General features: G+C 39.2%; 43 protein-coding genes, 7 tRNA genes and 3 pseudogenes (2 of these 53 only partly in view). 20 read left to right on the top strand and 33 right to left on the bottom strand.

Annotation, left to right across the window (positions count from 1 at the left end):
- A protein-coding gene (tesB, locus tag KQP93_RS01025; protein WP_054552365.1) for an acyl-CoA thioesterase II crosses the window boundary here: on the bottom strand, positions 1-109 show its 5' portion. It extends 749 nt beyond the left edge of the window; 109 of the gene's 858 nt are visible here — the first part of the coding sequence; it begins with the start codon at positions 107-109; the stop codon falls past the left edge of the window.
- A 79-nt stretch (positions 110-188) separates the two neighbouring features.
- On the opposite strand from tesB, the gene KQP93_RS01020 reads away from it, so the two are divergent.
- Positions 189-650 carry an EVE domain-containing protein gene (locus KQP93_RS01020; protein ID WP_217875519.1) on the top strand — a complete coding sequence of 154 codons (462 nt, stop codon included), beginning with the start codon at positions 189-191 and terminating at the stop codon, positions 648-650.
- A gap of 86 nt (positions 651-736) precedes the next feature.
- A complete protein-coding gene (locus KQP93_RS01015) occupies positions 737-1,768 on the top strand; it encodes a hypothetical protein (protein ID WP_063529763.1) in 1,032 nt (343 codons plus the stop codon).
- Positions 1,769-1,794: 26 nt separating this feature from the next.
- Here KQP93_RS01015 and KQP93_RS01010 read toward each other — a convergent pair whose 3' ends face one another.
- Both KQP93_RS01010 and KQP93_RS01005 read right to left on the bottom strand, forming a co-directional pair.
- Positions 1,795-2,007, bottom strand: a complete 213-nt coding sequence (locus KQP93_RS01010; protein ID WP_054563926.1) for a hypothetical protein — start codon at positions 2,005-2,007, stop codon at positions 1,795-1,797.
- Positions 2,008-2,013: 6 nt separating this feature from the next.
- Positions 2,014-3,078 (bottom strand): potassium channel family protein, encoded by a 1,065-nt coding sequence (locus KQP93_RS01005; RefSeq protein ID WP_217875518.1) that lies wholly within the window; start codon positions 3,076-3,078, stop codon positions 2,014-2,016.
- 145 nt (positions 3,079-3,223) lie between these two features.
- Here KQP93_RS01005 and KQP93_RS01000 point away from each other — a divergent pair, with 145 nt between their 5' ends.
- From KQP93_RS01000 to KQP93_RS00985, 4 genes are all read left to right on the top strand, one after another.
- Entirely contained in the window at positions 3,224-4,177 is a 954-nt protein-coding gene (locus tag KQP93_RS01000) for a chemotaxis protein CheV (protein WP_217875517.1), read from the top strand.
- A 115-nt stretch (positions 4,178-4,292) separates the two neighbouring features.
- Complete coding sequence (locus KQP93_RS00995; protein ID WP_217875516.1) at positions 4,293-5,603, top strand: short-chain fatty acid transporter; 1,311 nt, start codon at positions 4,293-4,295, stop codon at positions 5,601-5,603.
- A 100-nt stretch (positions 5,604-5,703) separates the two neighbouring features.
- Positions 5,704-6,243, top strand: coding sequence for a hypothetical protein (locus tag KQP93_RS00990; protein WP_217875515.1), 540 nt, complete (start codon positions 5,704-5,706; stop codon positions 6,241-6,243).
- Positions 6,244-6,414: 171 nt separating this feature from the next.
- Entirely contained in the window at positions 6,415-6,939 is a 525-nt protein-coding gene (locus KQP93_RS00985) for a hypothetical protein (protein WP_217875514.1), read from the top strand.
- Positions 6,940-7,112: 173 nt separating this feature from the next.
- Here the strand turns inward: KQP93_RS00985 and KQP93_RS00980 are convergent, their stop codons facing one another.
- On the bottom strand, positions 7,113-8,129 hold the full coding sequence (locus tag KQP93_RS00980) for a metalloprotease (RefSeq protein WP_217875513.1): 1,017 nt from the start codon (positions 8,127-8,129) through the stop codon (positions 7,113-7,115).
- A gap of 175 nt (positions 8,130-8,304) precedes the next feature.
- On the opposite strand from KQP93_RS00980, the gene KQP93_RS00975 reads away from it, so the two are divergent.
- The gene (locus KQP93_RS00975; RefSeq protein ID WP_217875512.1) at positions 8,305-9,525 is read left to right on the top strand and encodes an EAL domain-containing response regulator; all 1,221 of its coding nucleotides are present in this window, start codon (positions 8,305-8,307) and stop codon (positions 9,523-9,525) included.
- Here KQP93_RS00975 and KQP93_RS00970 read toward each other — a convergent pair.
- Entirely contained in the window at positions 9,522-10,586 is a 1,065-nt protein-coding gene (locus tag KQP93_RS00970; RefSeq protein ID WP_217875511.1) for a hemolysin family protein, read from the bottom strand. The genes KQP93_RS00975 and KQP93_RS00970 overlap by 4 nt on opposite strands.
- Before the next feature lie 144 nt (positions 10,587-10,730).
- Here KQP93_RS00970 and KQP93_RS00965 point away from each other — a divergent pair, with 144 nt between their 5' ends.
- The gene (locus tag KQP93_RS00965; RefSeq protein WP_217875510.1) at positions 10,731-13,226 is read left to right on the top strand and encodes an alpha/beta hydrolase family protein; all 2,496 of its coding nucleotides are present in this window, start codon (positions 10,731-10,733) and stop codon (positions 13,224-13,226) included.
- Between the two features lie 165 nt (positions 13,227-13,391).
- The gene (locus KQP93_RS00960) at positions 13,392-14,096 is read left to right on the top strand and encodes a response regulator transcription factor (RefSeq protein ID WP_217875509.1); all 705 of its coding nucleotides are present in this window, start codon (positions 13,392-13,394) and stop codon (positions 14,094-14,096) included.
- An 8-nt stretch (positions 14,097-14,104) separates the two neighbouring features.
- Here the strand turns inward: KQP93_RS00960 and KQP93_RS00955 are convergent.
- Positions 14,105-14,980: pseudogene (locus KQP93_RS00955) on the bottom strand (YifB family Mg chelatase-like AAA ATPase); the annotation flags it as partial.
- A gap of 37 nt (positions 14,981-15,017) precedes the next feature.
- Here KQP93_RS00955 and KQP93_RS00950 point away from each other — a divergent pair.
- Complete coding sequence (locus KQP93_RS00950; RefSeq protein ID WP_069445782.1) at positions 15,018-16,841, top strand: recombinase family protein; 1,824 nt, start codon at positions 15,018-15,020, stop codon at positions 16,839-16,841.
- A 197-nt stretch (positions 16,842-17,038) separates the two neighbouring features.
- Here KQP93_RS00950 and KQP93_RS00945 read toward each other — a convergent pair whose 3' ends face one another.
- Positions 17,039-17,299 carry a hypothetical protein gene (locus tag KQP93_RS00945; RefSeq protein ID WP_069445781.1) on the bottom strand — a complete coding sequence of 87 codons (261 nt, stop codon included), beginning with the start codon at positions 17,297-17,299 and terminating at the stop codon, positions 17,039-17,041.
- A gap of 271 nt (positions 17,300-17,570) precedes the next feature.
- Between KQP93_RS00945 and KQP93_RS00940 the strand changes: the two genes are divergently transcribed.
- Positions 17,571-19,268, top strand: a complete 1,698-nt coding sequence (locus KQP93_RS00940) for a hypothetical protein (protein WP_069445780.1) — start codon at positions 17,571-17,573, stop codon at positions 19,266-19,268.
- 11 nt (positions 19,269-19,279) lie between these two features.
- Here the strand turns inward: KQP93_RS00940 and KQP93_RS00935 are convergent, their stop codons facing one another.
- The 14 genes and pseudogenes from KQP93_RS00935 to murB form a co-directional block, all read right to left on the bottom strand.
- A complete protein-coding gene (locus KQP93_RS00935) occupies positions 19,280-20,020 on the bottom strand; it encodes a hypothetical protein (RefSeq protein WP_069445779.1) in 741 nt (246 codons plus the stop codon).
- Between the two features lie 583 nt (positions 20,021-20,603).
- Positions 20,604-21,011: a hypothetical protein gene (locus KQP93_RS00930; RefSeq protein WP_069445778.1), complete on the bottom strand. Its 408-nt coding sequence runs from the start codon at positions 21,009-21,011 to the stop codon at positions 20,604-20,606.
- Between the two features lie 15 nt (positions 21,012-21,026).
- Entirely contained in the window at positions 21,027-21,368 is a 342-nt protein-coding gene (locus KQP93_RS00925) for a hypothetical protein (RefSeq protein WP_069445777.1), read from the bottom strand.
- Positions 21,369-21,512: 144 nt separating this feature from the next.
- A pseudogene (locus KQP93_RS00920) lies at positions 21,513-22,160 on the bottom strand (magnesium chelatase domain-containing protein); the annotation flags it as partial.
- A gap of 38 nt (positions 22,161-22,198) precedes the next feature.
- Positions 22,199-22,813 carry a trimeric intracellular cation channel family protein gene (locus KQP93_RS00915; protein ID WP_217875508.1) on the bottom strand — a complete coding sequence of 205 codons (615 nt, stop codon included), beginning with the start codon at positions 22,811-22,813 and terminating at the stop codon, positions 22,199-22,201.
- A 304-nt stretch (positions 22,814-23,117) separates the two neighbouring features.
- Positions 23,118-27,104 carry a hybrid sensor histidine kinase/response regulator transcription factor gene (locus KQP93_RS00910; RefSeq protein WP_217875507.1) on the bottom strand — a complete coding sequence of 1,329 codons (3,987 nt, stop codon included), beginning with the start codon at positions 27,102-27,104 and terminating at the stop codon, positions 23,118-23,120.
- Positions 27,105-27,528: 424 nt separating this feature from the next.
- The gene (gene tuf, locus KQP93_RS00905) at positions 27,529-28,713 is read right to left on the bottom strand and encodes an elongation factor Tu (protein WP_054564107.1); all 1,185 of its coding nucleotides are present in this window, start codon (positions 28,711-28,713) and stop codon (positions 27,529-27,531) included.
- A 136-nt stretch (positions 28,714-28,849) separates the two neighbouring features.
- A tRNA-Thr gene (locus tag KQP93_RS00900) sits at positions 28,850-28,925 on the bottom strand.
- 13 nt (positions 28,926-28,938) lie between these two features.
- Positions 28,939-29,013: transfer RNA gene (locus tag KQP93_RS00895), tRNA-Gly, on the bottom strand.
- Between the two features lie 44 nt (positions 29,014-29,057).
- Positions 29,058-29,142 (bottom strand) — tRNA-Tyr (locus KQP93_RS00890).
- A gap of 40 nt (positions 29,143-29,182) precedes the next feature.
- Positions 29,183-29,258 (bottom strand) — tRNA-Thr (locus KQP93_RS00885).
- Positions 29,259-29,375: 117 nt separating this feature from the next.
- On the bottom strand, positions 29,376-30,074 hold the full coding sequence (locus KQP93_RS00880) for a type III pantothenate kinase (RefSeq protein WP_217875506.1): 699 nt from the start codon (positions 30,072-30,074) through the stop codon (positions 29,376-29,378).
- The gene (gene birA, locus KQP93_RS00875; RefSeq protein ID WP_217875505.1) at positions 30,071-31,063 is read right to left on the bottom strand and encodes a bifunctional biotin--[acetyl-CoA-carboxylase] ligase/biotin operon repressor BirA; all 993 of its coding nucleotides are present in this window, start codon (positions 31,061-31,063) and stop codon (positions 30,071-30,073) included. Before birA ends, KQP93_RS00880 begins: the two co-directional genes overlap by 4 nt.
- Positions 31,060-32,070 carry a UDP-N-acetylmuramate dehydrogenase gene (gene murB, locus KQP93_RS00870; RefSeq protein WP_217875504.1) on the bottom strand — a complete coding sequence of 337 codons (1,011 nt, stop codon included), beginning with the start codon at positions 32,068-32,070 and terminating at the stop codon, positions 31,060-31,062. The genes birA and murB overlap by 4 nt, the downstream gene beginning before the upstream one ends.
- Positions 32,071-32,215: 145 nt before the next feature.
- On the opposite strand from murB, the gene KQP93_RS00865 reads away from it, so the two are divergent.
- Positions 32,216-34,060, top strand: a complete 1,845-nt coding sequence (locus KQP93_RS00865; RefSeq protein WP_217875503.1) for a M1 family metallopeptidase — start codon at positions 32,216-32,218, stop codon at positions 34,058-34,060.
- A 215-nt stretch (positions 34,061-34,275) separates the two neighbouring features.
- Here the strand turns inward: KQP93_RS00865 and KQP93_RS00860 are convergent, their stop codons facing one another.
- Positions 34,276-34,905: a DUF2057 domain-containing protein gene (locus tag KQP93_RS00860; protein WP_217875502.1), complete on the bottom strand. Its 630-nt coding sequence runs from the start codon at positions 34,903-34,905 to the stop codon at positions 34,276-34,278.
- A 105-nt stretch (positions 34,906-35,010) separates the two neighbouring features.
- Here KQP93_RS00860 and KQP93_RS00855 point away from each other — a divergent pair, with 105 nt between their 5' ends.
- The 3 genes from KQP93_RS00855 (at position 35,011) to KQP93_RS00845 (ending at position 38,538) form a co-directional block, all read left to right on the top strand.
- The gene (locus KQP93_RS00855) at positions 35,011-35,382 is read left to right on the top strand and encodes a histidine triad nucleotide-binding protein (RefSeq protein WP_217875501.1); all 372 of its coding nucleotides are present in this window, start codon (positions 35,011-35,013) and stop codon (positions 35,380-35,382) included.
- Positions 35,383-35,612: 230 nt separating this feature from the next.
- Positions 35,613-36,269 (top strand): helix-turn-helix transcriptional regulator, encoded by a 657-nt coding sequence (locus KQP93_RS00850; protein WP_063701100.1) that lies wholly within the window; start codon positions 35,613-35,615, stop codon positions 36,267-36,269.
- A gap of 112 nt (positions 36,270-36,381) precedes the next feature.
- Positions 36,382-38,538 carry an ATP-binding protein gene (locus tag KQP93_RS00845; RefSeq protein WP_217875500.1) on the top strand — a complete coding sequence of 719 codons (2,157 nt, stop codon included), beginning with the start codon at positions 36,382-36,384 and terminating at the stop codon, positions 38,536-38,538.
- 365 nt (positions 38,539-38,903) lie between these two features.
- Here the strand turns inward: KQP93_RS00845 and KQP93_RS00840 are convergent.
- The 5 genes from KQP93_RS00840 to nudE form a co-directional block, all read right to left on the bottom strand.
- Positions 38,904-38,980 (bottom strand) — tRNA-Met (locus KQP93_RS00840).
- Between the two features lie 141 nt (positions 38,981-39,121).
- Positions 39,122-39,198, bottom strand: a tRNA-Met gene (locus KQP93_RS00835).
- Positions 39,199-39,261: 63 nt separating this feature from the next.
- A tRNA-Met gene (locus KQP93_RS00830) sits at positions 39,262-39,338 on the bottom strand.
- A gap of 240 nt (positions 39,339-39,578) precedes the next feature.
- Entirely contained in the window at positions 39,579-40,376 is a 798-nt protein-coding gene (cysQ, locus tag KQP93_RS00825) for a 3'(2'),5'-bisphosphate nucleotidase CysQ (RefSeq protein WP_217875499.1), read from the bottom strand.
- Positions 40,369-40,941, bottom strand: coding sequence for an ADP compounds hydrolase NudE (nudE, locus tag KQP93_RS00820; protein WP_171040476.1), 573 nt, complete (start codon positions 40,939-40,941; stop codon positions 40,369-40,371). The genes cysQ and nudE overlap by 8 nt, the downstream gene beginning before the upstream one ends.
- Positions 40,942-41,002: 61 nt before the next feature.
- Here nudE and yrfG point away from each other — a divergent pair, with 61 nt between their 5' ends.
- Positions 41,003-41,659, top strand: a complete 657-nt coding sequence (gene yrfG, locus KQP93_RS00815) for a GMP/IMP nucleotidase (RefSeq protein ID WP_217875498.1) — start codon at positions 41,003-41,005, stop codon at positions 41,657-41,659.
- Here yrfG and KQP93_RS00810 read toward each other — a convergent pair.
- Positions 41,660-42,145: pseudogene (locus tag KQP93_RS00810) on the bottom strand (dUTP diphosphatase); the annotation flags it as partial. It abuts the gene before it with no gap.
- 82 nt (positions 42,146-42,227) lie between these two features.
- Between KQP93_RS00810 and KQP93_RS00805 the strand changes: the two are divergent.
- The 4 genes from KQP93_RS00805 to KQP93_RS00790 are packed head-to-tail and all read left to right on the top strand — an operon-like array spanning position 42,228 to position 48,718.
- Positions 42,228-43,421, top strand: a complete 1,194-nt coding sequence (locus tag KQP93_RS00805; protein WP_217875497.1) for a tyrosine-type recombinase/integrase — start codon at positions 42,228-42,230, stop codon at positions 43,419-43,421.
- On the top strand, positions 43,418-45,466 hold the full coding sequence (locus tag KQP93_RS00800) for a hypothetical protein (protein ID WP_217875496.1): 2,049 nt from the start codon (positions 43,418-43,420) through the stop codon (positions 45,464-45,466). The genes KQP93_RS00805 and KQP93_RS00800 overlap by 4 nt, the downstream gene beginning before the upstream one ends.
- Positions 45,463-48,177, top strand: coding sequence for a hypothetical protein (locus tag KQP93_RS00795; RefSeq protein WP_217875495.1), 2,715 nt, complete (start codon positions 45,463-45,465; stop codon positions 48,175-48,177). The genes KQP93_RS00800 and KQP93_RS00795 overlap by 4 nt, the downstream gene beginning before the upstream one ends.
- Position 48,178: 1 nt before the next feature.
- Entirely contained in the window at positions 48,179-48,718 is a 540-nt protein-coding gene (locus tag KQP93_RS00790; RefSeq protein ID WP_217875494.1) for a hypothetical protein, read from the top strand.
- Positions 48,719-48,899: 181 nt separating this feature from the next.
- Here KQP93_RS00790 and KQP93_RS00785 read toward each other — a convergent pair whose 3' ends face one another.
- From KQP93_RS00785 to KQP93_RS00765, 5 genes are all read right to left on the bottom strand, one after another.
- Positions 48,900-50,423, bottom strand: coding sequence for a T6SS phospholipase effector Tle1-like catalytic domain-containing protein (locus KQP93_RS00785; protein ID WP_217875493.1), 1,524 nt, complete (start codon positions 50,421-50,423; stop codon positions 48,900-48,902).
- A 130-nt stretch (positions 50,424-50,553) separates the two neighbouring features.
- Positions 50,554-51,360, bottom strand: coding sequence for a M48 family metallopeptidase (locus KQP93_RS00780; protein ID WP_217875492.1), 807 nt, complete (start codon positions 51,358-51,360; stop codon positions 50,554-50,556).
- A gap of 7 nt (positions 51,361-51,367) precedes the next feature.
- Positions 51,368-54,661: a type I restriction endonuclease subunit R gene (locus KQP93_RS00775; protein ID WP_217875491.1), complete on the bottom strand. Its 3,294-nt coding sequence runs from the start codon at positions 54,659-54,661 to the stop codon at positions 51,368-51,370.
- Positions 54,651-56,750 (bottom strand): ATP-binding protein, encoded by a 2,100-nt coding sequence (locus KQP93_RS00770; RefSeq protein ID WP_217875490.1) that lies wholly within the window; start codon positions 56,748-56,750, stop codon positions 54,651-54,653. Before KQP93_RS00770 ends, KQP93_RS00775 begins: the two co-directional genes overlap by 11 nt.
- A gap of 2 nt (positions 56,751-56,752) precedes the next feature.
- Positions 56,753-57,671, bottom strand: partial view of an SIR2 family protein gene (locus KQP93_RS00765; RefSeq protein WP_217875489.1) — the 3' portion only. The gene runs 431 nt beyond the window's last position; only the last 919 of its 1,350 coding nucleotides appear in the window; its start codon lies beyond the right edge, outside the window; the stop codon is at positions 56,753-56,755.

Raw genomic sequence — 57,671 nt, 5'->3', positions numbered from 1 at the left:
CACCGAATACAGCTCTAAATCCTAAATCTTGGCTTTGCCCGCGATACAAGCCTTGCTCAATCTCTTCTAACGACATTAATGACAGTAGGTCATCTAATACTTGGCTCATTTATATATCCTCAATCCCGACAAGCGTTTAATGATACTATAGACTAATTGGAAGTAAATCTTTGTAAGAGCACCTCATTATGGCTTATTGGCTTTTTAAAACCGAACCCGATGCATTTTCAATTGATGATCTAAAAAACGCACCTGAGCAAACCTCTATGTGGGATGGCGTGCGTAATTATCAAGCCCGCAACTTTCTTCGCGATGGTATCAAGCATGGTGACTTGGTAATGATTTATCATTCAAGTTGTAAACAGGTGGGTGTTGCTGGTATCGCTACGGTGACTCGCGAAGCTTATGCCGACCCAACACAGTTTGATTTAAATAGCGATTACTACGACGCCAAAGCAACTGCTGATAACCCGCGCTGGTTTGTAGTCGATGTGCAATATCAATCACACCTTAAAAAGCTAGTTAGCCTGCAAGCAATTAAAGCCAATGAGTCAATTACCGAAATCGCTCTTAAAAAAGGCGGCCGATTGTCAGTAATGCCTGTCACCGAACATGACTGGCAACAGATCATCGCAATGAGCGAGCGATAAGCATATAAAGTAGCGGCCATTTTTAATTAGCTGCTATTTTTGCTATAATATTGCCCCTTTATTTTAGAGATAACGTGGGGGGATGTATGAAATTATTGTATTGGTTAGAGGAATGGACCAATCTCCCACGCGATGAGCAACAAAGCCTTGTTCCTATGACTGGTGGTGATTTGCTCGGTGATGTTTATGTGAAATACCATATCATTGATGCCAATAAGCCCCTGCTAATTACCTTCTCTCCTGCTGGAACAAATTATCAAGAACATGATATCACTGATGATTTTTCGCCTTGGGCTTATAAGCTCGCGAAAAAGCAAGATGTGAATATTATCGCCTTTCAACATTTAGGCATTAGCAACTGGTTTAGGCACCGTAATCTGTTGTTTTTCATTGAGCAGCTAGCACCACTGATTGGCGGGTTCAAAGAGCGGTTAGGTTATGGATTGAGTCGAGGAGGCTTTGCCGTTGGCGCCTTTGCCAATCTATTAAAGCTTGATAAAGTCTTGCTCTTTCACCCTGTTAGTACAAAAAATAAAGAAAAAGCGCCATGGGATGATCGTTCAAGTACCGACATCGCGCAAAAATTTGATTGGAACGGTGACTACCACGATTTAGATTTAGGCCATGCAAAGGGTTATATTATTTACGACCCAACGAATCGCATCGACCGAGCTCATGCTAAACGTTACCCGCAACTAACCCACTTACGCGTGTTTGGTATGGGCCATAGTGTTCATGCAACATATTTAAATAAGTTTGGCTTTTATAAAGATGTTGCTGTTGATTTTATTAGCCACCAGCAAGTTGATATAGCCCAATTCCGCCAGCAAACCAAAACGCTGCGCTTTAAAGAAGACTATTATCGTCGCCTAAATAAGGCAAATAAGAGTTCGCCACATCGTTTAGCCTTACTAAGCACCGCTCATACAATTTTAGCTGAAGAAAAAGCCGAGCACATGCAAGAGCAAAAAGATGCGATTGATGTGCAACCGCTGATTGATGTTGCAATCAAACATCAAGATGAGCACCCAAACGATGCTATTAAGGTCTTAGAAGTGGCTCAGCAACTCTCACCCGATGATCCTGTGATAGATCATAAACTAAAACAGTTGAAGTGATACAGCTGCTGTCAGCTTTAGGTCAGTTAACCCTTAGGTTTTACTTTACGGTGTTTTTTGACCCGTCCGTGTTTAGGGATGATTGTTAAGTACATTACTAAAGCTAACCACGAAAAGAAGATGATACCGATTAACCAAGCATTCTTTTCGTGCCCTTGAGTGCGTTTACTATTGAGCACAATGACCACAGGTAAAATGTAGGCACTGAGTACAATAATTAAAAACACAACTTCATTCATAGATCATCAAACCAACGCAGACCAATCAACTTCGTCACTCAAAACACGCTCCGCAGCAATATAATGCAAAATATCTCCCTCACTTACTACATAATCAAGTGGCGGGTTTAAGTCCATATTTTTTGCACTCAAATTATGTGCTACACCCAGTAATATAGCATCATGACTATATTTAAAGTGATGAAACAGCTTACCAAACTCCATTGCTTGCACGCCTTTTGGAATTGGTAAACTAAATTGAGTATCCCCATGTAGTGTCGATAACAGCTCTTCTTGCACACGGCTTGAGCCTGGGTCTTGCATTGAACGCACTAAGATCTCGGCTGACTTAGCACTGCTACATTCTACATTGTGGCAATGCTCATGTAGCATTTCGATTTTAGTTTCATCATCAAAGTGCGCACTAATGTGGCACTGTTCATTGACCAACTTGCTAATGCGCAGGGCTGTTGTAAACGTTTGGTCATCGTCTTGGCCATCAATAATAATTTTGTCGGCGCGATCAATGGCAATTCTTTTCAACTCATCTAAATCAGTAAAGCTACTTAGACGAGCAAAATCAACCATCGGGTTTGCTAAAAACGGATGTTCCATTTGCTCAGTAACCGCCAATAAAATACGACGGTCTAAACGTTTATGATCGGCCAAGATATAGTCAACCATCTTTTTAGTACGTGTATCATGCCAACCAAAGATAATAATGTGATTGTTTATATGTGCGAAGCTTTTATCACCGGTCATAGCGCGCCTAATTAAATAAGTTACTGTTTGCCCTGTTTTTCCTAACAGAACGCCAAATAATGCTAAACCAAAAGGTATTTGCAGTAATGCGACAATCCAACGGCCAAGCTCGGTGCTCGCGCTAAAATCGCCATAGCCAACTGTAGATGTAGTTACTACATAATAATAAAAATAAGTACTAAGTGGTGTGAGCGCCTGCTCTCCTGCAAGCAAAAGCAGCCACCAAATAAGTAACATATGCAAAAGCGTAGTAAATACAACAGCCTGCCAACTTACTTGATCAATGTGACTGCGAATAAGTACCACTAAACGATTAAATATATGATGCATAATCCTTGCGATTTATAGTGGAAGAAATTATCGATACGGTACTGTAATGCTTGCACTTTGGCAACTGATGGAAAATTACTAATGCATGTCGATGAAAAATGATAGTAGACTATACTATCTCTGTATTAGGTGTTTAGGGTGAAATATGTCAGGTGTTCTTGCTTCCGTCGATAAGCGTACGCAACTGGTCGGTGAAAACCGCTTAGAGCTTTTACTATTTTACCTACACAGTCGCCACTTATTCGCTCTCAATGTGTTTAAAGTTAAAGAAGTGGTGAAGTTACCGCAAATTAGCAAAATTCCTCACGCCCACCCTAAAGTTTCTGGGGTTGTAAATATTCGTGGCGAATCAATTCCAGTGATTGATTTGCGCAGAGCGATAAACATGCCTGATGCTAAACACATCGAAGATACAAACCTCGTTATCACCGAGTACAATCGTACCGTGCAAGGCTTTTTAATTGGGAAAGTTGATCAAATCATTAATATGACGTGGTCAGATATCATGCCGCCGCCAACGGCAATTGGTAAAAATCACTATCTAACAGCCTTAACGAAAGTAAAACGCGATGGCCAAGAGCAGCTGGTTGAAATTATCGACGTAGAAAAGGTGCTCGCCGAAATCGTTGAGTACGAAGTCCAAATATCTGAAGACATTCTAGATAAAAGCATCGTGAACGAGTTTGCAGGCCGCAAAATTCTTCACGCTGATGATTCGCCAACTGCTCGTAAGCAAGTAAGCGATACCTTGTCGCAACTTGGTATCGAAATCATACCGGCTCGTAACGGACTTGAAGCACTCGAAATGCTAAAAGGCTGGGCTGATCAAGGCAAAGATGTTGAGAAAGAGTTACTCATGGTGATCACCGATGCTGAAATGCCAGCAATGGATGGCTACCGTTTAACACACGAAATTCGTAACGACAGCCGAATGAAGAACCTACATATTGTGCTTAATACATCTTTGAGTGGTAGCTTTAACCAAGCTTTAGTTGAGAAGGTTGGTTGTAATGCCTTCTTATCAAAGTTCCAGCCAATACTGTTAGTAGAAGAAGTTCAAGCCCGCTTAAAAGCCGTGCTAGAGCAAGATTCACAGTAAGCACTTTTAGCATCTGTTTTTAAAGGTATAAGCTAAAGCAACGACGTCGCAATTTGCCAATCATCGTTAATCATGATTTATTGGCATTATCGATTCGACGACAACAATAAAAACTATGCTAAATCGCGTTGCTAAACCATTCACTAAACTAGTAGAGCGTTATCTACCCGACCCGTTTGTATTTGTTATATTACTCACCTTGCTGAGCTTTATCGTTGCGAGCCTCTTTACGCCGTCAACGCCCACGCAAGTGCTCGCGGCTTGGGGTGGTGGATTTTGGAACCTATTACAATTTGCCATGCAAATGCTGCTAGTACTGCTAACGGGCTACATGCTAGCGAGTACCCCGGTGATGCGCAGTATACTCAACAAACTCGCGACTCTTGCCAACAGCCCTGCTAAAGCGATCATACTCGTTACGCTCGTGTCTTTATTAGCAAGCTGGCTAAATTGGGGCTTTGGTTTAGTGATTGGCGCTTTGTTCGCCAAAGCAATTGCGAAACATACCCGCGTTGATTACCGTTTGTTAGTGGCCAGTGCCTATTCGGGTTTTATTGTTTGGCATGGCGGCTTAGCCGGTTCAGTGCCGCTGACAATCGCAACCGATGGCCACTTTGCAGAGCAAAGTATTGGGGTAATAGGCACCGAAAACACGATTTTTGCGGCATTTAACATCGCTATTGTTGTGGGCTTGTTTATTATCATGCCGCTGGTAAATCGCTATATGTTGCCAAGCGAAAAAGACAGCGTTTATGTTGACCCTGCAAAGCTTGAAGATGAATCAAAGCAAGCAGATACATCTACCCGCCCTGCCGAAGTAATTGAACATAGTCGTTTGCTTGGTATGGGGATAGGTGCCTTTGGTCTTGCCTATTTATTCTATTATTTTGTGCTAAACGGAGGCGGCTTAAACTTAAATAGCGTAATCGCTATTTTCTTATTTAGCGCAATTTTACTGCATCAAACGCCGCATAATTTACTTAGCAGCTTACAGCAAGCAATCCCTAGTGGCGCTGGTATTGTGATTCAATTTCCCTTTTATGCGGGGATCATGGCCATTATGGTAAAAACGGGACTTGCTCAACAAATATCGGAAGGGTTTATTGCCATTGCAACAGCCGAAACGCTGCCATTTTGGAGCTTTTTAAGCGCAGGATTTGTGAATATATTTGTGCCGTCAGGCGGCGGCCAATGGGCAGTGCAAGCGCCGATTGTCATTCCTGCAGCACAAACACTTGGCGCGGATATGCCACGGGTTGCTATGGCTGTCGCATGGGGCGATGCTTGGACTAACCTTATTCAGCCGTTCTGGGCACTCCCCGTACTTGCTATTGCCGGCTTAAAAGCCAAAGACATCATGGGCTTTTGTCTTGTGCAGCTGATCATCACAGGCGTGTTTATATCGTTAATGCTGAGTTTTTATTAATAAAAGTCCCTTATTCAGAACCATATTACGTATTGACTATACATGTAAACTAAGCAAAACTAGGAACAAATGTTAGTAAATAAATTTAAAAGGAACTTAAATGAATATTAGCGAATTACCTTATTCCTTACCAAAAACACCTAAAGCGCAATGCCAATATCTTGCTCGTATATGTTCTATTAGTTTACATAAGCTAAGTAACAACCACCAAGAGGAATCTGAAGCAATAGCAAGCGTTATTATTTATAGACACTTAAGCAGTAATCAAAAAATAGAAGCCATGCGCTTAATTCAAACCCTAAATAACAAGCCACTAATGGCTAAACTAATCGAAAAAGTAACAGATGTCATTGTTAATCCTCAATGGGGAATTTGGTCACTATCCAATACAGAACTGTTAAAAGACCAAAAATTTCACGATATGGTGAATTCATATGCTGGAATTCTAGGTGCTTCAATTTCTGCTGCAAGTGCTAAAGAATTAGCATCGACAATATGGAAAACTAAAAAAGTGTCTAGGGGGGGCTGGATTACCATCGTTATGTGGGGCTCTTTATATTTCAATGCCACAGAGTTGAACAAGGCAAACCAAGAAATATCGAATAGAAGTAAACTTTTAGATTCAGTGCACTACAACTAATGAAGACTATACTTCCTATTTTTGTATATCTAATAAACTTTGTGGGTTGCATACTCGTTTATAGCTATGCAACCAGTTTCCATAAAGATATTATTTTTTATATTATCCTTTTCTTAGCTAATGCCCAAGGGATTTACTACGGGTATAAATTTTCTAAAATTAAGAATAAAGATGAAAAGAATTAAAATATTATTTTTATATTTATTAATATCTCAATTTAATTTAGCTTATGCGTCACCAATAGATAGATGTAATGCTGACAACCTTGGATTTTCTTTCAACTCATCTTTTAACGAAGATATGTTCGATAAAAAAGAAATGAAAAGATATATTTCAGTCGAAGATAAAAATTTTGCATGGGCTTTCTCATTTTCAGAGTTATCCCAAAACAGTATTTTACGAAACAGTACTGGCACTATAATTTCTAAAGAGGAAATAGTTTATACCAACTTTAGTAAATTTTTAAAAAGTGAATTATTTCTCACAATTGAAAATGAAAAGTTTGTTAAAGATAAATATATGGAAATTAAAACAAGCTTTGAGAATAAAAACAGGGTTATATTTTTTATAAAATTAAATAAATACAGAAAAAAAGAGTACTTAACTAAGTTAATTATCACAGCTAAGAGTAGCCTACCATTCAGTGAGGGTGACTATAACAAAGTTGATAGCTTTTTTAACTTTTGTGTTTTTTGATATGAAAACTATAGCCTAGTTAGAATAGGCTATAGCTATACTGACAGTTCCTTGATTAAAGCATTTTCTCTTACTTTTATATGAATGTTGTAAGCTAACCTGACTCCAAAAATTACTTTAAATAAATTGCCACTTCTCTAAAAAAGTACTCACAAAATGTCCGTATTTAATACTTAATTCGATAAAATCTTCATTGGTAAGCTTAAGATTGGGCTTTCTGAATCAGCAAAATGCATCATCACTGCAACGTGACCTGCAACAACCAGTGCGTACATTACCGCTGAAAAACCTTGTCCGTAAGTATCGAGAGGGATGAGGTGTGAGTAGTGACGTCCGCGCCACTCAAAGATAATCTCAAGTGCCCCTACAAATAAGAAAAACACCAGTAGCATCAAGCCGAAGGTATAGCTTAACCACAAGCCAAATAACACACCTAATAAGCACACACTAAGGCCTATCCATGAACGCATCGAAAAACTAATGCTTTTAAGTACATGACCACCATCTAAGGGCAAAATAGGTAACAAGTTAAATAGGTTTAACAACGCACTGAGTACTGCCACACCAGCGAATATTTCCATTTCAGTGGCGTAGTAAAGCACCACTCCCAGTACTGAGGTAATTAAGCCAAAAGCAGGTCCCATGAGTGATATCACCACGTCTTGCCATCGCGTGGTAATTTTATCATCAGAAACAGCTAACCCCCCCACAAATGGGATGAGGTAAATACCTTTAGTTTTAATGCCAAAATATTTCATCGCGCGCACATGACCATATTCATGCACCACCAAGCAAGCAATTAACATTAAGGCAAATTCAATGGAAAATAGCCACGCATAGCCTGCCACCGAAGCACCCGCTAAAGCCGCTTTCACAACTTTTGCACTTTTGAATAATTTAAAGCCCAGTGCCAGCAAACCAATAATGCCACGTTTTGGTTCTGCTTCTTGTAATTCAGGTAAAGCAAGTTGGCTCACCTGCTGCTGGTTAACAAAGATTGCTAAGCTTTTTTCGTGCACTTTACTAGTATCAAGGCCAATACGCTGCCCCTGAAAATCAAACTCATAAAGTTCTGACTCTGGATTATCGAAGGCAATTGCTTGTTGCTGATGAAAAAGCTGAATTAACTGTGAGCCGTTTAAATGCAAAATAAAGGTTTCATCTGCGAGGCTCAGCTGAAGTCTGACCATAGTTCTTATAAATACGAATAAAAAGTGCGGCTATTATACTGAGGCCTTACAAAATTACGAATTTCCTTTAGGTACAAGGAGGTATATTTTTCGCACCACAAAACAAGCAAAAAACATGACGAAATACAGTTTATCTACTACTTTTAACTATAGCGTTCTTGTTCATGGAGTGAATATGGTGAAGTCAAATAGACACATTCTTGTAGTGGATGACTCAAAAGCCATCCTGATTGTTATGCATGCCATTTTGAATGAGCTTGAGGTTCCGCACATCACAACCTGCCTAAGTGCAGAAGAAGCTTTAGAAAAAATAAAAAAAGCACCTCGATTCTTTGATGCAATTTTTACCGACCTCAATATGCCTGAAATGGATGGTATGGAGCTAATTCGTCACTTAGGTGCCATGAAGTACCAAGGTGCAATTGCCATTATTTCTGAGATGGATCCTAAAGTTATAGACCTTGCCGCAGACCTTGCTCGTAAGCATAACGCTCACTTAATTGGTAATGTCACTAAACCCGTACAACTTAATCAAGTCTATTTACTACTGCAAAAGCTTGAGCACTTTGCTATTCATGTTGAGCGTACAAAAACCCCTATTTCTGAGTCACTGCTACTACATGCCATCAGTCATAATGAGATTATTCCGTTTTATCAACCTAAGATAAATCGCCACGATAATCGGGTTGAAAGTATTGAGGTGCTTGCCCGTATCAACACAAGCCAAGCAGATGAAATTATCTTACCAGAGCGCTTCATTTGTATCGCTGAAGACCTAGATTTAATAAACCTTATTACTTTTCAATTATTTGAAAAAGCCACTAACGACTTTGCAGAAATCAAAGAGCAGTTTGATCCTAATTTAAAACTGGCATTTAACTTATCTCCTTCGCAACTCGAGGACTTAAGCTGCCCAGATAAACTGGCTTTAATACTGCACCTTAACAACCTAACACCCAGTGAAGTGATTTTAGAAATTACCGAACAGTATGCGCTTCGCAGCACTGCACAACTCGAAACACTCAACCGTTTACGAATGCGCGGTTTTGGTATTTCGCTTGATGACTTTGGTACAGGATTTACCAATGTTCAGCAGCTAAAAACGCTGCCGTTTACCGAAATTAAGATCGATCGCACCTTGATTAGCAATATTGAAACCGATCAGTTTTCCCAAGTGATTGTTAGTAGCTTGGTGAATATAGCGATACAAGAAGATCTCGCTATTGTGGCCGAAGGGATTGAACGAGTTGAAGAACTTGAATACCTCGACCGCTACAAAGAGTTTATTTTAATGCAGGGCTTTTTGCTGTGCCGCCCGAAAGCCAAAGAAGACTTTTTAAACTGGTCGCTCTCATGGCGGCAAATGGTAAAAACCGCAGCAGGACATCGCCGCTAAGGTTTACGCTTATCGTCACTGACGATGGTATTACTCGATGCTAAACGTTGTCGCCAACGCTGTTTGGCGACTTTTTGCATATTGGCTGATTGATCATGCTCATCAACAATTTCGAGCCCCATTAACGCTTCAATTAAATCTTCAAGAGTGACAATACCTTGCACATCACCGTATTCATCCACGACTAAACAAATATGCGTGCGCCCAGACAGTAAGGTTTCGAGCAAGGTCGGCACATGCAAGGTTTCTGGTACGGTGTAAATAGGCTTAACAAGCTTACTAATTTTATAGTCTTCACCTAAACGATGATATGCCAACATAATGTCATTTTTATGCACAAAACCAATAATGTCATCACCATTTTTGTCATAAACCAATACCCGAGAGAACGAAGAAGAACCATGCTCCGCTAAGTATTGATTTACGGTTAAATCCTTATGTACTTTAAAAAGCACCGTACGTGGTGTCATTAAGGTATCGAGTTTGGCATGACGAAAATGCAGCAGGCTACGAATGATTTCAGATTCATCTTGCCCAAGCGCTCCAGACTCAGTACCAATATCAGCCATGGCTTCAATCTCTTGGCGGATATAATAGGCTTCATCGTAATTACGCCCTAAAAAGCGCGTTAAAATATCTGCAAACCATACGAAAGGTTTTAGCATAAACACCAACCAAATTAGGCTCACACTAACAATGGGTGTTAATCCTCGCCAATAATTAGCCCCTAATGTTTTAGGGATAATTTCAGAAAGCACCAGTACCAATAACGTCATAATTGCAGAGGCAACGCCAACCGCAGCATCTGAAAACACCACTGCAGCTTGTGCGCCAACACCAGCGGCACCTGCTGTGTGCGCAATGGTATTTAACGTGAGAATTGCAGCTAAAGGTTGGTCTATATTGTCTTTAAGCTTACCAACACGTTTTGCCAATTGTGGTTGCTGTTTTCTAAGCATCGCAACATAACTTGGTGTAATACTTAACAGTACCGCCTCCATCACTGAGCACAAAAACGAAACCGCAATGGCAACAAACATATAAACAAGTAACAATGTCACTGTAAGCCCTCTTAAAAAGTTAACCTGCTCACCATAGCAATTGAAAACCACAAGCTCAAACCCGACTGCAATCTAACGCAGAGCACTTTTTGGGTAATTTGCAGCGTGCTATATTGGTTTAAATTACCTTCAACAGGCGAAACTATGACACTTTCAACTACTTGGCTAAGCCAATCAGCCAAGCTAAAAACAACATTCAGTGCATTAGCGTTATGTGCATTAAGTAATACAGCGATGGCCGCTGCCATTGATAAATCAGCGGTGCAATTTATTGGCCCTCTTGGCGAAGATATGCAACTTAAGCCATATCAAACGGATCATCGCGATGCCATTATTGCTAACCTATTACCTAGCTTGCAAAAAAGCAGCGATAACATACGTGTTTTTGGTAATGAGCTTGACTGGCAATCATTCGACAAAGTGAGTGCGCTAACACTCGGTGGTTTACAGGCACTCAAATTTACCGCCTCAACTGAACGTTTTAGCCAAGGTTCATTAACACTTAAAGGCATTGAAAACGCGCAGCTATTTATTGATGGTGAAAAGCAAACAGAAAAAAATAAAAGCTATGAGCTAGCTTTAAGCCAAGGCGATCATCAGTTTGTTATCATCACTGAGCAAGTAGCCAACTGGAATGAGGTTGAGCTTGATTTTACGGCTAAGTCAGAACTAGATACTGTGCAATTTAGCGCTAAACAACAACACGGTTTGTCTGCTAAGCAATTATTTGATGCGCCAACAGTCAGTTATATTTCAATGGCACCAAATGGCGATTACTTCATTACTAGCCAACGTCATTACGAAGATGCAAGCGCTAATCAAGCGCAATATGTTACTGAACTTAAAGACGCAAAAAACAATACACTTTATCGCTTTGAGTCAGCCCAACCAAGTAACATTACTTGGAGCCCAGATAGCAAAAGTTTAGTGTATTTATTAAATGGCGAGCTTAAGCGTTTAAACCTAAAAACCATGCAACTTAGCGTCATTGCTAAAAATCTAGCTGGTGCAAATGGCTTTCAGTTTTTTGATAACAACAGCTTAATTTTTAGTTGGTCAAAGTCTCCAACAGACAATGGCAAGCTCACTAAGCATTACCAAGGCCTGCAAGACCGTTGGTCTTATGCTCGTACCACATCGCAAGTCTATTTACTCGATATACCAACAGGTCTTAGCAAAATCTTAAGCCAAGGCCCACTTAGCCATTCACTTGAAGATTTTGACGCTAAAAGCGGTCGCGTCTTAATGAGCCACTCAGCACAAGCAATGCAGCTATCACCACAGCCAGCAACAGAACTTGTTGAGCTAAACCTAGCTACATCTGCTCTTACGGTACTTGGTCAATACAATACATTTAATCAGGCTAAATATACTGACGACGGAATTTATGTCACTGCCGGACCAGATTTTAATAACGGCTTAGGTCGTAACCTTCCTGAAGGGATGCTTGCTAATAACTATGACGGTCAACTTTACTTACTCAGCCGTGACGGTAAAAAAGCAAGCGCGCTAAGTAAGGAATTTAATCCGGCTATCGGCCAGTTAAATGTGCTTAAAAATGGTGATGCACTGATTAAAGTGACCGAGCAAGATACCGTACAACTTTATCAATTCGACTTAAGCAAAAAGCGTTTTAATAAAGTAAATACGGGTTTTGATGTTGTTGAGCAAGTTAGCTACTCACACGAACGCACCCCGCGCATTTTGGTTACCGGCACCACAGCGTCAACACCTCAGCAGTTAAAACAACTAAGCTTAGGTAAGAGCCGCGCTAAAGTAGTGTGGGATTCTGAGCCAATTGGCTATGAAAATACGCAAGTAGCCTCATTGGAAGAGTTTAACTTTACTAATAAAGATGGCATTGAAATTAAGGGTCGTGTTTATTTACCTCATGATTTAGATAGCAATAAGCAATATCCTGCACTGGTTTATTATTACGGCGGTACATCGCCAGTAACTCGTGGTTTTACCGGTCGCTACCCATTCAACCTATGGGCTGAGCATGGCTATGTTGTTTACGTTGTACAACCTACTGGCGCAACCGGCTTTGGCCAAGAGTTCTCAGCTAAACACGTCAACGCATGGGGTGAATATACCGCCAACGATATCATCGACGGTACAAAAGCCTTTTTAAATAAATATAGCTTTGTTGATAGTAAACGTGTGGGTAATTTAGGGGCCTCTTACGGTGGCTTTATGACCATGCTACTCGCAACTAAAACAGATATGTTCAGTGCATCGATTGCCCATGCAGGGATTTCAAATATCACCTCGTACTGGGGCCAAGGTTGGTGGGGTTACTTATACTCAGCTGAGGCATCTAAAAATAGCTACCCGTGGAACAACCCTACACTTTATAGCCAACACAGCCCGGTGTTTCATGCTGATAAAGTAACAACGCCGTTATTACTCCTTCATGGTGATTCAGACACCAATGTACCAGTTGGTGAAAGCCACAATATGTACACGGCATTAAAGTTATTAGGTAAAGATGTTGACCTGATTGAGTACAAAGATGCAGATCACCAAATTTTTGCTCGTGATAAACGCTTCGACTGGTGGAATACCATGTTGGCTTATTTCGATAAAAACTTAAAAGATCAGCCACAATGGTGGCAATATCTTTATCCTGAAAAGTAGATTAATCATTTGGCTGAGTACTGTGCGAGTGCTCAGCTTTCACCCTTTTCAACTATAGCTAAGCTATTAAATTGTAAGAAATAGTTACAAACCTCGCCAATACACTTCTCAGCCTTTGCCATACAGTGCTAACATAACAACAAATCAAGTGTGAAATTAAAGCGAATGACTATTCAAGTTTTATTGGTTGAAGACGACGAGCTACTCGTTAAACGCATTCTTAATCATTTTAAAGAAACTGAGTTTAATATTGAGGTAGATTCAACGGGGGCCGATGCATTAAGCATTGTGCAATCGCGTGCGTCATCAAAAGAAGCAATTTCTCTAGCCGTTATCGATATTGTGTTACCAAAACGCGATGGGCTTTTGCTTGCCAAAGAGCTTAATGCACTAACGGATATTGGCGTTATTGTGCTGTCTAGTCGTGACTCGCAAGCTGACCGTATTGCTGGTCTTGCACAAGGTGCCGATGACTACATTTGCAAGCCAGTTGACTTACTTGAACTTGAACTTCGAATGCGTGCTCTTTTTAAGCGCATAAAAGGCTCTCAGCAAGATGATGAGAGTGAAGAGTTTATTGAATATGCCGACTTTAAACTGCACCCAGATAACCGCACATTAGTGACCCATAATGGCGAAGAATCTCGTCTTACTGAAGCAGAGCACAAGGTACTTATTTGCCTTATTGCAAATGCAGGTAAAGCGACATCACGTGAAAAAATTTCCGAAGAAATTGGTCAACCTGACTGGAGCCCAAGCGATCGTACCGTTGATGTGCTTATTGGCCGCTTACGTAAAAAACTAAGCGATGAAAAAGACCAAAAACGTATCGTTACCGTTCGCGGCAAAGGTTACATGCTCTCTATTTAGCAAGTTATCTAATACTGCGTTAATTGACTAATTAACCGCTCAAAGGCGCGATAATTCAGCGCCTCTTTTAATTCATTTAAGGTAATTGCTGGCTGTGCTTTCAAGTCGCTAATGGTACGCGCAACTTTAATAACACGATGATATGAGCGTGGTGATAAAGCCAGTTTTTCGCTGGCTTTTGCTAAAAACTGCAGCTCAGCAGCTGCCAACTCACAATGAATGCTCATTTCTTTATTATTCAAGCGCGCATTCACTTTGCCTTGCCGGTTAAGTTGAATTGCATAAGCTCTTTCGACTCTGGCTCTTACTTGTTCACTGCTTTCTTCTACTTGCGTGCTCTGTAATTGGCTACTGGTGAGTCGCGGCAGCTCAATTTGTAAATCAATCCTATCGATAAATGGTCCAGATACTCGAGATAAATACCGCAATACTTGATCTGGCGTTGCACGCTTATCGGTATGGCTTCCTGTGGGGCTAGGGTTTAATGCGGCGATCAACTGGAATTGCGATGGAAATTCCATTTGTCGTGCCGCTCGCGATATAGTCACCACACCCGTTTCCATTGGTTCACGCAGTGAATCGAGCACTTTTCTCTCAAATTCGGGCAGCTCGTCTAAAAACAATACGCCATTATGAGCAAGAGAAATTTCCCCCGGTTTAGGATTCGAAGAGCCACCAACAAGGGCAACAGCAGAGCAAGTATGATGTGGGCTTCTAAAGGGTCGTTCACGCCAATTCGATAAATCAACCGATTGACCAATTATCGAATACAGCGCTGCGGTACTAATTGCTTCGTCATCCGACATGGTTGGCATAATCGTAGGCATACGCTGGGCAAGCATTGACTTGCCAGTACCAGGAGGGCCAAGAAACAGCTGATTATGTTATAATCCTACAGAATCATAAAAACGGATTTTAGCAATGAAAAAAGCTTACTCATACATACGCTACTCATCACCGCAACAAGCTAAGGGTGATAGCTTTAGACGACAATTTTCAGCTACACAAGCGTATTGTGAGAAGAATGGATATGAGCTTGATACAGAACTAGCCGTTTATCAAGAGCTTGGTGTATCAGGCGTTGACGGTGATCAGGAAAATCTCAAAAGATTTATTGATGATTGTGAAACAGGCAAAGTCAAAAAAGGTTCATTACTGATCGTTGAAAACCTTGATCGCCTATCACGTAAAAAAATCAATAAAGCAATGCGTCAGTTTCTGCATTTGCTCGATTATGTAGATATTTACACACTTCAAGACCAAAAACTTTACTCACAGAATGATGATGTCGATAGTGAAACTCAACTTTTAGACGTTATGACAAGCTTGATAGTAATGAGTCGAGCTTATGAAGAATCAGCCACAAAAAAGAAACGATTAAAAGAAAGTTGGGACTCTAAAAGGAAGAACATTGATAATAAAAAACTAACTTCTTTGATCCCACATTGGCTAGAATTGTCCGAAGATAGAACAGAATTTCGCTTAAAAAAAGACAAAATAGAGATTATTAAGTATATCTATAAAAAATCAATTGATGGTATGGGTGTATCACAGCTTATAAGGCACTTAAACGAAAACTTAACCCAATTCCCTACCCCAACACATAAAAGCAAGTTGTGGGCTAGGACAAGCCTCTCACGAATACTTACAGATAGATCTGTATTAGGGGAATATCAGCCACATATCGGAAAACATAACGGGATCGGTGAAAATAAACGCAAGCCTCTAGGCGATCCAATCCCAGATTATTACCCTCAAATCATTGATGAAGAAACTTTTCTAAAGGCTCAAATTGCTAGAAAAAGCAGAGTTATAGGTCGTGGTAAAGTCAACCGCAACAAGTTTTCTAATCTATTTCGTAATATCTTACGGTGTGGCTATTGTGATGGAAAAATTGAGTATGTTGATAAGGGTGATGGTTCAAGAGGTGGTAAATATCTAACTTGCTCTAATGCTAAAAGAGGCGGTGATTGCTCTCACAATAAGCACTACAAGTATTTACCATTAGAGCTAATGCTATTGCACCTCACGACAGAGAACGGCTTTATGCCTAAGCCAGAAGCACCAACAGACTTAAACCTAAGGCTTTCAAAGCTTCAAGACCTTAATGAAAAAGCAGAGTCTAAACTTAGTTTTTTGTTAGAAGAAGATTTTTCAATACCCACGATTAGAGAAAAAACAAGAGAACTATCAAAAGAGATAGAACGATACAGATCAGAGATTGAAGAACTTGAAAACAAAATTTTAACTTTCAAGCCTGATTACACGTATTCAGATCTATATCAAAATGTAATCCTTGAAAAAGATTCTGTTTTACTATCATCTAATAGAATGACTTATAATAGTTATTTATCCAAAAAAATAGAGTCAGCTTATTTATTCAATGATTATAGCCATTTCATTTTATTCAAAATGAAAGATCAGCACGTTCATACAGTCATCATTGATGAGCAGTATAATTTTGGTGGTTGTTCTCTCCCAAACAACAATATGACACATAAACGACTGAATGGTGAGAAAACTCCAATTGATGAAATGATTTGGCAAATACAGCAAAATTTTTTAATATTGATTGAAAGTTGCAAAGATATTCAAGACAAGAAATTAGTTAACTATTTAAATAGAATAAACAAACTAATTAGTAAAATAATAGTCAACCAAGAAATTGAATTGTTTAATCAAGTTCTTTTTCAAATAGAAAAAGCTCATACTATTTTAGAAAAAATACAGACAAACAACAAATAAAACAGTGTAGACAAAAAAGAAAGAGAAGATAAAAAACCATCTTCTCTTTCTTTTTCGCCAAAATTTAAATCAATAATAATCCCAATCATCAGATCCATCATAATCATCATTTAAATACGCAGACAGCACAGCACGAGGACAACAACCCTCATCTTCCATCTCTCTTATTTCTTCTTCCGTATATCCGCAATATGTTCTCACTTTTTAGCCTTCCTTTTTAAAATAACATCAAATTCATATTTTTCAGCCAGATTTTTTAAATCTTTAAACACTTCATCTTTTACTTTCCTTTCTTTCACCTCATAATAAATATAATCAACTAATGAGCTTACAAAATAATAAATGGTTTCATCTTTAATAAATCCATTTGTATTGTTTTTATCCAAGAAAACCTCTAACTCTTCAAGTAGACGCTCTCGAAAAACATCGATATTTAATTCTTCTAAATAGTCATTCACTATTCTTCTCCTTCATCATTTAACACTTAATTTGTCATACCACACTTTTGACATATTTCAATAGCGTGATAACAATTAAAAAGGTAAGAGACTTAAAAGTCGCTTACTAATAAAAACCCTTTTTAGTCTATCCGCCACTTTTTCGGCACTTCGTTTGAATAAAGTTTCGTATAGAAAGGGTAAACTTTAAAAAGTTTAATCAAAAGGAGCAAATGCAAATCATTATATTTTTAATGGTCTGCTGACATTAATTATATAAGGATTTTAAAGAATGGAAAAATCAACCGTATTACAAAAAACAAGCCGTATCCGAATATGCGATAAAACAAAATTAGCTAATTTAGTTAATCACATATTACGAAACTATAAACCTGACACGATACAATATAAAAGAGACTTTAACGCTGACGATACAAAACTAAATTTAGTTATCGGTCCAGACTTTAAAGTTATAAAAAAAGGTGCTGATTGGTTTGATAAAGTTCAAACTGAAAGCCAATCATTAAAAGACACGCTTCAACAATCATTGATTGAAGCTGATGAAATGGCTGAACAAAATATTTCATTGTCACGACAACAAAAAGACCTAACATTAAAATCTATAACGTATTTTTCAAAATTAGAAAATTACGATGAAAACGCTGAAAGTCATTTATTAGAAATCATGACGCAGTGTTTAGAGGTAAAAAATCAAAGTAAAAATAAAAAAGATTATTCTGTTATCGATCAAGAATCTTTAAAAACTGCATTAGACTTTTATCAAAATCCCCCAGAGAATTTTAAAATAAAAGGGCTTAATGCCAAGAAAAAGCATTTAACCCAGATACTCGAAACAGTCGATAAAATGCAAGTCCATAATGATCGCAGAGCTACCGCTTCAACTCGTTCAATAGGTTTTGAGGATGTTCTTTTCAAAATCCCAAAGCATAACGATAAGAGCCTAAAAGACGTTGATATGATCAAGATTATGAGGGATTGGAACAACAAGTATTTTGCAGATTTTGCCATTCTTGGCGGTGCTTTACACAAAGACGAAAGAACGAAGAAAGGCAATGCAGCAGATGACCATCTTCACTTAATCAGATCAGGTTTCAATCGCTCTACAAAGCGTTTTGATTTGCCTGACTACACTCATCAACTTGGTTTGAGATTAGCGCAGGAGCAGGGCATACCGTTCGAGTCTGACGGTAAGAAATACAACGAAACAAACGAAATTTTAAGAACGGTAGCGAGTGAAGCACTTCAAACAGAGTTCTATGAATTTGCAAATAAAAAATTAGCTAAATATGGCTATGAGTTTAGATTTGAAAAAAAGGAAATTACACCAGAAGAAAAGGAATTAAGAGCTTTTTTAAAAGAACAAAGCAATTTGCCAAAATCCCAACGAGTTCAAAATATGCACTCTTATATGGAAGAACAAGCAAAGAAAGAACAGAAAAATAGAAACGATCAAGTATCTGTTGCTAATAAAGCCATTGCAAAGAAAAAAGAAGTTGATTCTAAAATAACAACTAAAAACGAAGAGTTAACAGGAATAAATAATAATATAATTTCTTCAACTGAAAAATTAGATAAAGTTAATAAGCAATTAGAAAATAATCAAAAATGGCTTTATAACATAATAAAATCTAACGCAGTTCAACAAAGAATTGAAATGATAAGAGAATTAACAAATCATTCTATAGAGTTTTATAAGTCAGTTAAAAAGTTTATTAAAGGGATTAATCAACAAAATGAAGATTATATAAAAGATTTAGAAAAAGAAAATCCTGAATGGTATAAGCGAGAGCAAGAAAGGTTAAAACGTGAAGAAGAACTTAAACAAGAAAGAATTAAAAATCGACATTCTGGAAATGAATATATTGAAGAAGTAAGAAAAGAAATAAAGGAAGAGTCAAAATCAGAAATAAAATTTGATGATAAACCCAAAAAGAAGAAAAAGAAAACATTTGGTTTTGGGAAAAAATAAAAGCTGATATATCAGCTTTTTAATGAATTATCAACTAATTCATCTAAATCAAAATCATCAATTGAAAATACCTCATTTATATTATATTCTCTGGATATATCAATTTCTTTTCCATTATCAGATTCTAAGTCAATTTTATTATAAAAGAATTTGTAATGTTCTTCCTCCCTTTTTTCATTCTGATTTTTGGGATGTTTATACTCAAATTCAACTTCAATATTTTTAAATGCTTTCTTTATTTTTGCAATTTTATTATCTCTTCTTTTTATTCCATTAAGATCTAAAACTTTGCATAAATAATAATAGTCAAAATAACCCTCTTTTTTCATTTCAGTAAGAACTAATAGTTTTGAAGATCGAATGTCAGAAATGGGTTTTAAATCAATTATATTAATTTTTTCAAAACCATTATTTTTCAAATCTTTCTTATATTTTCTTGAAAGTTTAAAGTGTATTTCATTGGCAATTACTTCAATATTATCAAAGAATGGACTTTCTAACTTATTAACAAATATTATTATTTTCTTTGCTGTCATATTATTTCTAGTGATAATACTATTTTCACCTAGAAAACCTTTCACTGAAAAATTATGTTCACTTTCTTTTTTTGTTGTTCTGTAGATCATAGTTGAGTATGCAAGTATTGTAATAAACAATTTAAACTCAGCATTGTTTTTAAAATCAAATAAAGCGTAATGTAAAGGGTTTTTTCTGTTCATAATTTCGTTAGGTATCGTTAAGTATTTAATCATTTATATTTCCTTTTTTGTAAGTTTTAGAACTTCCGAAATATTAATGATTATAATATTATTTGTGATGCAATATTGACTATTTTGCATTTTGATATATATTAAAAAGTAATACTTCTGTCGGAGGAAGTTTATTTTTAAAAGTCGCAACTTATTTTGCGGCTTTTTTTATGCCTTAAATCTAGTAAATCACAATTCAATTCTTTGTCAAATTGTAATTAAGTGTAGGGAGCAGGTGTAATTAAGTGTAGGGGGCAAATGTCACCAAGTGTAGTCCTATTAATAAATTAATAATACAGACTTTATAATACAGACTTTTTATATATGTGAAATTGGCATTGATTGTTGATCTTTATGACGCAGTGGCGAAATTGTTTCTGATTTTCGAAATGGAGCTTGCGGAATGAAGCGTTTAAATATAAAAATTAAGTTTTTTTTAAACAGTGTATCTATTAGCATACCAAAATTAAATAAATGATTAAAAACCCCTGTTGTGATAGCGTGAGCTTTATAATAACTTAAAGTTATTAATTAAATAAAAGAGTACATCTAGTTATATACTCTTTTCAACACGAAACAATTATAATCATTGATATTTATCGTTAAGTATTCTTACCAATGAAAGAGGTGCTTGATTACTATCATTTTGCCATAGAATAAGATCGTTAATCGCTGTTTCAATACCACTATTGAATGTTTGATTCTGCTTTCTTGACATTTCATAAGCAAATATTTTAATTTCCTCTCCATCAGGTCCGAAAAGATTATAATAACTATCTAATAATATACCTTGATGATCTTTTTCTGGAAAAGGAGAACTTTGAATTAAATGAAGTTGGTAGCCCAAAAAATAACCAGCTATAAGAGGATCAGACTTTGCATCTATAATTAGCTGATCTGCACTAATTGGCATAAGCATCGTTTGTCCAGTAACACTAGACCCAATTGTTTCAACCAAACTATCAATTCTCTTTTTCTTACCAAAACCGAACATATTTACTTTACCTCTCTATTCGAAGACACTTTTATTTCTTGAGTAAAAATCATAATAAGCAGAATGCAATGGCTTGGTTCTACTATCACACCAATAAACCTCAATAACCGCAGCCATATTTTCAGCTTGTGCAGGTTGTCCAAACCCATCTACATAAGGTTTTGTTATTGGCTTACCAACAAATGATTCAATACTGTTTTGCGCTCGTTTCTGTGCTTGTTCGTGAAGAGCTGAACGGGCAGCACGGCTCACATCATCATTCATAACATCGAAGCAAGTGATCACGTTTGACGTTGCGTTATTGGCACTTACAGCTAAAGGGAAAAGAAAAATTGATAGTAGGGATAGTTTTCGCACTGCTTTCCTTGCTCCTTGAAAATCTTGTCGTTAGAGATTAACACAATACCTATGATTTTCGCACTTCCCTCTATATACAGAAGAAAGCATAATTTTGTTTCTGTTAATCTTGTTGCTTTCTCAAGTAGGTAATTGACATAGCTATAGTAAATTATGGCCACCAGCAGCAGCTATTTCGAGTACCCTTTTGGCGCCAGGTTGGCCTTTCACATCACTTAAATCGAGTAGCGAGTCACGCTGCGACTGCTGCTCTGGATAACAAATATTAAGGGGCAGGGGTTGCTGATTTAATAAGTCATTCCAAACATCTTGTAAGGAGTAAACGGCTTTTCGAGCAACGCCCGAAACAAGGCTTGCGAGATTATCGTTTTCGGCGGGTAAGAAACAACAGCGACCCTGCTCTTTCGCTCCTAACACCGAAGGTAAAATAGCGTTAACCCCTCTTACCTCACCATTTAAAGCCAACTCACCGTAAAACTCATAACGATGAATATCAGGGCAGTTTATTTGCCCAGAGGCAACTAAAATACCCACAGCAATAGCCAAATCAAAACGGCCACCTTCTTTAGGTAAATCAGCAGGCGCAAGGTTGACGGTTATTCGTTGATCTGGAAAACCAAACTGTGAGTTTTCGAGAGCGCTACGCACTCTGTCTTTTGACTCTTTGACTGACGCTTCAGGCAAGCCAACGATATGAAAAGCTGGCAAGCCATTTCCTAAGTGTACTTCTACAATCACTTCAGGAGCTTGCACACCCACTTGTGCACGTGAAAATATTCTAGCTAAAGACACGATCCATGATGTCCCTATCATTCATCCTTAAATTAAGTTTAGTCGGGATATTTAAAAACGTGTAATGTCAGTTGCCATTTCATTGCAGCTAAACGCAGTGATAAGGTCATAAGCATGGCTAATATCATAGCAACTTCGGTCACTAAACCCAGCGAGATACTTAATGTATAAACAATGCCGCCAGCGATACAAGCAATGGCATAGAGCTCGCCCTTTAATAGCATCGGTATATTTCCAGCCAGCACATCACGGATAACACCGCCAAAGCAGGCTGTTATTACACCCATAATAATCGCCGTGGTGTCTGGCATACCTGCGAGCATGGCTTTTTGTGTGCCCATCACCGCAAAAAATGCCAAACCGAAAGCATCAGCAACTTGCAGCGCATTAAGTGAAATAGAACGCTGCTTATTGATTAAACGGGTGGTGACAAATACAGACAATAAAATAGCCCAGAAATAGCTTTGATCATGTAGCCAAAATACAGGAACATCTAAAATAACGTCGCGTACAGTCCCACCGCCAATAGCAGTGACTGTGGCTAACACAACAACCCCAAAGCCATCCATTTTTTTGTTGTACGCCAGTAGCGTTCCAGAAACTGCAAACACGGCTACGCCGAATAAATCAAACCAATGGTAAAGTTCAGTCATGTTTGTAACTAAAAAGTAATGTTAGTGCCGTTGTAACATAAACTTTTCAATCTTTTAAGCGAAGTTGTAATAAAAATCGGCTCTTGAAAATTTAAGAGCCTTAACTCAAAGGAAGTTAAAAATAGATGGGGCTCGCTGTTGTCCTTAACCATAATCTGTACTCAGTCATGTTTGCCCGTCAATGATAAACAAAGAGCCCCAAAACTACGAAGATATAATTAGATTAGGTTAACTGTAGAAAATATGTATGCATTATGCCGACAAAAATGTACTCAAATACGACATTTTCATAGTTAACAGCCCGTTATATGTAATAACATTGATACTCTTTCGCCGTCATGCCATATTTTGCTTTGAAAAATTTAGAGAAATACGAACGTGACGAAAAGCCAACTTCATCTATTACTAAGCTTATTTGTTGGCCTTTCCTAATAAGTTCGGCTGCTTTAGTTAGTCGATAATTTCGTAAGTACTCACTGGGAGTAATGTTTAGTAGGACTTTTAACTTGCGTTGTAATTGACGCTCACTAAGCGCTAACTCTTTCGCACAGTTGACCATTGAAAAGCCTTGTTGGTGGTAATGGTCAGCAACATATTTTCCTAAGTTTTCAAGCAACTGTTTATCACGAGGATCAACTGTAATTGATTGCTTAGCTTGAGAATTAAGGGGTAACCCCATAATTTGCTGCTGCGAATATAAGCTAACCCAATGTATCCAGTTCTCTACTTTTAAAAAGAGCTCTTCCCTATCAAATGGTTTAGTGATCACATCTAGCGCATGCTGTTTTAAGCTGCTAATGCGGGTTTCGTAGTCGCCCTTTGCAGTTAAAATAACCACTGGGATATGGCATGTAACGGGCGAATTATGTAATGAATCTAAAACAGTAAAGCCATCGACTTTTGGCATCATTAAATCTGTAATAATTAAATCTGGCACTTGGCTCAGCGCTATTTGTAAACCGACTTGACCATCTTCAGCTAATAATACTTGATAACTTTGCTGTAACTCTGTTTTCAGGTAATGACGTAGCTCGTCATTATCTTCAATAATTAATACACTCGCTTTGTCATGATTCACTGTTGATTTTAGAATTGTGCTATCAACTGGAGTTTGCTCTGTAAATTGCGCTGTTTTAAATGCGAGTTTAAAGCTGGTTCCTTCTCCTAAGCGACTTGCCAGCACAATATTGCCTTTGTATTTATCGACCAGACGTTTAACGATGGCTAAACCTACGCCACAGCCTTCTACATTTGCATGACTACTTACTCTGTAAAAAGTATCAAACACCTTGTCTTTTTCAGAGTCTGCGATGCCTTTACCTGTGTCAGTTACTTCTATGCGAGCAAGCTCACCTGATGCGCATACGGTTAAGCTGACTTGACCTTGCTGAGTATATTTAAAGGCATTACTTAAAAGGTTGGTAAGAATCGTGATCACCCCTTCTCGGGTGCTTTCAATAAATACAGCCTCTTCAATATCGACTATAAAGTCTATGGACTTTTCACCTAACACAGCAAACTGCCCCGCGACCTCTCTGGCAATTGCCGATAGTGACACAACTTTAATAATCTCTTCATGGCGCTCATCATAGCGAGTCAGCGTTAATAGCTTATCGACCAAGTTTTCTAAGCGCCGGCTATTACGTAATACCAAATTCAGTTGCTCACACTTTTCAGTATTTTGCTCATCTGCTATTAGCTTTTGCAAAGGCGCAATCAACAAACTCAAAGGAGTACGTAATTCATGTGATGCATGCGTGAAGAACCGTACTTTATTCTCGAGTGAGTCACTCAGAGCGTCAGCTTGCTGTTCAATTAGCATTTTTTGCTCTGCGATTTCGTCAGTGCGCTCGCTAACAATTTGCTCCAGATAATATTTTTGTTTGCGTATACGGCGAGTCCAAAGCACTGTGAACAACCACACCATAGCCAAAATCAGCATGGCTGCTAACAGATAAAACTCACTTGTTTGCCACCAAGGCGCAAGAACCGTTATGTTTAACAGTAATGGGGTGAGCGCATTTGCCCCATTTTCACTACTAGCATTTACTTTCAACTGATATTTACCAGCAGAAAGATTAGTGTAATCAACAGATAAAAACGACCCTGTAGCTTTGCGCCATTGCTGTTCAAAGCCTGCTAACTGATAGGAGTATTGGTTAGTTTGCAGCTCAGAGTAGTGCAGGTAACCAATCTGAAAATGAACTCGTTTGATACCCGCAGGAATGGTCACTGAGCGGCTTTTTTCTATTTGATATAAACTGCCTAAACGACTTACTCCTTGGTTTACCACATCCACATCATCAAACTGCAAGCTGGTAAGAGCTAATTGCCCACCAATAGTATTAACTTCAAGTTCAGCAGGGTTAATGACACTAACCCCTTGCGTGCCACCAAACATCAAGCGGCCATCACGGGTTTTTAAATAAGCACCGGCATTAAATTCATTTCCTTGTAAACCATGTCGAGCTTTATAATTTTTAATGCTCATGGTTGCAGGGTCTATTTTAGCGAGGCCGTTGTTGGTACTTAGCCAAACCCAACCTTCATTGTCTTTTAACAACGCATAAACGACTTGATTAGGAAGGCCTTGAGCGACATTAAATTGCTGCACCTGCTGGTTGCTCAAATCAATAATATTTAAGCCGTTCGATGTTGCGAGCCACATTTGCTGGTCAATTTCTAAAAATGCACGCACTGTATTATCAGATAAAGCCAAGTCGCCTTTGCGATAATTAGTGAGGGTATCGGTTGCAGCGTTGTAATGATAAGCCCCATCACCATCAGTACCTATCCACAGATCTGCTTGCGAGCTTTTATATAAACTCGTCACCCGCGCCGTTGGAATTACAAGTTGTGTATTCGCTAGAGGCTTTGCAAAACTAATAAACTTGCCGCGCTGTCTATCAAAACAAAACAGCCCTCCTCCATTAGTGCCGACCCAAACATTATTTTTTTCATCGACTAAAAGGGCATATATACTGTTTTCAGTTAAGCCATGCTCGCCTTCATCTGCTCGAAAGTGACTGATGCTGCCATCGTTATGCAAAACATCAATCCCTTGCTGCCAGCTGCCAATCCATATATCGCCATTACGATCTTCGGCGATGGCTTTAATTGCATTGCTACTGATTGAATACGGTGAACTTTCGGTGGTTATACGATCTAAACGATTTAATTGCTGATCCAGAATATCGATACCGCCACCCCAGCTGCCATACCAAATACGTTGCTTTGAGTCTTCAAGTAACGCCCACGCATCGTTACTTGAAAGTGGCGTTGGCTTTTTTAACTTACTAAATTGCAATGATGCTGGGTCGAGCTTACTGATCCCATGGGCAGTACCAAACCACATAATGTCACTACTGTCTCGATAGATACTATATACCCGGTCATGAGCAAGACTATATTTATCAAACGGGTCATGCGCTAAAACGGTGAAGCTTGCATCAATAGGGTCGTAAACATTAATTCCGCCGCCTCGCGTTGCCAGCCAAACTTGGCCTTGACTATCAAACTCAATATCACGAATTTCATTACTACTAAGCCCAGAATTATCATCTTTAGAGGTAAGCCACTGCGTTATTGTTTTTGTGCTTGGCTCAATCTTATATAAGCCACCACCCTGACTTGCCAACCAAATACTGCCATCAGCAGCCTGTTTGATAGCAAAAATACTGGCATGAATATCAACAGACTCAGCAAAGCCAGAAAAAACCGAATTAATTTGTTTATTATTAATAAGGTCATAATGAAGTAACCCAGCTCCATGAGTACCAATCCAAAGTATTTCATCGATTTTTGATAGCGCATAAATAGGCTTTTTTAACCCTGTTATTAACGTTTCAAGTTGCTCTGTTCGCTTATCGTAACGAAAAAGGCTGCCATCGTAAGTGCCAATATAAACTTGCTGTTGCGCTACTAATAAGCTGGTTATTCGGCGCTCTTTTAACAGCGGCTCAGAAAATTGATAATTATGTAATGCGAGTTGGTTTACACCACTATTTCGAGTACCTATAAACAACGTTGACTCGTTGTCGATTGCCAATGGGTAAATATAGTTATTCGCTAGACTATTCGTCTCATCAGAGGCTGTGAATACAGTAAATTCATTGCCATCAAAACGGTTTAAACCTGCCTGTGTTGAAATCCAGATAAAACCTTGCTGATCTTGCACAATATCGAACACAACACTTTGCGATAATCCATCTTCAATATCGTAGTTTTGAAATGCAGACCAAGCTGAAGGTAAAAACAGAAGTGCTAAGAGCGCTATAAAAAAACGGATCATCCCTAAATCTACACATTTATTATTAGTTATTAATCAAGCGTAGTTCAGTTCAGCTAACATTCATAATCATTTCCCAATTTAGGGATCAATAACTAAGATAGATATCAAGGGGTTGGATTTAGATGTGAGTTAGCGAGGGTAAAGGTTCTAGGTTCTAGGTTCTAGGTTCTAGGTTCTAGGTTCTAGGTCAAGCCTAATCAGAGGAAAGGTTTACATGGATTGTGTTGGGTTTCGCTGTGCTCAAACCAACCTACCCTAAGAATGAACAGGGTGAATGCTGAGTGAGGCGCAGAACTAAACAACCCTCTCGATCTAATCTGATGTCTGAAAGCTGACAGCTGATAGCTGATAGCTTTTTCACCCATAAAAAAACCCGAGACTAAGCTCGGGTTTTTCTTAATGCTTGATGCATTACTATAGTTGATTACTCAACGATAGTTGCAACAACACCAGCACCAACTGTACGGCCACCTTCACGGATAGCGAAGCGTAAACCTTCGTCCATCGCGATTGGGCAGATTAGTTCTACAGTCATCTTGATGTTATCACCAGGCATTACCATTTCAACGCCGTCTGGTAACTGTACGTCACCTGTTACGTCAGTTGTACGGAAGTAGAACTGTGGACGGTAACCTTTGAAGAATGGAGTATGACGACCACCTTCATCTTTAGAAAGTACGTATACTTCTGAAGTGAACTTCGTGTGTGGAGTGATTGAACCAGGCTTAGCTAGTACTTGACCACGTTCAACGTCTTCACGCTTAGTACCACGTAGAAGTGCACCGATGTTCTCACCCGCACGACCTTCGTCTAGAAGCTTACGGAACATCTCAACACCTGTACAAGTTGTCTTCGTAGTTTCTTTGATACCTACGATTTCAACTTCGTCATTCACGTTGATGATACCAGCTTCAACACGGCCAGTTACAACAGTACCACGACCTTGGATTGAGAATACGTCTTCGATAGGCATGATGAATGGCTTATCGATGTCACGCTCTGGCTCTGGGATGTAAGAATCTAGTGCTTCTGCAAGCTCAACGATTTTGTCTTCCCACTCTTTCTCGCCTTCTAACGCTTTAAGCGCTGAACCTTGGATTAGTGGTAAGTCATCACCTGGGAAGTCGTACTCAGAAAGAAGTTCACGAACTTCCATCTCAACTAGCTCAAGTAGCTCTTCGTCGTCAACCATGTCACATTTGTTCATGAATACGATGATGTAAGGTACACCAACCTGACGAGAAAGTAGGATGTGCTCACGAGTTTGTGGCATAGGACCGTCAGTCGCAGCAACTACTAGGATTGCGCCGTCCATTTGAGCAGCACCAGTGATCATGTTTTTAACATAATCGGCGTGTCCTGGACAGTCTACGTGTGCGTAGTGACGAGTTGGAGTATCGTACTCAACGTGTGAAGTTGAGATTGTGATACCACGCTCACGCTCTTCTGGAGCGTTATCGATTGATGCGAAGTCTTTAGCTACACCACCGTATACTTTTGCAAGTACGTTAGTGATTGCTGCTGTTAGAGTTGTTTTACCGTGGTCAACGTGGCCGATTGTACCAACGTTTACGTGCGGTTTTACGCGTTCAAACTTTTCTTTTGCCATGACGGAACCTATCAGTTTTGTGTATCTAGATTACATATGAAAATAATCCACCGAGGGTAGATTAATTTAATTTTTTCAAATTTCAAATAGTTTTTTCTGACAGATAAAGGAAGAAATTAAGATGAGTTCTCGATACTGGTGCTGATAGGCAGATTTGAACTGCCGACCTCACCCTTACCAAGGGTGCGCTCTACCAACTGAGCTATATCAGCAACACCAGAAGTCTGGAGCGGGCAGCGGGAATCGAACCCGCATCATCAGCTTGGAAGGCTGAGGTAATAGCCATTATACGATGCCCGCATAGGAACCTGTTCTTAAACTACCTCTAACCGTCAAGAATAAAGTGGTGGAGGGAGCTGGATTCGAACCAGCGAAGGCTGAGCCGTCAGATTTACAGTCTGATCCCTTTGGCCGCTCGGGAACCCCTCCACGAAAATTCTTTACTAAGTCACTTCCGGTAAAAGGAAAGTGGTGCCGACTATCCGAGTTGAACGGATGACCTACTGATTACAAGTCAGTTGCTCTACCAACTGAGCTAAGTCGGCACTGCTTTAGTACGGGGCGAGATTCTAAGGTAAGGTTTATTGTGATGCAACCATAAAATTAAAAAAAATGTGAATTTATGTGTTAAACGCTCACTATTCAGGCAAAAACCCGTATTTTTACTGCTTTATAGCTAATTCACGCCAATAATTCAGTCCTTTAAACACGAGCAAGCTGTCAAATTTAGCATCTAAATATGTATCTGCTAACAATTTGCCATAACCACCAGCAAATAATAACTGACAACCCTGTTGGTTAAGATGTTGTTTTGCTTGCTCGATTGCACCTAGGGTAGCAACCATAGCGCCATTTTTTAGGCCATTTGGCGTATTACGCCCTAGTTCAGTCGTAAATGGTGTTTGCTCATCATCAAACACGCGTTGCGTATTTTGGGTAAGTGATGAGGTCATTAAATCAAGGCCAGGTAAGATCCAGCCTCCTAGATGCGCGCCTTCTTTATTAAGCACATCAATTGTCGTTGCTGTACCGGCATCGATAATAATGCAGTTTTGCTCGGGATATTCTACATACGCAGCTATTACCGCGAGCCAGCGATCAATTCCTAGGTTTTTAAACTGCTGATAAGCACAGCTTAACGTAGCGAGTTTAGCGGTCACCTCTGCTTCGAAGTAAGGAACAGCATGTTGCTGCGCCTTTGCTAATAACGGTTTAAGTAGCTCTGTGCTACCTACGCAGGCATAGACCAGCTCTTTTATTTGTGACCAAGGTAAATTGCTGAGTTCACAGGTTTGGTAATCCTTGCCATCAAACAAAACGGCTTTAATTGCGGTATTGCCAACATCCACTAATAATTTCATAGCTCAGCCTTACGTAATGAAATTTCACCACCATAATAACTTTTCACTTCGCCATCTTGACGAATACGTACGCCACCTTGGTTATCAATTCCTTCGCAAATACCACGCCAGCTACGGTGACCCGTATTGAGCTCAACACACTCGCCAGCAAATGCATTTAATTGATTCCACTGTAGATACATATCGTTTAAACCTGATTGCTGATACTGAGCTAAACGTTTTTCTAAATAAAAGCATAAATAGGCCACCAGCTTGTTTTTATCTAACCCCTGCACATGCTGACTTAAGTCAGTCCATGCTTGATCTATGTGTTGGCTAACACTTTCTGGCATATGTAAATTGATACCTATACCTATTACAAGCTGACAAGGACCTTGTGGTTGGCCGTCAAGTTCAACTAATACGCCCGCTAATTTTTCACGGTTTAAGTAGATATCATTTGGCCACTTAAGCTCTACATCTAATTGATATAAGGCTTTAAGCGTATCGTAAACAGCAAGCCCAACAGCAATAGAGACCCCCATAGCAGCTTGCAAACCATCATCCAAACGCCAAAAGTAACTAAAGTATAAGTTTGCGCCAAATGGAGATTGCCAAACGCGCCCACGGCGCCCTCTTCCCGCTTGCTGCATTTCTGCAACTAATACGCTTCCAGATGGCAGTGCTACTTCTGTTTGCAAACGGCGCATTAGCTCACTGTTGGTTGAGTCAATAATAGGCTGCACTTCAACATTAGCGGTGCTACCACCTAACTCATTATAATGCTGACCGATTTTATCTTTGTTCAGTAAGCCTGCACTATTATTAAGGCAATACCCTTTACCCGTAACCTTAAATATATCGAGCCCCATTTCCTGCAAAGAGTGAATATGTTTACCCACTGCTGCACGGCTAATACCGAGCTGCTCGCCCAATTGCTGACCAGAAATAAAACCACCTGAATTCAGAGCTTGTAAAATAGCGAGCTTATTTCCATCTGGCGCTTTCATGATGAAGCTCCCAATTCAATGTGGCATTCATGTTCAGCGTTGATCAGGCGTACTTCGTGCTGTAAAGCAATCTGATATTTATGCCAAACCTGTTGTTGTACATGCTTTACCATGGCAATTAAGTCATCACCTGTACTATTACCGTGGTTTACTAGCACTAAAGCTTGCTGCTGATGCACTTCAATACCTGCGACCTTAAAGCCTTTTAACCCAACTTGCTCAATCAACCACCCCGCCGCAACTTTATGATGCTCAGCATCCACAAAGTAATGAGGTAGCTCTGGGTAGTGTTTTAAAAGTAACGCAAGTTGCTCATTCCTGATCACTGGGTTTTTGAAAAAACTGCCTGCATTAGCAAGTTCACTGGGGTTTGGTAGTTTGCTGTTTCTGGTTGTGATGATTTGCTCAAATACCTGTTGTGGAGAGGGTTCTGAAAGCTGTTGCAATGGTCCATAACTCAGAACTGGCTGCCATTTTTTAGGTAGCAGTAACCCTACTTGGGTGATTACAGCTTTATTCTTCAGTGCATGTTTGAAGATAGAGTCACGATAGCCAAATTGACATTCGCCTTTAGTTAAGCGCTTTGTGGTTTTGGTGGCAATATCAAAGTATTCGACATAACTCACAAACTTTTCAAGCTCTACACCGTAAGCACCTATATTTTGCACTGGTGCAGCACCAACAGTCCCAGGTATTAAAGCAAGGTTTTCAAGCCCAGGCATGTCATTAGCAATAGTCATAGCAACTAATTGGTGCCAGTTTTCTCCGGCTGCAATGTGCAATAAAAAGCCATCGTTTTGCTGCTCTATATCTATGCCCTTCGTATTCATGTGGATCACAGAACCTTGGTAGTCAGATAAAAACACGGTATTACTGCCTTCACCTAAAATACAAAATGGCCCAGAAAAGTCTGTGCTTAAAAGCTGATTCACTTCATCAATTTGATAAAAATGCTGGCATTGGCTTGGCAAAGAAAAGGTATGAAAAGATTGCAGGGACTGAGCCACAAAACGCCTCAAAGGTTACCGGTAACTAATCGCATTAGTGTAACCTATCGTCGCAAAATACGCATTAGATTGTAAAAATCACTCAACCCACTGCACTAATCATGTTATAAAACGGGCTCTTTTTCATTTCCGTTCCAGGGTTATTATGAAGTTTAAACCATTACTTTTAAGTCTTGCTATGGCCGGTGCTTGCTCTCAAGCAACTGCAGATGCAATCAGCCAGCACACTTACGCAAACTTAGATGACGTAACAACCACTCACCTACTACTAGATTTAGATGTTGATTTTGATGACAAACAACTAGAAGGTTTTGTTGAGCACACGCTAGATTGGCACAATGCAACAAGCAAAACACTGGTACTTGATACACGCGATTTAGATATCGACAAAGTAATGTATCAAGATCAAAAAGGCAGCTGGCACAAAGCTGACTTCACCCTTGCTGCACGTGATGACGTGAAGGGCTCAAAATTAACAATTAAATTTAAAAGCCAAGCGGTTAAAGCACGTATTTACTACAACAGCCGCCCAGAAGCTTCAGGTTTACAGTGGTTAACGCCAGAGCAAACAGCCAGTAAGTCACACCCATTTATGTACAGCCAATCACAAGCAATTCATGCTCGTAGTTGGATCCCAGTACAAGATACGCCAGCAATGCGTGTAACCTATTCGGCACGTATTCACACTCCTAAAGACATTCGTGCGGTGATGAGTGCTGATAACAAAGATGCACTTTATAAAGACGGCGATTACCTATTTAATATGCCACAACCAATTTCGCCATACTTAATCGCAATTGGTGCTGGTAATTTAGAATTTAAAGCTATGTCTAAGCAAACGGGTATCTTTGCTGAGCCAACAATTTTAGATGCATCAGTTGCTGAGTTTAACGACACGCAAGCGATGATCGATAAAACTAACGCGATGTATGGCGAATACGCATGGGGTCGTTATGACTTATTAATGCTACCGCCAAGCTTCCCTTTTGGTGGCATGGAAAACCCACGTTTATCATTCATTACACCAACGGTTGTTGCTGGCGATAAAAGCTTAGTAAACCTAATTGCTCACGAGCTTGCTCACTCTTGGTCTGGTAACTTAGTAACTAATGCGACTTGGGAAGACTTATGGCTAAACGAAGGTTTCACGTCTTACGTTGAAAACCGCATTATGGAAGAAGTGTTTGGCCGTGACCGTGCAGTTATGGAGCAAGCGCTTGATGCAGCAGGCTTACGTGCATTACTTAAAACTCTGCCAGCACCAGATACGCGTCTTAACTTAAAACTTAATGGCCGCGATCCTGATGATGCATTTAGCTCGGTGCCTTACACTAAAGGTCAACTTTTCTTAATTTATTTAGAAAACAAATTTGGCCGTGACAAGTTCGACCCATTCGTAAAGGGTTACTTTGACCAGTTTGCGTTTAAGTCTCTAACAACCGCTCAATTTGTTACTTACTTAAAAGCAAACCTGATCGACAAATACCCAGGCGTAGTCAGCATGGATAAAGTTAATGAGTGGATCTTTGAGCCTGGTTTACCAAGCGATGCTCCTAACCCAACGTCTGATGCCTTCGATAAAGTTGATGCTGTAACCAAAACATGGTTAAACGGTGAGATCAGTGCAGCCCAGTTACCTACTACAGATTGGTCAGTTCACGAGTGGCTACACTTTTTGAATAATTTACCTCGCGATTTAAGCATTGAAAAAATGACTGAGCTTGATAACCAATTCAACCTAACACAGTCAACTAATGCAGAGCGAGCTTTCGCATGGTTTATGCTAGCGGTAGGTAATGGTTATCAACCAATTTATCCAGCGCTTGATGAACACCTATCAGGCATCGGTCGTCGTAAATTAATTGTGCCACTCTATAAAGCACTTATTAAAAACGGTAAAAAAGACTGGGCGCATGATGTGTACTTAAAAGCACGTCCGGGTTACCACCCACTTGCACAAGGTACTGTTGACGACTTATTTGCAAAGTAAGTAATCAAACACAAAAAAGGCGCTGCAATCAGCGCCTTTTTTAATTATTTTATACCAATTCGCTTAATTAAGTGATCTATTTTGAGGCAATAAAACCTCGTTGATAGCAAGGCAAAAATTTCGTTATTTAGTTGTTCTAAATCAGAAATTTTTAACGTAGATAGCGACAGGTTTTATCCCTCAAAATGATTAAGTATTATTGCGGATTGGTATTATTAGTTACTTACTTTTTGTAAGAACGCACGGCGCTCTTCAGGGCTTGCTTGTTGCCACCAAAACTCAAGCATCGCAGCCGCATTCGGCATATTTTTCAAACCCGCTTGTCCACCTGGTACTTTTGCAGGCAATGTGACAGGTACTGCAGTCGCAGGCTTGTTGCTTGTACTTGTAGCAGCAACTGGGGCACTGGCTACAGCTTGTGCAGGCGCGCTAGCTGCACGGTAGCTAACTATCGATAGCGGCACAGCAAGTTCACTGCCCTTGGCTTTTAAGCTTACTTGCGGTGATTCAGCAAACACTTCTGCAGCAACAGCATTACTGGCACGATTAAACACTAGGTCATAGTCTTTACCACTCTCTACCGTAAGCTCAACCCAAAATGGCTCTGACTCAACAACTTGATGGTCATCATAACCTTGCTCGTAAAGATCGGTATATTTCATCTTCACTTGGTATGTACCAGGAGCAAGCTCAACATCGTCAACACGACTGAAAAACGACTGTTCAATTAGGCGCTCTCCAACTTGTAAGGGTACAAACTCTTCGGGAAAGTGAATGGTCTCAGCTACACTGCTGAAACTATTTAATAGCATTAACGCACTACTCAGTAATACTAACTTACGCATGTTCACTCCTTGGTTGTTCAACTTGTGGCAGTTTCAGTTTGACACTGCAAATAAAGTTTGTCATTAGTGGGCGGTCATTTAACCACATTTATAAGAGAGCTAAGTATGAGCCAAGAGACTATTTTTACAAAGATTATTAACCGAGAGATCCCAGCTGATATTGTTTATGAAGACGAACTATCTTTAGCTTTTAAAGATATTAACCCACAAGCCCCTTTTCATGTGTTGATCATCCCAAAAACACCAATAGCGACGATTAATGATGTTACAGAAGAAAATTCATCTTTAGTCGGTCATTTATATGTGGTTGCTGCCAAACTTGCCAAACAATTTGGCTTTAGTGAAGACGGTTTTCGCGTCGTAATGAACTGTAATGACCATGGCGGGCAAACTGTGTACCATATACACCTACATATGCTGGCAGGGAAAGAAATGGGCTGGCCTCCATACCAAGATACGAAAAAACAAAAAATCTAATACTTTGATATGTAAACAAGTGTAAAAAGTAGCACAAACATATCATTTTTGACTATAATGAATATATATCAGTTAGTTAACATATTGCGATTAGTTAACTAACTGTAATTTTTGACACAAAATAGACACGAACTGTACTTTTCCTGCACAACTCTCAGAAATTTCTAATACGAAAGGGGTGGATTGCGTGATAGGATTTAACTGTCAACTTTATTCAAGAGTGTATATATATGAGTAGTTCAGCCTTTTTATTATTAGATCCAGAGCCAATTAACACTATTGGCATTAACGTATTAGAGCCATTGTTAAAAACACAAGGACTGGCAGTGACATCTGGTACTGATATCTCTGAAGTACCAGAAGGAACACGCTTGTTATTTATTGAAACGTCAAGCACAGATCCATGGGGCAAATTAAAAGAACAGTTAGTTAATCTACGAATGAAGTGCGACATTGTACTGTTTAACCTAGATGAAAACCCTGAGCTTGCTAACCGTGCTCTATTAAGTGGTATTCGTGGTGTATTTTACACAACAGATAATGCTGATGTGTTAATGAAAGGCATTCGTTTATTACTTGAAGATCAACTATGGTACCGCCGCGATATCATGTGTAATGCATTAAATCGTATGTTGCAGTTCAATAAAGACGCACTCCACAAATTGACAGATGGTGACATCGAACCAGTTAAACTTACTAAACGTGAAAAAGCGATTATTTCATTAATGAGTAAAGGTTCGAAAAATAAAGAAATTGCTGAAGATTTAAGCATCAGCCCACATACAGTTAAAACTCACTTATATAGTGCATTTAGAAAAACTAAATGTCGTAACCGTATTGAGCTATTGTCTTGGGCACAGCAAAATATTCCAGACGAAATTCGCTAAACTAAACATCCTACTAGTTAAAACAGACGCAGCCGCGTCTGTTTTTGTTTCTGGTTGCTAAACACTGTAATTGACTTTATGCTCAAACTGATTGCAAAAAACCGGAAATACAATGCTCGACTCAGCCACTTTATATTACGCCAGTGCTGCCATGATGGCAGTGATGACTCTTCTTAACTACCTTACATGGCGAACCAATAATAAAACTCCGGGCACCTTACTCTATATTTTCTACCCTCTAGTAATGTTTGCATCGGTAATGAGTTTTGCACTGCATGGTCATATCAATAATATTGCCAGTGTTGCCATTGCAAATACCCTCCTGTTTAGTGCATCCATTATTCATGTACTCGCGATTTGCCAGTTTTTAAATGCCAAATGCGTTGGCTTTAAAACCTTTGTTGCGATCACCATAGCTTTAGCAATCAGCATGATTTACCTTGCTACCGACAGCGACGAGCTTCGTAGTCGAATTTTAGTATCTGATCTTCAACATATCGTCGAAGCATTGTTTTTACTGGCATTATTTATACGAAATGGCCGTAAAAGTTACCCTAATGGCAGTATTGTCTATATTTTAATTCTCAGCATTATTCTGGCAGTATTTACAGGTCGCACCTTAATGATGGGTGATATCACAACTGCTAATCTACTCTCTGCAAATTGGTTTAGTATCACTTTATTCATCAATGGTGTTATTGCACCGATGTTTTATGCAACTGGTATGGCACTATTATGTAATGAACGCCGCGAACAAAACCTCAATCAGTTAGCTGAAAAAGCTCATAAAGACTTAGAAATTCGTGGTTTATTCCTATCAACTATTAGCCATGAAATACGTACGCCATTAAATGGCATTTTAGGTAGTGCGCAGCTAATCATGAACCAGTCGAGTGATCCACGTGACAAACCTTATTGTGAAGCGATCATCAACTCAGCTGAGTCACTAAACTTACTGGTAGATAAAGTACTCGACTACGCAAGCTTAGATCAGCGTGATGAAGCGCTCTACGAAGAAGACGTCGAGTTTAAAACCTGGCTCAATAACCTGTGCCTTTTGCTCAGTCCTTTAGCAGAACAAAAACACTTAAAGTTTGAACTTATATACAACTTGCCCGATCAAGCATGCTATTACTGCGACCAACAAAAACTCAGACAGGTTATTATTAACTTAGTAGGTAATGCGATTAAATTTACCGACCATGGTGGCGTAAAAATCCAAGTAAAATTGCTAAATGAAGGGCAATTAGATCACCTTGTTCGTATCAGCGTCATAGATTCAGGGCCTGGTATTGAAGATGAAGAAATAGCATACCTAACAGAACCTTATGTTCAAAGCAGCGCAGGTAAAGAAAAAGGTGGTACAGGCCTTGGCTTAGCAATCACCAGCCGTTTGCTCGAAAAGTTAGGCAGCAAGCTCAATATTGAGAGTGAGCTTAATAAAGGCAGTACTTTCAGCTTTGATATTCCGCTTGCAATTGGTGAGCTTAGCCTTGTTGAACAGCGTCACCAATCAAAAGATTATGTCACTGGCCTTGATGTTTTATTAGTTGAAGATCTCGACTTAAACCAAAAAATTGCCATTGAATTTATGGCTGATGATGAGCATAAAATTAAGCTTGCAAAAGATGGTACGAGTGCCATTGAACTAATGCAGAAACATCACTTTGATGTGGTATTACTCGATATGAACTTGCCTGATTTAACAGGCCAAGAAGTACTGAAAAAGCTAAAGAATATCGACCATTTAAACCAGCGAACTCCGGTGTTAGCGTTTACCGCGAGCCTTAGCCCTGATGAAATAAAAGAATACTTAGCACTTGGTATCAAAGACATTGTTGGCAAACCAATTAAACAACAAAAACTACGCCAAGCACTCAGTGATTCACAAAGTAATCAAGCTGCAAGCATTGCTGTTGAGCTGCGAGATACACTCTATGATGAAACAGCCGCTGCCACACTTGTCAGTTCATTCAGTGAAGATGAAGTATCATCAATTTATAACGAGTTTGTACTGTCAGCTAGAAACAAACTAATCCGTTGCCAACAACTAGCCGAAGACGATAAAGAACAGTGCATCAAGCTGCTGCATCGCCAAGCCAGCACCGCTTTGCAGCTAGGCTTTAACCGTTACGGTTTAGAACTGAAAAAAATTGAACGTAAACTGCTCGACAATAAACCTTTAAAAGAGTCATTAACCGAAGCTTTAGTCCTATGGCAAGAAAGTCTACAAGCCTACTTAAAGCATGTTAGAAGTGAGTTAGTTTAGCCGTGAGCGAGCATTGTAGGCGATTTTATATCGCGCAATATTCAAAAGATAACGCGCGAAATAAATTTCACGCCTACATCAAAACGTGAGAACGGCTTTAGCCGTGAATTGTTTTTCGGCGCTAAAGTAGGCCTTAGCAAAGGTCTACAGACAACACGATTCGGCTTCAAACTGATTGTGATCTGACAACTTAAAACTTTCAGCTTTTTCAGACATAAAATACACGCTTTCGCGTGCCTATTATGTAATTTCAGTTGGTTGTGGGAGCTGTGAATTTTGAGGGCGAACCGACGACCTTCGGGCTCTGAACCTATATTTCAGGCATAAAAAAACACGCTTTCGCGTGCCTATTATGTAATTTCAGTTGGTTGCGGGAGCCGGATTTGAACCGACGACCTTCGGGTTATGAGCCCGACGAGCTACCAGGCTGCTCCATCCCGCGCCTGAAATTATTAAGTTTATTTTACTTCTTACTTAATTTAAGAAGTCAGCCAATTCAGAGAATTGGTTGCGGGAGCTGTGAAGGTGAAGAGTGAACCGACGACCTTTATAGTTCCAACATTACACCAATCTTTATAAAAATTGGTTGCGGGAGCCGGATTTGAACCGACGACCTTCGGGTTATGAGCCCGACGAGCTACCAGGCTGCTCCATCCCGCGCCTGAAATTGTAGATTTATTTAAAGTTGCTTTACATGACAACTTGGCTTCCAATTCAGAGAATTGGTTGCGGGAGCCGGATTTGAACCGACGACCTTCGGGTTATGAGCCCGACGAGCTACCAGGCTGCTCCATCCCGCGCCTGTATGTTTAGAGTCCCAGAAGCCGGATTTAAACCGACGACTTTCGACTTCAGGTATTAGCGAGTCCGACGAATGATTTATCATTCTGCTCCATCCCGCGCCTGTAATCTCTGAGTAACATAAGCATGTTATTGCTGCCCTGTTCCAGAGAGAGCGCTATCATATAGCAATAAGATTAGAAATCAAGGGTTATAGTGACAAATTTAACTCAAACGAACAAAAAGCACACAAAACAAAGCTAAAAAGCTCGCTGATGAGGACTAATCATTTTTTGCCACTCCCAATCAGGGTGACCCATCACAATAAAGTCAGGGTTTTCTGTGCTTTCTCGTTGATTGTAAGTTAACGGGTTGAATTCGGCATCGGTAATACAGCCACCAGCTTCTTCTACAATCACTTGTGACGCCCCAGTATCCCACTCACCCGTTGGCCCGATACGTAAAAAACAATCAGCTTTACCCTCTGCGATGATACAAGCCTTTAATGAGCATGAGCCTAATGCCACCGTCGCAAACTGAGTATTTAAATACTGGCTGACCGCTTCAATTTTTTGTCTGCGGCTTACTGCTAAGGTTAAATTATCGGGTGTTGCTACCGAAATTTGCTGATCTTGGCCATTTTCACGTTTAAACGCACCATTTTGATAGCTTGCAAAATAAGTCACTTGTTTCGCTGGCCAATGAATAACACCTAGCACTGGGCGGTTATTTTCAACTAACGCGATATTTACTGCAAAATCACCGCTTTCGAGAATAAACTCCCCAGTACCATCCATAGGATCAAGCAACCAATAACGCTGCCAATCTTTTCTGTCTGCCAGCGCAGGGATGGGTGTTTCTTCTGACATAATTGGAATATCAGGGGCTATGACTTTCAAACCAGCCATTAATACATCGTTCGATGCTAAGTCAGCCTTGGTGACCGGAGTATGATCTGACTTTTGCTCAGCACCAATATCATCCTGCTGATAAATGGCCATAATGGCATCGCCTGCTTGCTCAGCTAACCGAATACACGGTTCTAAAAAATCATTCATTGCCCGCTCCCGACTCTAAGTACTTTGTTAATAATAGCAAAGCTGCGACACTTCGTGCTTCAGTAAAGTCTTCTTGTTGCAATAATGATTGCCAATCACTTATTGGCCATTTTACAACGACAAGCGGTTCAGGCTCATCACCAGGTAAGGTTTCAGGGTAGAGATCTTCAGCATATAAAATATGCATAGTGGCATTAAAGTAACTCGGCGCCATGCTGACTTTTTTAAGTTCAGCGAAATGCTTAGCACCAAAACCAACTTCTTCTTTAAGCTCACGGTCTGCAGCTTGCTGTGGTGTTTCGCCTGGGTCAATCAGGCCCTTTGGAAAGCCCAACTGATAATCATTGGTGCCTGCACAATATTCTCGCACTAATAACAGTTCGTTATCGGCCGTTACTGGCACAATCATAACTGCCCCTCTGCCACCGCCTCGAATTCTTTCGTATTGCCTTTGCTCATCATTTGAGAACTTTAATTCGAGAGATTCAACAGTAAATAGTCGACTTTTAGCGACAACTTCATTAGACAAAATTTGCGGTGGTGTAGGATGCTTTTTCTGTGTCATTGGCATTAATTTGCTATCATGGCGGTTATGCTCATCATAAATCTTTTAAAGTGAATTGCCTATGTTAAATTGGTCAAAAATCGATACTGTGTTGTTAGATATGGATGGCACCCTACTCGATTTGCATTACGATAATTACTTTTGGCTAACCGTTATTCCCGAGCAATATGCGCGTAAACATAAAATCAGCTTAGACGAAGCAAAAGCTGACATTTTGCATCGTTATCAACAAGTTCACGGACAAATTAATTGGTACTGCTTAGATTATTGGCAACAACAACTTGATTTGCCCATTATGACGTTAAAACGCGACATTCAACATTTAATCAGAATTCGTGAAGATGTTCCGCCTTTCTTAACTGAGCTTAGAAAAGCAGGCAAGCAATTGATCATGCTTACTAACGCGCACCCAGATTGTGCCATGTTAAAGTTTGAACATACTGCTATCGATAATTATTTAGATGGGGTGATCTCAACTCACCAATATGGCGTGAGTAAAGAGCATCAACCATTATGGCAACAAGTACATCAAGAATGGCAGTTCGATAAGGAACGGACTTTATTTGTGGATGACAGCCCTGCCGTGCTTGATGCAGCAAAAGAGTTTGGTATTGGCCATATACTTGCGGTTGCCAACCCTGATAGTAAGCAACCGCATAAGCAATTTGATGGCTTTTTATCGACCATCGATTTTCGCGAGTTTATCCCCGTTAAATAATTACTTCGGGTAACGCTGCTCTAAGCCTTGGTATACAAGTTTTGCAAAATCTGCATGCTCTGTATCGAGGCTTTTTACCACTTCAACTAAGTGCTCGTTATCTTCTTGGCCATTCCACACTTTGATATAACTACCATCTTTGTAGCCATGATCTTGGCGGAAGAAGTTCAAGGTATTTTTACCAACGTAGCCACGGTATAAATCATCGATATCCATACCGATTTGCGCCATACAACCTGCAAATGCAGCGGCATTAAAACTCTTTTCAGCAACAGCTGATGCGGCTAATAATTCGAGTGTTTGTTTAAAATCATCGGCTTGAACTGGTGCACTTAACTCAGCTTCAAGTTGCGCAGCTAACTGCTCATAGCTGGTTTCACCATCAATACGTAAAGATAAACCAAAATGGAAAATATCAACTAACTCTAAAATAACTTGTTCTGTATCTGGGGTTTGTTTTTTCCACCACTTCCAACCGTAGTGATCTTATGGTCTATTATCTAATGACACCTAAAAAGTGAGTGCAAGAAAATATACCACATTTAATATTTCAAAGGTAAGTAAGAACATGAAGGGCGTAATATTAGATAACTATCAATATGCAAATTCGACAGTCGAGGGGCTAAAAGTCTTTCTAGACGATGAAGATCGCATCATTCTGCTGCCATTGTTGTTTTCTTATTACCTCAGTAAAAACTTACTCGTTCATAAACGGCGCGAATTAGAAGAAGAAAATAAGACCATAATTGAGCTACGCAAAACTCCTGTAGCTACTAGCACCGCAGGGATTTACATAGATAACCTGTTCAAATTATTGAAGTACGTTAACTCGAATCACTCAACCTTAGGCGTGAATGTTCATCAAATAAACACAATTACCGAATCGATGTTAATTGACTACCTTAATACTTACTTACCTCAACACTTATCACCAGAGGCTATAGAACTACATAAAACTGGACTCTCAGCTTTTTTTAATTTTTTAGCATATCTAGGAATGCGAAGCCCAGTTGAGCTATATGTAACTGATGACGCTCTGCAAACTGCAAGAGATAACGATGAAAAAAAAGCGACAATTAAATACATCTCAAAATCAGACAGATTCGAACTCATAAATGAATGCGACAACTTAAGAGATCGATTGATTTTAAAGATGGGAGCAGAAGTCGGCTTAAGGGCTTCAGAGAATCAAGGACTTCGCTTAATCACAAAGAAGAAAGGAGAGGATTCCATAACCGATCTATTTGATAAGCTTGATTCTCCTGAATTCTCACATGTGCAAGAATTTAAGTATTGGCTATCAGGTAAATACTGTAAATGCGCCAAACCTCGGTACATTTATTTCAAACGTGAACTTTTAGAGGAAATGAAAAAATATTATTTAACTGAACGTACATCCGTAGTGAAGAAAACAGGTCAGGATTATGATGGTTTTTTCCTTAACTATAGCAACCGAAATTTTGGAACGGAGATCTCAGCTGGCTTGGCTTCCTCGGTATTTTCCAAGTACAGAGACAGAATTCCAAGCATAGATGAAAATCTAAGATATCATGATCTGCGCCACTCGTTCGCAACTGAGCTTTTCTATGATGAACTCCTTGATTCTTCAGGGCAAGAGACACGTTCCGAAAGCGCAGCATTGATTGTCGTAGCCCAAAGGTTAGGTCACACTTATGAAGAAAAAAATGAGGTAGTCCCCAAAGCCACAAAAATATACATAAGATTGCTCGTAAAGATGAAAGTAATCGAGGCTTTAAAATGAGAATAGTAAAACACAAAACTTACGCCTTCGATGATAAAAAAGTAGATAAAGAAGGCGTATCCGAGACTCCAGACTACATCATTCATAATAATGATAAGGTTTACTCGTCTAAATTTCTCCCTCAAAGCTTGACGGTTTACTTTAACGCTTTTCTTCAAATGACAAAAACAGTTTGGTTTAAGAAATTAAAGTCTGAAAACCAAAGTAAATACCTGAATAGTATTGTTAAATTTCTAGATTGGGCGCAATTACATACCTCTTCACAATCTCTGGAAATACTAAATAATTTCGACAAATTTGAAATTGAGCAAAACAAAAAGAAACCTCAGAGTTCAATCGCTAGAGTAATACAAACAACTTTGACGAAGGTACGGGCCAATGCCTACCTGAACGCAAAAGATAGATTGCAAATAAAGAGGGTTTTAGACAATACCAAGCTAGCTAGAGATCTACCCAATGACTCTAAACATCTAGGACTGTGGTTTACGAGTCACCAATGGCTACAGAAAAAATTAGGGAAAACATACTATAAATTAGCAAGTCCCAAAGCGCTGCACAGTTCTTTTCATATCGTAATTGCTCAGAGTCTTCTAACTCTCTGTAAAGCAAGGAAAGAACTCAATGGTAACGATAAACATCGGCTCTATTATGAAAGAAGCTCTGCAAAAGCTACGTCATCAAGGGAGCAGCAACACCTAATCTCTGAACTACTTAAAGAGACACATCAAAGTGCTATGCAGCCTGTCCATCAGGTAGTTTGGACAGAGTGTATAAAACCATTATTTGAAAATGAAATTCACGATGCCGTTAACAAAAATGGAGCTTGCGAACTTACCAATGCACTAAAAGGAAAAAATACTGACTATCCATACCGTAGACCAAGTGTCTTATGCGGTGAAGCCCCCTCAATTGTGGAACAGACACTGTGCTATTGGCTTTTATGTGGATTAGCTATACAGCCCACCGATGCAGCGAAAATGAAAAAAAAAGATTTAATTTTTAACAAGAGTAACGCTGGTCTAACTCGGTTTTTTCAAGTCAAATATTTTAAAGGTCGAGCAAAGATAAAATACGAGTCGCCACTTTTACTTGGCGGAGATTTGGTAGTCCAGGCAATAGAATCATATTTAGATTTGCTCCCTGATAATCAAAAAAGACTGTTTACTGACAAAGTAACCGCAGCGTTCTCTTTTAGTAACCCATACCAAAAGTCTCGTAAGTCGCATCCGTTTTCTGTTGGTTACTTTCTTATAAAGCTTTGGAATGCAGATTGGTTCAAAAAAGAAGTCGCCGTTAAAAATGTCGGAGATTCTCTTTTTTTAGACGTGCTAAATACCCTGATCCGATCAAAGGGAATAACGTTTGAAGAATGGAAGTCTAAAAGTAAAAAAAATACTGATTATGAACAGTATTTGTTGAATTGTTCCAATACCCTCCCTGAAAAACTTTTCAGCGGAACACACATCAAAAATACATCAGTATACTCTCGCTCAGACCGATATAGAGAGGGTGATCTAGTAAATGATAATTCACATACATCACTCACAGAAAAGCTATCTTATATGACTGATCAGAATAAAGATTGGGTTAACCAAGTTGGTCGGATAACTCGACTTGTTTTAGATGACATTGAAAATCATGCACTATCACCATGCAGACAATTTATCGACAATGAAGTATATGAAAAAGTATTAAAAACCAGGGTTTCACAAGCAACATCTTCACAAAAAGCACGAGTCAACAATTTGAATATGCATGTCGAAAGTACCGAATCCAGTGAAGATTTTGTAGTTATTGAGTCTACTGATAATGCCGTGTCAATGCTTCACTATATTGAACAAGCAGAATTAAATTATGTACGTTTATCTAACAATAACCCTGAGTTTGTAGAAAACACTCTAATTATAAATGTCGAGTGGATGTTTCATTGTTTAAGTCAGTTTTCACCAAAAACACTTAAGTCGGCAAATAAACTGTTTAATGAAATTAAAGATGTATTGCCAAAGTTGTTTTTAAATGAGAGCGCAGGGAATATTTCAATATGAATATTTTTTATAACAGAGAGAATTACCTTAAGGAAAGGTTGGACTCATATATTAATTTGAGCCATAGAAATGAACTCAACGCGTCAAAGTGGATATTTTCAGAAAAAAATGAAACTTACACGCTAAGCTTTGAAGTTTTACCTTCGACCAAACGCGCTGACTCAGATTATTTTACAAAACATAATCTCCCAAAAGAAAAGTTAGCAAAAATACTATTTTTAGACTTGGATGATAAAAAATCTTCACTAACCACGACAAAAGCTAATGGTGATCTGATCTTACTGTTAATAAATTATATGGCAGAAAATGGCGTCGTTAAATTTGACATAAGTGATCTCAAGTATTTTTTTGAATACTATTTGATGAATATAGTGGTAGAGAATGGTTTTATTGAACGATTGTCGCCTAAATCTTACAGCACGACCAAAGTTGCATTAAATAAGCTAGTTGAAGTTAACTCTTTACTTGCTGCAAATGACTTCCCTTTAATTTTTTATAGAAACATCTCAAATAAAATTATTGAGAAACAGTTAGAGTATGCATTTGAACTAATTTCTAGCGAGGAAGTGAGCTACAAAGAATGGAAATTAGGAGGCTCATTCAATAACTTAACGCTTGATTACGGCAGATATTATGTAGAGTATTGTCATGATATATTCTCAAAATATTTTGAAGTCGCACATGCGTTAAGTGATGTTTACTCAAGAATCGAGCAACATTTACATTCTGTTGGCCTTGAGTTACATAAAAATAGTCGCCAGCTTTTTCTTGGCATATTAAGTAACGAAGATGTAACTCAACGCCCCTATAAAAAGTATGCAAAAGCCAAGGTTGACCAACTCAAAGAATCAATAATCGAAGATTATAAACTGACGATTTTGAATCAGTTTGAAATAAATAACTGTTCCACAACTTCAAGCATAAATTTTATCGCTAAGTCGCTCGGTGTTGAACCTAAGAGTCATCGAGAAGACCATCTTGCAAAATATCAGGAAGAATTAGATCGTCTTAAAAAAATAATATACGACCATCTCGTAGAGCGTGATGAGGAGAGTGTTCGAAAACTACTTGAAGAATCACGATTTGATGCTTCGTATGAAGCTTTTTGTAAAGTGGTCGAACGAGTAAAGCTTTCAACCATTGTGCCATCAATGCCAACAGCTAAGCTTTATAAATCTCTATGCATAGAAAAAGCCTCAGGTTCAAAATCTTCAGCCGAGCGCTTTATTCGTAAGATAAAGGCGGCTGGTACAACACAGTTAATTGCTATTTGTGGCTGGCGTGGCAGTGAGTTCGGATTTCCGCTTTCATCAATCGGAAAAGTCATTAATGAAGATCCGTTGGATCAATATACTGTCCCATATAGAGTGATTGTGAACTGGTATGTTTACAAACAACATGGTGATGAGCTAATTGATCGAGAAATAACACATCAAGCCTACATGTTAATTAATAAACTTGCATCATTGAACGACAATAGAGACCTAAAACCTGCGATTTACAGTGCCGATCAACGCACTAGTTCACCCAACGGTAAATCTATTTCTCATTCGGCTATGTTATCTGCAACTCAAATTAATTGGCTTAATTATGTTACGAACAACCCTCATTTCATCGCACTCGACGAACTGGAAGAATATAAGCAGTTAATCCAGAAACAAAAAATGGGCAATCTAAATGATGAACAAAAACATAGGTTACGTATTCTATCAACTGCGGAAAATCAACAATTGTGGGCAAACATTTCTAATGATCCCAACTTAGTCGAGGCAAAGCGGCGAGCCGAGCTTGAACTAGAGAGAGTGATGTTCAGGATCTCAATAGAAGGAGAAATGTACAAAAAATCATGGCTACTTGCATATCGCGACTATTTGATATCTGGGCTAAGCACTCTTTCACACAAAATAATAAATTTATTGACGAAAACTCTTTCTAACTCAACGAAAGATAAAATTCGCGATATGAACGATTCCCAATGCAGAAATAAATCTACTATAACTCAAATTAGTAACGAGATAATTGAAGGGTGCTTATACCCTGCTACCCATGGTTTTCGGCATATGTGGGCGGAGGCCGTTTACAGGCGTTTTGACGGAGACGCAGGATGGATGATTAGAAGCCAATTCAAACATATATCAAAAAGCATGTGGCTAGCTTACATTCGAGATAAAGATAATCGAAGAAGGCATGACGCAATTAAGATAAATGTTATGAGTTCTATAGCAAAAAATTGGCTACGAAAATCAGGAGCTGGGTTCTCTGGTAAGTTTCATAAGTATCTGCATAAAGTAATTAAGAACACCGCTGTGAAGACACTAGAAGGACTTGACTCATTGATTGACAAATTAGCTAAAGAATCTCTTTTATCCATCAAAGCCAACGCCTGGGGGTTTTGCATATTGCGAAAAGGCACGATGGTTTTATCAAAGTGTTTTGATGGCCTGCAAGCGAGGCCAGAAAACGCAAAACCAGGTCTTTGTCTCGACTGTATTAATAATATAACTCATGAATCTCATATTGATTATATCGTGTTAATTTCATACCAACACATTGATTTGTTGAAGGTAAAGGAGATCAAAAAAATACCTAAAGCATTTCTTAAAGAGTCAATTTCATTTGTTACTACAGCACTCAAGCGAATAAAAGAAATTGATGAGAATCACGAGGTCATACCTGTGATGCAACAAGCACTGGAAAATTCACGGGGGTAACATGGAGCATTTCCGAAAAAAAGCCAAAGAAAATTTATTAAAAGAAAAGCAGAAATTACCAGATTGGGTAAAAGATGAAAATCACATAACTTTTAAAGCATTTATGGCAACTGAAGAAGAGAAAGAATCACGATTACAGTATATAAGTAAGCATTTCTTAAAAAAAGATTATAAAAATAAGTTAGACACTTACAAAATAGCGATAAAGTGTATAGCTGATAAGCTAAGTATTGATGATACCACACTAGGACAATCCTCCTCATACTCAGAGGATTTTGTTAAACACTTAAAAGATATTAATGAAGACCTAGAAAAAGCCAAAAACAAAAGCATCGAAAAGGGGAAATTAGACAAAAGCGAAAAGAAAAGCTACACCAATGCAGCACTAAAAAAGGAAATATCAAAACTTAAACAACAGCTCATACAACAAGAAAAAAGCGATGTAGAAAAACAGGTTAATAGAGCTTTCGATATGCTATCAAAAGAAACTAAAGAGGCACTGACAATTCCTTCGAAGATTAGCGGCGAAAAGTTAAATTAAAATAAATTAGCCAGTTTGACAGGCAGGGGTAGTAAATGAAACTAAACCTATGCATCCATAAAAAGTGCTGAAACTGATTTATTATCACGTTAAAAAACATAGATAATAAACCAGTATCGGGACTTTTCACTGAGTTTTTTAAGCTCAATATATAGTAGCGGTTCTAACGGCACTTTAATTTTTAAGTGTTCGGAACATAATTCTCCTTCTTGAGAGGAGGATAGGTATTGATTAACCCATAAGTTGACCTCAGTTGCTCTAGGTACATAGGGGTCAACTGAATAAATGGTTGACCTAATACTTCGATCAAACCTTTATCTTTATTTATTGAGACGTTTTCAGGACAATTAGTTTCAATCCTTAGAGAGTTATCTATGGCAGTTAGGTTAATAACTAATCCCTGAAATGTTTTTTTCTTTCCTGACTTAATATCTTGCTTAAGTTTTAAAAGGGCTTGATTAGCACTGTTGGCACTAAGAGCCGCCCGTTCAAGCATTTCCATAACATCAAACTTTGTATCCAACTCATTGGTAATAGTTTGCTCTTTACTGACTTTTACAGATTCTTTTCGCTTTATATTATTTTTGGGAGAGCCAAGTCGAAGCCATCGAGAGTCGTTTTTCCCATTATTTAAATAAGCTTGAATATCATAGTTTGTTTTTTTGAGGTAAATCCCTTGTCTTTCTAACCACAAATTAGCCAACAAATGAGAAAGTTGCTCCAGAGTGTCGCCATACCCACCACCAATGTCACTATGAACGCCTGGCAAATTTACTTCTACAATCCTGTCATCGACTATTACATTATCTGTAGGTGCGTTTATTCGAGTCACAGGGAAAAAAACTCGCTCCTCCGAAGCTGCAACAAAATGTATGACTGACGTCACACTTGCGGGAATATTAAGCGTTAATTCGGTTGACTGTCCAGTTGCCACGGTGTCAAAAAGCATAGAATAGAGTCTTGGCTTTGAATACAAAGAATTTTCAGTTTGATTAAATAACTGCTCTTTAGAATACAAATCGTTGACAAGATTTAAGAAATGTCGAGCACTCGCTGCCCCACGGCTAAAGCCAATGGTATAAACATGTGGCTTCTTTTTCATGTTTTCTATTTGCATTTCAAGTTCGTGAAGAGCTTTATCAGCTCTTTCTTTTGCACCGCTCCCCGTAAAGCCCTCCCAAAGCTCTCCGGCGATAGATGTTCTTGTGCCGACTCCAGGGTAATACTTAACATTTATTCGAGCATCTTTGCTTTCCAATTGAATTAACTGTTCAAACAATTTAGCGGGAATAGTTCTTGGTTTTTTGCTATCTTTGTCGTTCCATGTTCCATCAAATATAAAGAAATACACCTCCCTGTCGTCATCAATATTGAAAACAGCAGGAGGAAAAGAGCCTTCAATTTGGTTGAAAACCTCGCTCCATTCATTCATCTCAGATATAGATAAAGGAATATTATTAACTTTTTTACCAGCTACGGAATTTGGTATTAAAGTTCCGTTCTTGACATCAATTAGAGTTTGTAAGCCTTCTAAATCCATTGGGCACTCAGCAAACCCTTTTATCTCATAGTTACTAGGCAAAATTGATTTATCAATTTTCGATTTAAAGTGAGGGTGCGTAGCATCCGTTTTGTTATTGTTAGTAACTTTTATTTGTTGGCAACCAGACAGCAGCAACAGGAAAAAAAGCAACATCGATTTCATGCATAAATCCTTTTTGTGTTTGTAATTCTATTTTGAGGCTAATAATGTTTGTGATAATTAGATGAAATTAGCTTAGATATAAAAATAAACTTTTTTATTAATGAGTTACATAGTGCACTATCAGGTTTTCCTATTCGTTCAAATACAACTCCGCCATATCATCCAACTTCGCCTTAACCTCTTTCCAATGCGGCATTACTTGCGTTAATAAGCGCCAGAATTTGTCGCTATGATTGTGCTCAGCAATATGGCAAAGCTCGTGCAGAATCACGTAATCAATACATTCTTTTGGAGCTTTAACAAGATGAGGGTTGAGCATCAAGCTACCCTTAATTGAGCAGCTTCCCCATTGCTTAGTCATCGCCATTATTCGAAAGCGCGGTAAGCCCTTTACCCATGAAGCTTTAGGCAGCATAGCTAGTAGTCTTTCATGAAAAATAGCCTCTGCTTTTCGTGCATACCAACGGTCTAAAAGTGCCTTAATTTTAACCACTCGATCATCACAATCTTTTTTCAGAGTAACGGTAAATTTACCTCGATGAAGCTTAACATTTGGCACTTGCTCAACATCGAAAACTACTTTTAAAACGTAACGCCTGCCCAAATAGAACTGAGTTTCGCCACTTATGTATTGTCTCGGCATCACATATTCATTCTGAGAAGCAAATTCAGTTATACTTTCCCAGATCCATCTAGCACGTTTGATCATTGCATTCTTGATGGATTCATCGGATGCATCAAACGGAACTGTTGCTACGACTCTTTGATCAGGATGAACTTTTATAACGACTTTACGAGCCTGTGTTCTGCTATGCTGCGATTTAGCATTTTCAGCCTTGCGAATGATGTCATAGTGGATTGTTTCCGCACCATAGATGAAACAGCCTCTTTCTGCTGTTGTCGTGTTAATTTCCGCTGCGATTGATTTACTTGTCACTATTTGGCTAACCTCTAGCCAAACCGAGGCGTGTAATTTTCAACACCTCTTCGATAAGCTGCTGCGCTTTATCAATACCTAAGTCAGCAAATAGCATTGGCAGTAATTTCATACTGATTGCGTTTTCAATTTCAGCAGGGTTAATGGAGAATTCAGCGACTGCCGTTGTAACAACTTGATCAATACTGAATGCCATTTGAACGAGCTTTTCATTATCCAAGCCTTGCTCTACAAGGTATGTATCTTCGAACAAAAATTTAAACAAGCCATAGTATGCTTGTGCATGTTTATTAAGCTTACCTTCGTCATCATGAAATACGGATGGGGTATCCGCTACTTTGCGCTCTTTGACTTCTTGCTCAAAATCAGCAAACAAAATGTACTGTTTAACAGGCGCATCGAACATAGCCTTTGCATCTTCAATCGCTTTTTTAAGAAGTTTAGAAAAGTATTCTTGCGCAAATGGATCGTCAGCGAGATCTTGTTCGATCATCTTTGTAATTCGACCAGTGATCTTATCCGTTTGGTTTCTGGCCTCGTCATCTGTCATATCCTCAGGTTTCACGTTTTTGCCAAGGTTGCCAACAAGGTAAGCGCCATCTGGTTCTTTTACTTCAACACCTGCAATGTGCTTATCTAGTAGGCTTTTTATGTCTTCAGCGTACTGATCATAATCGATTGTTTCATTAGCATCTTCACGTACTTGTTTACGTAAGCCTACAAACATTTTTAGATCTTGTTTATACAGATCGCGTTTGCTATCAAATGACTTATCATCAAAGTAACTTGCCGACTGCAATGCTACCTTCATACAGTTTGAGAATGCAGTCAGTGCAGCGTAGAAGTCATCACGTTGTTTTAAATTGGTATCAACTAATTCGCCACTAACATCTTGTACTTTAGGTGCTAATGCTTGTCTTAACGCTGGGCCATCTTGTTTGTTTTTTACTTCTGAAAATATCGCCCACAAATCAGCATGTAAACCTGGTAACTTCTTGTACTCAGTGTCCATGCGATTATATAAGCCTTTGATGTCTTCAATATCAAAACCAGCTTGGGTTTTTTCTGCTAAATCTTGGTACTTCTCTATCGTCGTATCTAGTTCTTTTAAAATACCTCGATAATCAATTAAGTAGCCAAACTGCTTCTTACTGTGCAGGCGGTTCACACGAGCAATCGCTTGAATCAAGTTATGCTCTTTAAGCGGTTTATCTATGTATAACACGGTATTTTTAGGCTCATCGAAGCCTGTAAGGAGCTTATCAACTACTATCATTAAGTCAGGGCCGTCTTCTCTGCCGTAGTCTTCAATAATGGCCTTGGTATAGGATTTTTCATCCTCTTTACCGACATTAGCTTTCCACCAATTCTGAACAACATCTTTGCTTTCTTGATCGACTGCCTCATGGCCTTCACGTGTATCAGGCGGCGACATTGCAACAACAGAAGTTACTTTGCCAATATCATCCAAAATCTTCTTATATCGAATTGCAGAGGCTTTAGAGTCGCAAGCCAACTGTCCCTTTAATCCTTGTTGTTTAAAGTTCTGAAAATGATCCGATATGTCATGCGCGATCAATTCGATACGGCCTTCGGTTTGATAAATTTGTCCCTTTTGAGCGAACTTCTTTTTAAGATCAGTTCGTTGTTTATCTGTAAGGGTACTAGTCATACGCTCGAACCAAGCATCAATAGCTTTGTCATTAATGTTCAGTTCTGGAATTCTTTCCTCGTACAACAACCGCGTGACAGTTTTGTCTTCAACTGCCTGCTGCATAGTGTAGGAGTGAATAATTTTGCCAAACTTATTCTCTGTCTTGTCGTCTTTTAATAACGGCGTGCCAGTAAAAGCGACTAATGCAGCCTTTGGTAGCGCTTGTCGCATACGCACGTTGTTTTCACCGTTTTGACTGCGGTGTCCTTCATCAACTAGAACGATAATGTTGGGACTGTCGTTATAGCAGTCTTTATGCTTAATGGCTGAGCCAAACTTGTTGATGATTGAGAAAATAACGCGCTCGTTTCCTTTACCTATCTGCTGTGCCAACCGTTCGCCTGACGTTGCTATTGCGTCTTTTTGATCTCGATCCGTAAGTGCTCCACCAGAAGCAAAAGTTCGACTTAACTGATCTTCCAGATCAACACGGTCAGTAACAATAATCACTCTACATTTGGCTAAATTTTGCAACCAAATCAGCGCTTTTGACAAAAACACCATAGTGAATGACTTGCCACTGCCTGTAGTATGCCAAATCACGCCACCTTCGCGTGCTCCTGTATCGTCATAATTACTGATCCTTTCTATCAGAGCTTTAATGCCGAACACTTGTTGATAACGAGCGACAATTTTTCCCGCTTTCTTATCGAATAAAGTAAATAGACGAACCATTTCTAAAAGCCTGTCAGGTCTTAATAAACTAATGACAAGCCTATCTTGATCGGTAACGGCCAGCTCTCCAGAAGCCAATAGTGTCAGGTACTCATCTTTCTCAGCAGGGTTGCGGTGAGCAAATAGTTTGTCTATCTTGCCTTTTTCAAGCTCGTTATTTTTTAGCCGTACAAACTCAGCTTCAATGATTTCTTCTTCTTTCCATTTAGCCCAGAACTTATCTATTGTTCCACATGTGCCGTAAAGTCCCTCATGACCATTAATAGAGAGAAGTAGCTGGCTATAAGCATAAAGGTGTGGAATTTCTTGTTGACCTTGATTGCGAATATGCTGAGATATCGCTTCAGAGCAGGTAGATTTACCTTCATGTTTTGAATCAGGCCGCTTAGCTTCAATAACTACCAGTGGTAAGCCGTTAACAAAGCAAACTATATCTGGTCTTCTGTTACCAGTACCTTCAGCATTTTGAACTGTCATTTCTTCAGTGAAATGGAAATAGTTTCCCTCTAGGTTCTGCCAATCAATAAGCTGAATTGTGGGCGAGGTTTTCTTGCCATCAATAAACTCTGTTACGCCAACGCCATACAACAAGGCTTCATACAGCTTCTCATTGGCGCTTTTTAGCCCCTCATTCATTGCGGGGCTAAGCTGGTGAATGATTTTATCAATCGCGGCCTCAGACAGTTTTTGAGGCTTTCCTGCGAACATGTATGTTTGCTTTGATAAAAACTCCCTCATAACAGGTATTAACATAACCTGTGATGTAGTTTTCCCTTCAGATGCAACCTTATTTCCACGAAGCTGTTCACATTCACTTGGCGAGATAAACTCGTAGCCTAGTTTTGTCAGCAAGATCATGGCAGGTATTTTTGAGCTGAACTCTTCTTTGAAGTTGGCCGTTTTATTCTGCATCTATTTCAGCTCCTTGATGATCATCTTCACCTAAATCAACTTCTTGCCACTCATCAGAAACCTCTTTCCAATCGACAAAACGATCTTCATGTTCACCTTCATCATTAGTTCTCGTCCAAACGTTCCAGTAATCAGGGTCATCAGATGTTGGGCGTAGATTATCTGGTAACGACTTCATTTTAGTGAGAATAGGTAGTTCGGCAGCCCAACCAACTAAAAATGCGTGTTGAGAAGGTAATGCAGGGATTTCTCGAATTAAACCTCGCAATCCATCAGGTAATAATCGAGCAACCATTTCCTGATCTTTATCGTTGGTTATTCTATGTAGTAAAAACGTGTTGCATTGAGATAAAACAGTGGGAGACAGCTCTGATGGTCTTTGAGAAGAAAGTACAAGCCCTAGACCAAACTTACGGCCTTCTCGCGCAATCTTTTCAAATACTTGGCAACACATAGAAGATGCTGTTGCCTCTTCAGAGTCGTCGCGATAGCGCTTAATGAAATTATGGGCTTCTTCCATAACAAGCGATGTCGGTAATACTTTGGAGTCATTGTGATTCCGTCTGTATCGTTGCAAAGCTTCAAATGTGAGCCGAGATATTACCGCAGTGACAATATGTACTATTTCTTGCGGTACTAAAGATAAATCGATTACAGAAACACAGCCATTTTTCGCATCATTTTCACCAATAAAGTCTGTTAGCCACCCGTCTAAAGACGAAACTTTATCGTTACCTGCAACAGAGAGCATTCGTTTATCTGAAAGCATCATACGTATTCGCATTATCAAATAATCGAAAAACTGTGGGCTTGTTTCTTGCTCTGCTAAAGTCTCGATGTGGTCAACAAAATCTGTTCCAATAAATGGCAGGGGAGCGTCTTCAGACGGCCCACTTTGAAAAACCATTCCACCTAATAAAGCAAGCGTGGTGCAAATTGATGCAATGATACTTTCAATATCCGTTTGGCTAAAATCATTATAATATTGGCTGTTTGGTCTTTTTCTATTAGCAAGAATCTGTTCAACACATTGGTGATTTGCGTGTAACTCATTTGCATAATTAGCGTGCTCAGCCATCCAAGCTTGTATATCTTCAGATAACGCGACTAATTTTGGCGAAAATTTCCATCCTTGATAATTATTTCCCGCTCTAATTTCCGCTCGCAACATAATACATGCACTAGATAATCGCCTTCTTAACTTAAAGTCATGAGAATCGTCTTCTACAACGCCACTTCTAACTTCTCTTAAAGCTCTTCTTAAAAGCGGTTTTTGAGCACGTCCACTGGCTTGCGTAAACGCTGACCATTCTGAACTGTTCCACAACCACGCAGGCACATTTAGAAGTAACTCTTCTGCTTCTTCATTAGGTTCAACTTTAAATACACGCGCTTTGTGGTTGTTAAAGGCTTCTGAATACTCACCGTTTGGATCTAGTACAATAAACCTTGCGTTAGGGTTCTTATCTCCTGTAAGCCTTTTTGCTTCATCTAAAGACCAATGTATTAATCCTGCTACTGAGCATGACTTCCCGCTACCTGTATTCCCAAGTACAGCTAAATGACGGCCAAATATTCTATCTGGATTTACTCTAACTTCGGCATTGTCCGCTAATGGACAGTGGCCGATTAAAACTCTACCATCAGTGCCAGACTCGACAATTGCTCGCAATTGTTTTGCATCAGGAATAACAACAGGGTCACCTAAACTAGGGAATGTGTGAACACCTCTTTTAAACTTGTACTTAGCCTCCTCTCGTGTGCTCTCATTGACGAGTGTTCCAAGCAAGCTAATACTCATTTTCCTTAGCGGAAAGGGTAAATCTATAAGCCCGAAATCTTGCATCCCTTTTCGTTTAGGAAAAGAGGAGTGTTCAACCGCTAACCAAGTCACCTGACCTACAATAAATCCATTTTCAGTTGGTAACAAAACGAAACCGTTTATACGTGGGAATGGTCTTGGCCGTCCTGCATTCATTGCTACAGACTGAGGAGCATCAAGATCAAGTAATACTTTGATTTCATCAGGGGCTACAAAGTCAACGGTGCCTATTTGTAATCTTGCCAAGTTTTCCATAGGAGAGATCATGGTTACTCACCTTGCAAATGATTGTCAGGCACAGGCTTTTCCCAGCCTCTGGAAGTTATGATTTCTTGTACTTTTTGAGTTGTTAAATCAATCGCAGGCTTTGGTAGGAAGTTGTCAACTAAACTTACAATATCTGCAAATGGAGCACCTATCATCAGTGATATTTGATCTGCTCGGCCAACTCTTTCATAAAAGTTTGATATGCGACTTCCTGCATTATCCATTGATATAATGACCAAATGTGTTGAAGGAATGGTAAGCATATCTTCGATTACTCGATTAATATGTTCATCTCCAAAGCCATAACCGTAACAAACTAGCACAGTATTTGGTCTACAAGTCGCCGCAGCAAAGTCCCTAAATAGTTCTACATAAGGGAATTCTGATGTCTCACGGTCTTTGGCTGAATTAGGGAAGATCAAGCAACCAGCAGCGTCACTGATATATGGCTCAAATGACTGAGCACCGAACGGAATAGCTACCTTTCTTACATGTCTATTTTGATAATGCCAATCTAGTGAGCCATGCAGCTTCGAGTATCTTGCTAACCCTTCAAGATATCTAGGCTCTCCACGTATTCCTGGAGGGTTATAATGCATATCAAGTTCTAATCTAGAAGATCTAAAAATGGGACTAAGAGTGCCAACAAAGCGATCCATTAATCGAATACCAGCCATATCAGCAGCCCATTCGATCACCCGATCATAGTTTGTTGTAAAAATATGTAGCCTATCTCTGCTTGCTGTTCTGCTTGCGAAACTAAGCAGAAATGACATTAGGTATCTTGCTGCATCTTCAGGTGATTTTAAGGGGGTTGGTGCAGAATCAATTAACGTCTCAGTTGCTAGAACACTATTGATGAGATTGGATAATATGCTGGTTATATCAGATTTTAAGCCATTATAGCCGTATTCATTTCCA

The organism is Pseudoalteromonas shioyasakiensis (genome assembly GCF_019134595.1).
GTDB lineage: Bacteria > Pseudomonadota > Gammaproteobacteria > Enterobacterales > Alteromonadaceae > Pseudoalteromonas > Pseudoalteromonas shioyasakiensis_A.
The sequence above is the reverse complement of the archived record's forward strand: the minus strand, read 5'-3'. Positions and strand labels throughout refer to the sequence as shown.

What these genes read in the sequence shown, in the direction of transcription:
- KQP93_RS01020 (WP_217875519.1), top strand. Translation starts at nt 189, where the DNA reads ATGGCTTATTGGCTTTTTAAAACCGAACCCGATGCATTTTCAATTGAT.
- KQP93_RS01015 (WP_063529763.1), top strand. Translation starts at nt 737, where the DNA reads ATGAAATTATTGTATTGGTTAGAGGAATGGACCAATCTCCCACGCGAT.
- KQP93_RS01010 (WP_054563926.1), bottom strand. Translation starts at nt 2,007, where the DNA reads ATGAATGAAGTTGTGTTTTTAATTATTGTACTCAGTGCCTACATTTTA.
- KQP93_RS01005 (WP_217875518.1), bottom strand. Translation starts at nt 3,078, where the DNA reads ATGCATCATATATTTAATCGTTTAGTGGTACTTATTCGCAGTCACATT.
- KQP93_RS01000 (WP_217875517.1), top strand. Translation starts at nt 3,224, where the DNA reads ATGTCAGGTGTTCTTGCTTCCGTCGATAAGCGTACGCAACTGGTCGGT.
- KQP93_RS00995 (WP_217875516.1), top strand. Translation starts at nt 4,293, where the DNA reads ATGCTAAATCGCGTTGCTAAACCATTCACTAAACTAGTAGAGCGTTAT.
- KQP93_RS00990 (WP_217875515.1), top strand. Translation starts at nt 5,704, where the DNA reads ATGAATATTAGCGAATTACCTTATTCCTTACCAAAAACACCTAAAGCG.
- KQP93_RS00985 (WP_217875514.1), top strand. Translation starts at nt 6,415, where the DNA reads ATGAAAAGAATTAAAATATTATTTTTATATTTATTAATATCTCAATTT.
- KQP93_RS00980 (WP_217875513.1), bottom strand. Translation starts at nt 8,129, where the DNA reads ATGGTCAGACTTCAGCTGAGCCTCGCAGATGAAACCTTTATTTTGCAT.
- KQP93_RS00975 (WP_217875512.1), top strand. Translation starts at nt 8,305, where the DNA reads ATGGTGAAGTCAAATAGACACATTCTTGTAGTGGATGACTCAAAAGCC.
- KQP93_RS00965 (WP_217875510.1), top strand. Translation starts at nt 10,731, where the DNA reads ATGACACTTTCAACTACTTGGCTAAGCCAATCAGCCAAGCTAAAAACA.
- KQP93_RS00960 (WP_217875509.1), top strand. Translation starts at nt 13,392, where the DNA reads ATGACTATTCAAGTTTTATTGGTTGAAGACGACGAGCTACTCGTTAAA.
- KQP93_RS00950 (WP_069445782.1), top strand. Translation starts at nt 15,018, where the DNA reads ATGAAAAAAGCTTACTCATACATACGCTACTCATCACCGCAACAAGCT.
- KQP93_RS00940 (WP_069445780.1), top strand. Translation starts at nt 17,571, where the DNA reads ATGGAAAAATCAACCGTATTACAAAAAACAAGCCGTATCCGAATATGC.
- KQP93_RS00935 (WP_069445779.1), bottom strand. Translation starts at nt 20,020, where the DNA reads ATGATTAAATACTTAACGATACCTAACGAAATTATGAACAGAAAAAAC.
- KQP93_RS00930 (WP_069445778.1), bottom strand. Translation starts at nt 21,011, where the DNA reads ATGTTCGGTTTTGGTAAGAAAAAGAGAATTGATAGTTTGGTTGAAACA.
- KQP93_RS00915 (WP_217875508.1), bottom strand. Translation starts at nt 22,813, where the DNA reads ATGACTGAACTTTACCATTGGTTTGATTTATTCGGCGTAGCCGTGTTT.
- KQP93_RS00910 (WP_217875507.1), bottom strand. Translation starts at nt 27,104, where the DNA reads ATGATCCGTTTTTTTATAGCGCTCTTAGCACTTCTGTTTTTACCTTCA.
- tuf (WP_054564107.1), bottom strand. Translation starts at nt 28,713, where the DNA reads ATGGCAAAAGAAAAGTTTGAACGCGTAAAACCGCACGTAAACGTTGGT.
- KQP93_RS00880 (WP_217875506.1), bottom strand. Translation starts at nt 30,074, where the DNA reads ATGAAATTATTAGTGGATGTTGGCAATACCGCAATTAAAGCCGTTTTG.
- birA (WP_217875505.1), bottom strand. Translation starts at nt 31,063, where the DNA reads ATGAAAGCGCCAGATGGAAATAAGCTCGCTATTTTACAAGCTCTGAAT.
- KQP93_RS00865 (WP_217875503.1), top strand. Translation starts at nt 32,216, where the DNA reads ATGAAGTTTAAACCATTACTTTTAAGTCTTGCTATGGCCGGTGCTTGC.
- KQP93_RS00860 (WP_217875502.1), bottom strand. Translation starts at nt 34,905, where the DNA reads ATGCGTAAGTTAGTATTACTGAGTAGTGCGTTAATGCTATTAAATAGT.
- KQP93_RS00855 (WP_217875501.1), top strand. Translation starts at nt 35,011, where the DNA reads ATGAGCCAAGAGACTATTTTTACAAAGATTATTAACCGAGAGATCCCA.
- KQP93_RS00850 (WP_063701100.1), top strand. Translation starts at nt 35,613, where the DNA reads ATGAGTAGTTCAGCCTTTTTATTATTAGATCCAGAGCCAATTAACACT.
- KQP93_RS00845 (WP_217875500.1), top strand. Translation starts at nt 36,382, where the DNA reads ATGCTCGACTCAGCCACTTTATATTACGCCAGTGCTGCCATGATGGCA.
- cysQ (WP_217875499.1), bottom strand. Translation starts at nt 40,376, where the DNA reads ATGAATGATTTTTTAGAACCGTGTATTCGGTTAGCTGAGCAAGCAGGC.
- nudE (WP_171040476.1), bottom strand. Translation starts at nt 40,941, where the DNA reads ATGACACAGAAAAAGCATCCTACACCACCGCAAATTTTGTCTAATGAA.
- yrfG (WP_217875498.1), top strand. Translation starts at nt 41,003, where the DNA reads ATGTTAAATTGGTCAAAAATCGATACTGTGTTGTTAGATATGGATGGC.
- KQP93_RS00805 (WP_217875497.1), top strand. Translation starts at nt 42,228, where the DNA reads ATGAAGGGCGTAATATTAGATAACTATCAATATGCAAATTCGACAGTC.
- KQP93_RS00800 (WP_217875496.1), top strand. Translation starts at nt 43,418, where the DNA reads ATGAGAATAGTAAAACACAAAACTTACGCCTTCGATGATAAAAAAGTA.
- KQP93_RS00795 (WP_217875495.1), top strand. Translation starts at nt 45,463, where the DNA reads ATGAATATTTTTTATAACAGAGAGAATTACCTTAAGGAAAGGTTGGAC.
- KQP93_RS00790 (WP_217875494.1), top strand. Translation starts at nt 48,179, where the DNA reads ATGGAGCATTTCCGAAAAAAAGCCAAAGAAAATTTATTAAAAGAAAAG.
- KQP93_RS00785 (WP_217875493.1), bottom strand. Translation starts at nt 50,423, where the DNA reads ATGAAATCGATGTTGCTTTTTTTCCTGTTGCTGCTGTCTGGTTGCCAA.
- KQP93_RS00775 (WP_217875491.1), bottom strand. Translation starts at nt 54,661, where the DNA reads ATGCAGAATAAAACGGCCAACTTCAAAGAAGAGTTCAGCTCAAAAATA.
- KQP93_RS00770 (WP_217875490.1), bottom strand. Translation starts at nt 56,750, where the DNA reads ATGATCTCTCCTATGGAAAACTTGGCAAGATTACAAATAGGCACCGTT.